Origin of the sequence: Kineococcus sp. NBC_00420, from assembly GCF_036021035.1 — a bacterium.
In the GTDB taxonomy this organism is placed as follows: domain Bacteria; phylum Actinomycetota; class Actinomycetes; order Actinomycetales; family Kineococcaceae; genus Kineococcus.
This window is the reverse complement of record NZ_CP107930.1, coordinates 518,204-575,874: the sequence shown is the minus strand read 5'-3', so window position 1 is coordinate 575,874 and position 57,671 is coordinate 518,204. Positions and strand designations below refer to the sequence as shown.

At 73.5% G+C, this 57,671-nt stretch carries 55 protein-coding genes, 1 tRNA gene and 1 pseudogene (2 of these 57 running past the window's edge); 33 read left to right on the top strand and 24 right to left on the bottom strand.

Annotated features, from left to right (window positions below; all coding sequences use genetic code 11):
• The 4 genes from OG218_RS02840 to OG218_RS02825 all read right to left on the bottom strand — a co-directional run.
• Positions 1-286 carry the beginning of an MFS transporter gene (locus OG218_RS02840; protein ID WP_328291687.1) on the bottom strand. 1,112 nt of this gene lie to the left of the window's left edge, so 286 of the gene's 1,398 nt are visible here — the first part of the coding sequence; it begins with the start codon at positions 284-286; its stop codon lies off the left edge, out of view.
• Between the two features lie 82 nt (positions 287-368).
• Positions 369-1,145 carry an FAD:protein FMN transferase gene (locus tag OG218_RS02835; protein WP_328291686.1) on the bottom strand — a complete coding sequence of 259 codons (777 nt, stop codon included), beginning with the start codon at positions 1,143-1,145 and terminating at the stop codon, positions 369-371.
• Positions 1,142-1,585 carry an FMN-binding protein gene (locus OG218_RS02830; protein ID WP_442906450.1) on the bottom strand — a complete coding sequence of 148 codons (444 nt, stop codon included), beginning with the start codon at positions 1,583-1,585 and terminating at the stop codon, positions 1,142-1,144. The genes OG218_RS02835 and OG218_RS02830 overlap by 4 nt, the downstream gene beginning before the upstream one ends.
• A 74-nt stretch (positions 1,586-1,659) precedes the next feature.
• A complete protein-coding gene (locus OG218_RS02825) occupies positions 1,660-3,072 on the bottom strand; it encodes a ferredoxin reductase family protein (protein WP_442906355.1) in 1,413 nt (470 codons plus the stop codon).
• Positions 3,073-3,403: 331 nt separating this feature from the next.
• Between OG218_RS02825 and OG218_RS02820 the strand changes: the two genes are divergently transcribed.
• The 16 genes from OG218_RS02820 to OG218_RS02745 all read left to right on the top strand — a co-directional run bounded on the left by OG218_RS02820 (position 3,404) and on the right by OG218_RS02745 (position 21,655).
• Positions 3,404-4,348 (top strand): flagellar motor switch protein FliM, encoded by a 945-nt coding sequence (locus OG218_RS02820; RefSeq protein ID WP_328291683.1) that lies wholly within the window; start codon positions 3,404-3,406, stop codon positions 4,346-4,348.
• On the top strand, positions 4,345-5,088 hold the full coding sequence (fliN, locus tag OG218_RS02815) for a flagellar motor switch protein FliN (RefSeq protein ID WP_328291682.1): 744 nt from the start codon (positions 4,345-4,347) through the stop codon (positions 5,086-5,088). The genes OG218_RS02820 and fliN overlap by 4 nt, the downstream gene beginning before the upstream one ends.
• The gene (locus OG218_RS02810) at positions 5,088-5,618 is read left to right on the top strand and encodes a FliO/MopB family protein (protein WP_328291681.1); all 531 of its coding nucleotides are present in this window, start codon (positions 5,088-5,090) and stop codon (positions 5,616-5,618) included. The genes fliN and OG218_RS02810 overlap by 1 nt, the downstream gene beginning before the upstream one ends.
• Positions 5,615-6,502: a flagellar type III secretion system pore protein FliP gene (gene fliP, locus OG218_RS02805; RefSeq protein WP_328291680.1), complete on the top strand. Its 888-nt coding sequence runs from the start codon at positions 5,615-5,617 to the stop codon at positions 6,500-6,502. The genes OG218_RS02810 and fliP overlap by 4 nt, the downstream gene beginning before the upstream one ends.
• Positions 6,503-6,761: 259 nt before the next feature.
• Positions 6,762-7,040, top strand: a complete 279-nt coding sequence (locus OG218_RS02800; RefSeq protein WP_328291679.1) for a flagellar biosynthetic protein FliQ — start codon at positions 6,762-6,764, stop codon at positions 7,038-7,040.
• 5 nt (positions 7,041-7,045) lie between these two features.
• Positions 7,046-7,852 (top strand): flagellar biosynthetic protein FliR, encoded by an 807-nt coding sequence (locus tag OG218_RS02795; RefSeq protein WP_328291678.1) that lies wholly within the window; start codon positions 7,046-7,048, stop codon positions 7,850-7,852.
• Positions 7,849-8,931, top strand: coding sequence for an EscU/YscU/HrcU family type III secretion system export apparatus switch protein (locus OG218_RS02790; RefSeq protein WP_328291677.1), 1,083 nt, complete (start codon positions 7,849-7,851; stop codon positions 8,929-8,931). Before OG218_RS02795 ends, OG218_RS02790 begins: the two co-directional genes overlap by 4 nt.
• Before the next feature lie 104 nt (positions 8,932-9,035).
• Entirely contained in the window at positions 9,036-11,246 is a 2,211-nt protein-coding gene (locus OG218_RS02785) for a GAF domain-containing sensor histidine kinase (protein ID WP_328291676.1), read from the top strand.
• Positions 11,243-13,096, top strand: a complete 1,854-nt coding sequence (locus OG218_RS02780) for a sensor histidine kinase (RefSeq protein ID WP_328291675.1) — start codon at positions 11,243-11,245, stop codon at positions 13,094-13,096. Before OG218_RS02785 ends, OG218_RS02780 begins: the two co-directional genes overlap by 4 nt.
• An 89-nt stretch (positions 13,097-13,185) precedes the next feature.
• Complete coding sequence (locus OG218_RS02775; protein WP_328291674.1) at positions 13,186-13,575, top strand: response regulator; 390 nt, start codon at positions 13,186-13,188, stop codon at positions 13,573-13,575.
• Between the two features lie 236 nt (positions 13,576-13,811).
• Positions 13,812-15,866 (top strand): flagellar biosynthesis protein FlhA, encoded by a 2,055-nt coding sequence (gene flhA, locus OG218_RS02770; protein ID WP_328291673.1) that lies wholly within the window; start codon positions 13,812-13,814, stop codon positions 15,864-15,866.
• 10 nt (positions 15,867-15,876) lie between these two features.
• On the top strand, positions 15,877-18,246 hold the full coding sequence (locus OG218_RS02765) for a hypothetical protein (protein WP_328291672.1): 2,370 nt from the start codon (positions 15,877-15,879) through the stop codon (positions 18,244-18,246).
• A 70-nt stretch (positions 18,247-18,316) separates the two neighbouring features.
• Positions 18,317-19,045 carry a PilZ domain-containing protein gene (locus OG218_RS02760; RefSeq protein WP_328291671.1) on the top strand — a complete coding sequence of 243 codons (729 nt, stop codon included), beginning with the start codon at positions 18,317-18,319 and terminating at the stop codon, positions 19,043-19,045.
• Complete coding sequence (locus tag OG218_RS02755; protein ID WP_328291670.1) at positions 19,042-19,287, top strand: hypothetical protein; 246 nt, start codon at positions 19,042-19,044, stop codon at positions 19,285-19,287. The genes OG218_RS02760 and OG218_RS02755 overlap by 4 nt, the downstream gene beginning before the upstream one ends.
• A 187-nt stretch (positions 19,288-19,474) precedes the next feature.
• Positions 19,475-19,711: a carbon storage regulator CsrA gene (gene csrA, locus OG218_RS02750; RefSeq protein WP_328291669.1), complete on the top strand. Its 237-nt coding sequence runs from the start codon at positions 19,475-19,477 to the stop codon at positions 19,709-19,711.
• A 138-nt stretch (positions 19,712-19,849) separates the two neighbouring features.
• Positions 19,850-21,655 carry a sensor domain-containing protein gene (locus OG218_RS02745; protein WP_328291668.1) on the top strand — a complete coding sequence of 602 codons (1,806 nt, stop codon included), beginning with the start codon at positions 19,850-19,852 and terminating at the stop codon, positions 21,653-21,655.
• A 392-nt stretch (positions 21,656-22,047) separates the two neighbouring features.
• On the opposite strand, the gene OG218_RS02740 is transcribed toward OG218_RS02745, so the two are convergent.
• The 7 genes from OG218_RS02740 to OG218_RS02710 form a co-directional block, all read right to left on the bottom strand.
• The gene (locus tag OG218_RS02740) at positions 22,048-23,187 is read right to left on the bottom strand and encodes an App1 family protein (RefSeq protein ID WP_442906449.1); all 1,140 of its coding nucleotides are present in this window, start codon (positions 23,185-23,187) and stop codon (positions 22,048-22,050) included.
• A 103-nt stretch (positions 23,188-23,290) separates the two neighbouring features.
• Positions 23,291-24,268: an NAD-dependent epimerase/dehydratase family protein gene (locus tag OG218_RS02735; RefSeq protein ID WP_328291666.1), complete on the bottom strand. Its 978-nt coding sequence runs from the start codon at positions 24,266-24,268 to the stop codon at positions 23,291-23,293.
• Positions 24,265-26,976 (bottom strand): alpha/beta fold hydrolase, encoded by a 2,712-nt coding sequence (locus OG218_RS02730; protein WP_328291665.1) that lies wholly within the window; start codon positions 26,974-26,976, stop codon positions 24,265-24,267. The genes OG218_RS02735 and OG218_RS02730 overlap by 4 nt, the downstream gene beginning before the upstream one ends.
• Entirely contained in the window at positions 26,973-28,025 is a 1,053-nt protein-coding gene (locus OG218_RS02725) for a 3-oxoacyl-ACP synthase III (RefSeq protein ID WP_380161836.1), read from the bottom strand. The genes OG218_RS02730 and OG218_RS02725 overlap by 4 nt, the downstream gene beginning before the upstream one ends.
• Before the next feature lie 136 nt (positions 28,026-28,161).
• The gene (locus tag OG218_RS02720; RefSeq protein WP_328291663.1) at positions 28,162-30,240 is read right to left on the bottom strand and encodes a transglutaminase family protein; all 2,079 of its coding nucleotides are present in this window, start codon (positions 30,238-30,240) and stop codon (positions 28,162-28,164) included.
• Complete coding sequence (locus OG218_RS02715) at positions 30,237-31,277, bottom strand: DUF58 domain-containing protein (protein WP_328291662.1); 1,041 nt, start codon at positions 31,275-31,277, stop codon at positions 30,237-30,239. Before OG218_RS02715 ends, OG218_RS02720 begins: the two co-directional genes overlap by 4 nt.
• The gene (locus OG218_RS02710; protein WP_328291661.1) at positions 31,274-32,272 is read right to left on the bottom strand and encodes an AAA family ATPase; all 999 of its coding nucleotides are present in this window, start codon (positions 32,270-32,272) and stop codon (positions 31,274-31,276) included. The genes OG218_RS02715 and OG218_RS02710 overlap by 4 nt, the downstream gene beginning before the upstream one ends.
• 164 nt (positions 32,273-32,436) lie before the next feature.
• Between OG218_RS02710 and OG218_RS02705 the strand changes: the two genes are divergently transcribed.
• A tRNA-Leu gene (locus OG218_RS02705) sits at positions 32,437-32,521 on the top strand.
• Between the two features lie 257 nt (positions 32,522-32,778).
• On the opposite strand, the gene OG218_RS02700 is transcribed toward OG218_RS02705, so the two are convergent.
• The gene (locus tag OG218_RS02700) at positions 32,779-33,180 is read right to left on the bottom strand and encodes a hypothetical protein (protein WP_328291660.1); all 402 of its coding nucleotides are present in this window, start codon (positions 33,178-33,180) and stop codon (positions 32,779-32,781) included.
• A 251-nt stretch (positions 33,181-33,431) separates the two neighbouring features.
• Here OG218_RS02700 and OG218_RS02695 point away from each other — a divergent pair, with 251 nt between their 5' ends.
• The 5 genes from OG218_RS02695 (at position 33,432) to OG218_RS02675 (ending at position 36,620) form a co-directional block, all read left to right on the top strand.
• Positions 33,432-33,731 carry a hypothetical protein gene (locus OG218_RS02695; RefSeq protein WP_328291659.1) on the top strand — a complete coding sequence of 100 codons (300 nt, stop codon included), beginning with the start codon at positions 33,432-33,434 and terminating at the stop codon, positions 33,729-33,731.
• Positions 33,732-33,988: 257 nt separating this feature from the next.
• On the top strand, positions 33,989-34,189 hold the full coding sequence (locus OG218_RS02690; RefSeq protein ID WP_328291658.1) for a hypothetical protein: 201 nt from the start codon (positions 33,989-33,991) through the stop codon (positions 34,187-34,189).
• A gap of 188 nt (positions 34,190-34,377) precedes the next feature.
• A complete protein-coding gene (locus OG218_RS02685; protein WP_328291657.1) occupies positions 34,378-34,911 on the top strand; it encodes a hypothetical protein in 534 nt (177 codons plus the stop codon).
• 510 nt (positions 34,912-35,421) lie between these two features.
• Positions 35,422-35,919 (top strand): alpha/beta fold hydrolase, encoded by a 498-nt coding sequence (locus tag OG218_RS02680; RefSeq protein WP_328291656.1) that lies wholly within the window; start codon positions 35,422-35,424, stop codon positions 35,917-35,919.
• 23 nt (positions 35,920-35,942) lie between these two features.
• A complete protein-coding gene (locus OG218_RS02675; protein WP_328291655.1) occupies positions 35,943-36,620 on the top strand; it encodes an esterase/lipase family protein in 678 nt (225 codons plus the stop codon).
• A gap of 657 nt (positions 36,621-37,277) precedes the next feature.
• Here the strand turns inward: OG218_RS02675 and OG218_RS02670 are convergent.
• On the bottom strand, positions 37,278-38,801 hold the full coding sequence (locus tag OG218_RS02670; RefSeq protein WP_328291654.1) for a GDSL-type esterase/lipase family protein: 1,524 nt from the start codon (positions 38,799-38,801) through the stop codon (positions 37,278-37,280).
• Between the two features lie 168 nt (positions 38,802-38,969).
• Between OG218_RS02670 and OG218_RS02665 the strand changes: the two genes are divergently transcribed.
• A complete protein-coding gene (locus tag OG218_RS02665; protein WP_328291653.1) occupies positions 38,970-39,710 on the top strand; it encodes a VIT1/CCC1 transporter family protein in 741 nt (246 codons plus the stop codon).
• On the opposite strand, the gene OG218_RS02660 is transcribed toward OG218_RS02665, so the two are convergent.
• Both OG218_RS02660 and OG218_RS02655 read right to left on the bottom strand, forming a co-directional pair.
• Positions 39,687-40,736: a M56 family metallopeptidase gene (locus OG218_RS02660; RefSeq protein ID WP_328291652.1), complete on the bottom strand. Its 1,050-nt coding sequence runs from the start codon at positions 40,734-40,736 to the stop codon at positions 39,687-39,689. The two genes, OG218_RS02665 and OG218_RS02660, sit on opposite strands and share 24 nt — an antisense overlap.
• A gap of 5 nt (positions 40,737-40,741) precedes the next feature.
• Positions 40,742-41,128: a BlaI/MecI/CopY family transcriptional regulator gene (locus OG218_RS02655; RefSeq protein WP_328291651.1), complete on the bottom strand. Its 387-nt coding sequence runs from the start codon at positions 41,126-41,128 to the stop codon at positions 40,742-40,744.
• 137 nt (positions 41,129-41,265) lie between these two features.
• Here OG218_RS02655 and OG218_RS02650 point away from each other — a divergent pair, with 137 nt between their 5' ends.
• The gene (locus OG218_RS02650; RefSeq protein WP_328291650.1) at positions 41,266-41,787 is read left to right on the top strand and encodes a DUF2231 domain-containing protein; all 522 of its coding nucleotides are present in this window, start codon (positions 41,266-41,268) and stop codon (positions 41,785-41,787) included.
• A 51-nt stretch (positions 41,788-41,838) separates the two neighbouring features.
• Positions 41,839-42,666: an undecaprenyl-diphosphate phosphatase gene (locus OG218_RS02645; protein WP_328291649.1), complete on the top strand. Its 828-nt coding sequence runs from the start codon at positions 41,839-41,841 to the stop codon at positions 42,664-42,666.
• A gap of 79 nt (positions 42,667-42,745) precedes the next feature.
• Here the strand turns inward: OG218_RS02645 and OG218_RS26540 are convergent, their stop codons facing one another.
• Positions 42,746-43,096, bottom strand: a complete 351-nt coding sequence (locus OG218_RS26540) for an MmyB family transcriptional regulator (protein ID WP_442906354.1) — start codon at positions 43,094-43,096, stop codon at positions 42,746-42,748.
• 283 nt (positions 43,097-43,379) lie between these two features.
• Positions 43,380-43,496: pseudogene (locus tag OG218_RS26535) on the bottom strand (helix-turn-helix domain-containing protein); the annotation flags it as partial.
• A 164-nt stretch (positions 43,497-43,660) separates the two neighbouring features.
• Between OG218_RS26535 and OG218_RS02635 the strand changes: the two are divergent.
• From OG218_RS02635 to OG218_RS02610, 6 genes are all read left to right on the top strand, one after another.
• Positions 43,661-44,359 (top strand): SDR family NAD(P)-dependent oxidoreductase, encoded by a 699-nt coding sequence (locus OG218_RS02635; protein ID WP_328291648.1) that lies wholly within the window; start codon positions 43,661-43,663, stop codon positions 44,357-44,359.
• A gap of 45 nt (positions 44,360-44,404) precedes the next feature.
• Positions 44,405-45,124, top strand: coding sequence for a ZIP family metal transporter (locus OG218_RS02630; protein ID WP_328291647.1), 720 nt, complete (start codon positions 44,405-44,407; stop codon positions 45,122-45,124).
• Positions 45,125-45,203: 79 nt separating this feature from the next.
• Positions 45,204-46,397, top strand: coding sequence for a hypothetical protein (locus OG218_RS02625; RefSeq protein ID WP_328291646.1), 1,194 nt, complete (start codon positions 45,204-45,206; stop codon positions 46,395-46,397).
• On the top strand, positions 46,394-47,530 hold the full coding sequence (locus OG218_RS02620) for a Gfo/Idh/MocA family protein (RefSeq protein WP_328291645.1): 1,137 nt from the start codon (positions 46,394-46,396) through the stop codon (positions 47,528-47,530). The genes OG218_RS02625 and OG218_RS02620 overlap by 4 nt, the downstream gene beginning before the upstream one ends.
• 43 nt (positions 47,531-47,573) lie before the next feature.
• Positions 47,574-48,386, top strand: coding sequence for a hypothetical protein (locus OG218_RS02615; protein ID WP_328291644.1), 813 nt, complete (start codon positions 47,574-47,576; stop codon positions 48,384-48,386).
• A complete protein-coding gene (locus OG218_RS02610; RefSeq protein ID WP_328291643.1) occupies positions 48,383-49,492 on the top strand; it encodes a ThiF family adenylyltransferase in 1,110 nt (369 codons plus the stop codon). Before OG218_RS02615 ends, OG218_RS02610 begins: the two co-directional genes overlap by 4 nt.
• A 24-nt stretch (positions 49,493-49,516) precedes the next feature.
• Here the strand turns inward: OG218_RS02610 and OG218_RS02605 are convergent, their stop codons facing one another.
• Together OG218_RS02605 and OG218_RS02600 are read right to left on the bottom strand one after the other, a co-directional pair.
• Positions 49,517-50,515 carry a tyrosine-type recombinase/integrase gene (locus OG218_RS02605; RefSeq protein ID WP_328291642.1) on the bottom strand — a complete coding sequence of 333 codons (999 nt, stop codon included), beginning with the start codon at positions 50,513-50,515 and terminating at the stop codon, positions 49,517-49,519.
• A 133-nt stretch (positions 50,516-50,648) separates the two neighbouring features.
• The gene (locus tag OG218_RS02600) at positions 50,649-51,146 is read right to left on the bottom strand and encodes a QcrA and Rieske domain-containing protein (protein ID WP_328291641.1); all 498 of its coding nucleotides are present in this window, start codon (positions 51,144-51,146) and stop codon (positions 50,649-50,651) included.
• A gap of 121 nt (positions 51,147-51,267) precedes the next feature.
• On the opposite strand from OG218_RS02600, the gene OG218_RS02595 reads away from it, so the two are divergent.
• Both OG218_RS02595 and OG218_RS02590 read left to right on the top strand, forming a co-directional pair.
• Positions 51,268-51,942 carry a hypothetical protein gene (locus OG218_RS02595; RefSeq protein ID WP_328291640.1) on the top strand — a complete coding sequence of 225 codons (675 nt, stop codon included), beginning with the start codon at positions 51,268-51,270 and terminating at the stop codon, positions 51,940-51,942.
• A 57-nt stretch (positions 51,943-51,999) separates the two neighbouring features.
• Positions 52,000-53,316 carry a hypothetical protein gene (locus OG218_RS02590; protein ID WP_328291639.1) on the top strand — a complete coding sequence of 439 codons (1,317 nt, stop codon included), beginning with the start codon at positions 52,000-52,002 and terminating at the stop codon, positions 53,314-53,316.
• A 20-nt stretch (positions 53,317-53,336) separates the two neighbouring features.
• Here OG218_RS02590 and OG218_RS02585 read toward each other — a convergent pair whose 3' ends face one another.
• The 5 genes in view from OG218_RS02585 to OG218_RS26530 are tightly spaced (each overlapping or abutting the next) and all read right to left on the bottom strand, a layout consistent with a single transcriptional unit that may run on beyond the window.
• Positions 53,337-53,993, bottom strand: coding sequence for an urease accessory protein UreD (locus OG218_RS02585; protein WP_328291638.1), 657 nt, complete (start codon positions 53,991-53,993; stop codon positions 53,337-53,339).
• Complete coding sequence (gene ureG, locus OG218_RS02580; RefSeq protein WP_328291637.1) at positions 53,990-54,709, bottom strand: urease accessory protein UreG; 720 nt, start codon at positions 54,707-54,709, stop codon at positions 53,990-53,992. The genes OG218_RS02585 and ureG overlap by 4 nt, the downstream gene beginning before the upstream one ends.
• Positions 54,702-55,364, bottom strand: coding sequence for an urease accessory protein UreF (locus OG218_RS02575; protein ID WP_328291636.1), 663 nt, complete (start codon positions 55,362-55,364; stop codon positions 54,702-54,704). The genes ureG and OG218_RS02575 overlap by 8 nt, the downstream gene beginning before the upstream one ends.
• A complete protein-coding gene (locus tag OG218_RS02570) occupies positions 55,364-57,061 on the bottom strand; it encodes an urease subunit alpha (protein WP_328291635.1) in 1,698 nt (565 codons plus the stop codon). The genes OG218_RS02575 and OG218_RS02570 overlap by 1 nt, the downstream gene beginning before the upstream one ends.
• Positions 57,054-57,671, bottom strand: partial view of an urease subunit gamma gene (locus tag OG218_RS26530; protein WP_380161860.1) — the 3' portion only. Its footprint extends 12 nt past the window's final position; only the last 618 of its 630 coding nucleotides appear in the window; its start codon lies off the right edge, out of view; its stop codon occupies positions 57,054-57,056. Before OG218_RS26530 ends, OG218_RS02570 begins: the two co-directional genes overlap by 8 nt.

Below are 57,671 nucleotides of genomic sequence, written 5' to 3'. Positions count from 1 at the left end.
CACGTTTGGCGCCGATCCGGTCGGAGAGGTTCCCGGCGAACAGCAGAAGGCACGCGAACAGCAGGGTGTAGCCGTCGATGATCCACTGCTGGCCCGTCACCCCACCGCCGAGTTCCGCGCGGATCGCCGACAGGGCGACGTTGACGATCGAGATGTCGAGGGTGATGAGGAAGAACCCCAGCGACGCGATGGTGATCACGACGCGGGCGTGGGGGGAGTCGGGGGGTTCCGGTGCCGGGGGAACACCCGCCGTGGGCATTTCCTCGACCTCGTCACGGTGGCGCACGAACCCACCGTAGGGGGGCTCGCCGGGCGGTGGGATGCCCTGGCAGTACCCCTCTCACCCCCTCTCACCCCTCTCACCCCCGTCACGGGTCGGCGACGACCTCCGTGGTCCCGTCGGCCCACACGACGAGTCCCGACGTCCCGGGCCGACCGCCGAGCCAGCGGGCGGCGTCGGGACCGAGGGCGTAGGCCGCGGTCGCGTCGACGTCGGCGCGGGTCAGCGACGGCGCGATCACGCTCACCTGGGCCACCGCGGTGGGCGCGACGCCGGTGCGGGCGTCGACGAGGTGCGCACCCCGGTGCGCGGTGCCCGAGGTGGCGATCGCGCCGTTCGCGATCGCCACGGTGGCGATGATCCGCCGGGGATCGGCGGGGTCCTCGATGCCGATGTGCCAGGGCGGGGACCCGGGGGAGGCGTTGTGGCAGAGCACGTCACCTCCCCCGGAGAGACAGGAGTCGGTGTCCGGCAGACCCGTCAGCCAGACCGCGGCGCGTTCCAGGGCCCAGCCCTTCACGACGCCGGCGGTGTCGAGGCGACGCACCCCGTCCGCTCCCGGGCGGTGGACGTCGAAGGCGCCGCGGGAGTCGCGACGGGCCTCCTCCGCGATCGCCAGGACCTCGGCCACCTCGGGCGGGCAGTCGGCGACGGTGACCTCCCCGCGCCCCAGCCGCGAGGCCCACGACTGCGGGCGGTAGTGGCTGAAGACGGCCTCCGCCGCGCGCAACGAGGCGAGCACCGCGTCCCAGGCGTCCCGCCCCGCGGCGTCCTCGCGGTGTCGCCCTCGGATCGCGAGGCTCACGGGGAAGCCCATGACCTGCTCGACCCGGCGGACGGTGGCGGCGTCGTGCTCCCCGCTCACAGTCCGGCCTGGTCCAGCGCGCTCTGCAGGGAGGTGAGGTACCCGGTGCTGGTCACGGTGGCTCCGCTGACCATGTCGATCGAGGCGTTCTGCGCGGACAGGGTCTCCTGCACGAGGGTGGGGAGGGCTCGGGCGTTGATCTCCTGGTCCCTGCCGTTCCCGCTGGGGTGCTCCACGACGTCGACCGCGGTGATCTCGCCGCTGGCCACGGTGATCTCCACCTGCACCGGTCCCCACCTGGTGTCGGCGGCGGAACCGGTGAACGTCGCCGAGGCGGTCGTCGAGGTGCCGCCCGAGGTCGCCGTGCCGCTCGAACCCGTGACGCTCGAACCCGTGGTTCCCGCGATGGCGGGGGACACGACCGCGGTGCTCGTCGAGGAGGCCCCCTCGGTGGAGGTGTGGTAGCCGAAGAGGAGGACGAGCACCGTCACGGTGCTCATGCCGGCGACGACGATGCGGCGGGTGGAGCCACCCTCGCCGGGTTCGCGCGGGGGAGTTTCTCGGGTCACGCGGTTCACCATCCGAAGTCTTCGCAGTGGAACCGCTCGGCCGGGACCCCGGCGGCGGTGGCGGCGCGGCGCACGTCTGCGGTCCATCCCGCCGGACCGCAGACGTAGACGTCGCGCCCGGCGATGTCGGGGACGAGGTGACGCAGTGCAGTCACGTCGTCGATCGGGGGAGTGCCGGCGGGCAGCCAGGACCCCTCGGTGCGGCGCGGACCGGGGAGGTCCACCACCCGCAGGCCGCGGTCGCGGGCGAGGACGTCGAACTCCCGCGCGAACAGGGGTCTCCCCTGGTGGCGGTGCAGCAGGACCGCCTCACCGGGGGCGTAGCCGAGGCCTTCGGCCAGGGCCCGCAAGGGGGTGATGCCCACCCCGGCACCGATGAGGACGACGTCGCGGCGGGTCCGGGCCCGGGCCGAGAGGCGACCGTGGGGACCTTCCACGAGGACCCTCGTCCCGGGTCGCAGGTTCCGCAGCCGGCGACCGCCGTCACCGGTGGTGCGGACGGTGATCCGCAGCCGGCGGCCGTCCGGGGCGGCGGAGAGGGAGTAGGGGTGGTTGCGCATCCAGCCCGGTCCGTCCAGGAAGCGGAACCCGAGGAACTGCCCGGCCTCGACGGGCAACCGGTGCAGGTTCCGTCCGGTCATCACGACGGACACGACGTCGGGGGCCTCCGCCACGACGGAGGTGACGCGCAGGCCCAGACTCCGGTTGCGCAGCAATGGCAGCGAGACCCGGAACACGAGGACGGCTGCCATCGTCGCCCCCCAGGCGGCCCACCAGAACACCGTCCGGGCGGGGTGACCGGTGAACTCCTGACCTGTCCACAACTGGTGCGGGAGGGCCAGGCCGACGCCGAGGTAGGCGTAGAGGTGGATCAGGTGCCACGACTCGTAGCGCAGCCGGCGCCGGGCGGCGCGGACGCTGGTCACGACCACGGCGACCAGGGCGAGGGTTCCCGCCCCGGCGAGCAGCACGCCGGGTTCCTCGACCAGGAGGTTCCACCCGGTCGCGGGGGTCTGGGTCAGTTCCCCGCCGGCGTAGCCCCAGGTGATCGTGACGATGTGGGCGAGCATCAGGTCGAAGGAGCAGAAGCCCACCCACCGGTGCACCCGGGCGAGGCGGTCCTGCCCGAACGCGGCCTCCAGGACCGGGACGCGGGCCATGAGGAACACCTGGGCCAGCAGCAGCACCGAGGCGACCAGGCCGGACAGCCGTCCCAGCGAGGTCAGGGCGTCGGCCCAGCCGGTGAGGTCCTGCAGTCCGCGGTCGGCGGCCCACCAGTAGGTGACGAGCAGCAGGGAACCCCACAGCGAGCAGCCCGCGGCGAGACGCACGCCCCGGTCGCGTCGGGCGCGGTCCGTGGGGGGACCGGGCGGACGACCGGGCTGTGACCGGGTGCCCGGTGACGTCGTGAGGGTCATGCAGTGCTCCGAGGGGTTCGTGGGTGGGGACCTCACCGGTGTCGTTCCGGTTCCGAGTGTGGGTCGAACCGGCTGAAGGCGACCTGAAGGACGTCCACGCACCTCCCAGGTCACGCACAGGTCACCCCACGACCCGACCCAGGTCGCTGGTCCGGGGTCTGAGGGCACCGGGACTCCCGGCCCCGGGCACCCCGTCGAGCCGGTGGACGCCGGCCGTCGTCCTGCCCGTCGGCCCCTTCGCGTCGGGGCGAACCCTTGAGCCGCAACGCCCAGAACCACCCGTTCGGGCTCGCGCTAAAGGGTGACGGCCATTCGTGCCGATAGAGGGCTCGTGGCAGCCGAGACCCCCAGTACCGCCGAGCGGACAGGCACCCGTCGCTCCCGGCGACGCGGTGTTCCCGTCCCGTACGACTTCCGACGGCCGACCAAGCTGTCCCGTCAGCACGCCCGCGTGCTCGAGATCACCTACGAGGGCTTCTGCCGTCAGTGGGCGACGCTGCTGTCCTCCACCCTGCGCACCACCGTGCAGGTCGAACTCGACGGCATCCAGCAGTACAGCTACGACGAGTACGCCGCGTCGCTGCCGCTGCCGACCGTGATGGCCGTCTTCGACCCCGAGCCGCTGACCGGGGCGGGCGTCCTGCACCTCGACATCGCCTTCGTGCTCTCCTGCATCGAGCGGATGCTCGGGGGCAGCGGCCACAACGAGCAGCCCAACCGGCAGCTGACCGACATCGAGGCCGTCCTGGCCCGCGGGATGGTCGAACGCACGCTCGTCGAACTGGCCTCCTCGCTGGTGACGGTCGTGGACCTCAAGCCGAAGCTCACGGCGATCGACCAGAACCCGGCCTTCGCCCAGGCCGCCGCCGCGACCGACGTGATGATCGTGTCCTCCTTCCACCTCGAGGTGGACGGGGTCGCCGGCACCGCGACGCTCGCGATGCCGCTGGACCCGCTGTCCGCGGCGCTGACCGCGGCGGAACTGCGGGTCGCCAGCCCCGAGGAACTGCGGATCCGGCGCCTCATGCGCGACCGCCTCGACGACCACCTCGAGCACATCCCGGTGGACGTCTCGGTCCGGATGAAGGCGGCGCAGATGCGTCCCGACGAGATCCTCTCGCTCATCCCCGGTGACGTGCTGCGGCTGCCGCAACGCGCCGACGAGCCCCTCGAGGTGGTCGCCCAGGGCGCCCACGTCGCCTCCGCCGTGGCCGGTAGCCGCGGACCCCGACTCGCCTGCCTGATCGTCCCGACCCCCGAGGAGAACGCACGATGAGCACCGCAACCCACACCGACCTGACCGCCACGCTGCGTGAGGCCGCCCAGGCTGCGCTCGCCGTCCTCCCGCTCTCGGCGCCCGGCACCATCACCGGTGTCGTGACCGTCGCCCAGGCCCCCGACCTCGGCGAGGAGGGCATCGCGGTCTCCGCGAACTTCGCCGGTGCCGCCAACGGCCGCGTCACCGTCGTCGTCGGCGAGGAGACCCTCAACACCCTCCTCATGAGCCCCGAGGGCGCCCTCGACCCCGTCGACGCCCTGCGCCCGGCCCTGGAGACCGTCGTGCACTCCCTCGGGCAGTGCACCCTGGACGCGGGCGTCGAGGGTGACCCGGCGCAGGCCCTGTCCCAGCTCGACGGCGGTGCCGTCGCGGTGATCGGCGCCGGCGGGGAGACCCTGGCCCTGATCGGGCTGACCCTCACCGCCCAGAACGACACCCCGCAGCCCACCGCCTCGGCGTCGGCGTCGTCGTCGCCCGCGGCGAGCCGCCCCCGCACGATGGACCTGCTGCGCGACGTGCAGATGGACGTCACCGTCGAGCTCGGGCGCACCAGCATGACCGTGCAGGACCTGCTGGCCCTGACCCCCGGCTCCGTCGTCGAGCTGGACCGCGCCGCCGGCAGCCCCGCGGACATCCTGGTCAACGGTCAGCTCATCGCCCGCGGCGAGGTCGTCGTCGTCGACGAGGACTACGCCATCCGCATCACCGAGATCGTCACCCCGGAGGCCGGCGCCTGATGGACGCCGTCGCCGCGATCGCCCGCACGAGCATCTCGCTGGTCGCGGTGCTCGGCCTCCTCTACCTGATCTCGCGCTGGTTGCGTCGCCGTCAGGGCGGCGTGACCGGCGGGGCGGACTTCTCCGTCCTGGCCAAGCAGAGCCTCGGCGCGAAGGCCGCCGTCGCCCTCATCAAGGTCGGCGACCGGGCCCTGGTCGTCGGGGTCTCCGACGCCGGCGTGAACCTGCTCGGCGAGACCGATGTCGCCTCCGTGTTCGCCCGGACGGGTGAACTCAAGGAAATCGCCGAAGGTGTCGAGGTAGGGGACATCACCGTGGAACCCTCCACGGTGGACGTCACGGACGGACCGGAAGTCGTTGCGGCCCAGCCGAACGTCGGGGAGCGGTATCTGCGCAAGGACGGCGAGACCGTCGCCGCGAAGCTCCCCGCGCGCCACGCCCCCCAGCCGGGCGTCACCGGTTCGGCCCTGTCGCCGGCCACCTGGACCAAGGCAGTCGACGTTCTGCGTGAGAGGACGACCCGCAGGTGAAGAACTCCCGTGCCCGCACCCTGGCCGCGGCGCTGGTGCTGTCCGGTGGACTGATCGCCGGAGGTGCCGCGTCCGCTCAGGCCGCCACCTCCGCCCTCGCCCCGCTCAGCGTCTCCGCCGCCGCCCCTGTCGCCTACGTGACGGGTGTGAGCGCGGGCAGTCCCGCCGGTGCCGTGGCGCCGGCCGACCCGGTGGCCCCGACCACCCCGGCCGCCCCCGGTTCGGTGTCCCTGGACATCAACGGCGTCAGCGGCAAACCCAGCCAGTCCGTCACCGTCATCATCGCCCTGACGATCCTCTCGGTCGCCCCCGCGCTGCTGCTGCTCACGACCTGCTTCACCAAGATCCTCATCGTCCTGGGCCTGACGCGCAACGCGCTCGGCCTGCAGGGCACCCCGCCCAACCAGGTGCTGGCCGGCCTCGCGCTCTTCCTCACGATGTTCGTGATGGCCCCCACCTTCAGCGCGATCAACGACGCCGCGATCCAGCCCTACCTCAAGGGCGACAAGACCGCGACGGTCGCCTTCACCGACGGCAGCGAGCCGCTGAAGCAGTTCATGCTCAAGCAGACCCGGCCCGAGGAACTGGCCCTGATGACCAAGGCCGCCAAGCGTGACCTGCCCGCCACCCGCGAGGCCACCCCGCTGACGACCCTCGTCCCCGCCTTCGCGCTCTCCGAGCTGCGCAGCGCCTTCATCATCGGCTTCGTCATCTTCATCCCGTTCCTGGTGATCGACATCGTCGTCTCAGGAGCCCTGATGAGCCTCGGCATGATGATGCTCCCCCCGGTGACCGTCTCCCTCCCCTTCAAGCTCCTCCTCTTCGTGATGGTCGACGGCTGGGGCCTGATCATCAAGGCCCTGGTGAGCTCCTACGCGGGCTGAACCACGCGAGGTGACCTGAAAGGACGCACCACAGGGTGGTGTCGTCGGATGTCCGAAGTGAGCGCTGGTGCAGCCCCGTGAGGGTCTGCGTGAACCCGCGCGAACGGAGTGTCCGAGGACACCACCCTGTGGCGCGTCCGGGCCCGAACCCGACCCAACGTCCTCCTGAGCCCGATTCAAGAACCTCACCCGATCGGCCGAGAACTACGCCAGAAGCGTGAACACCCCCGCACCACCCTCCCGACAGGAAGGCACCGCGATGACCGACGTGACCGTCATCCACATCGGGATGACCGCTCTCGTCCTCGCTGCCAAGCTCTGCGCCCCCATGCTGCTGACCGCGCTGGCCGTCGGCTTCGGCATCTCGCTGTTCCAGTCCGTGACCCAGCTGCAGGAGCAGACGATCGCCTTCGTCCCCAAGGCCATCGCCGTGGGCGTCGCGATCGTGGTGTGCGGCAAGTGGATGCTGCACGAGATGACCTCCTTCACCACCGCGCTCTACGACCAGATCCCGTCGCTGCTCTCGCACGGCGGCTGAGCGGCGTGCAAGGGCTGCCCTCGATCCCGCTGGACCTGATCCTGGCGGTCCTGCTGGCCTCGGTCCGCTCGGCGGCGTTCCTGATGTTCGCCCCGCCGTTCGCGAACAAGGCCGTCAACGGCCAGGTGAAGGCGATGCTCTCGGTCGCGATGGCCCTGCCCGTCGCCGGCCGGCTGCGCGACTCCGTGCCCGCAGCGGAACCGGGTCCGCTCATCACCGCCGTCGTCCAGCAGGCCCTCGTGGGCGTCGTCATGGGCGCCTTCGTCGCGTTGCTGTTCACCGCCGTCCAGGCCGCGGGCGACATGCTGGACCTCTTCGGCGGTTTTCAGCTCGCCAGCGCCTACGACCCGTTGATGCAGGTCCAGACGGCCATCTTCGGCAAGCTCTACAGCTGGACGACCACGGCGCTGCTCGTCGTCACCGGCGGGCACCTGCTGATCCTCCAGGGCTTCCTGCGCTCCTACGACGTGCTGCCCCTGAACGCGGGGATCGACACCGGGACCGTGGGGCGGGTCTTCACCGAGGGCATCAGCCAGCTGATGCTCTCGGCGCTGCAGATCGCGGCGCCCCTCATCGCGGTGCTCTTCATCACCGACATCGGCCTGGGGCTGCTCTCGCGCGTCGCCCCGGCCCTGAACGTCTTCGCCATGAGCTTCCCGGTGAAGATCCTCATCGTCCTGACCCTGGCCGGGTTCACGTTCTCGATGCTGCCCGGGGTCGTCGCCGACATGGCCGGCACCGCGCGCGAGACCGTCGTCCGCCTCGTCACTCCCGACCCTGCGGATCCTGTGAGCGGGGGTGGGAGCGGGTGAGCGGGGAGAAGACCGAGAAGCCGACCGCCAAGCGCCTCAAGGAGGCGCGCGAGGAAGGCAACATCCCGTTCTCCCGCGACGTCGCGGCGTGGTTGTCGACGGGCGCGGGGGCGATCGCGATCCCGCACACCATCGAGGCCGGCAAGCTGCTCATGACGCAGGCGATGACCGACATCGCCACCGTCGCCGCCGATCCCGAACCGGCGCGGGCCCTGTCGGCGATGTCGGACACGTTCTCCGGCATCCCCACCGTGCTGGGGCCGCTGGCGTTCACGACGTTCATGGCCGTCGTCGTCTCCGGCGCGATCCAGGGCACCCTGCGCCCGGCGACGAAGAAGCTCAAACCCAAGTTCAGCAACCTCAACCCCGTCAACGGCTTCAAGCAGCACTGGGGCCCCCAGGCCATCTGGGAGGGCACGAAGTCGCTGCTGAAGACGGCCGTCATCGGTCTCGTCATGTGGATGATCGCCAAGAACCTCGCCCCCGACCTCGTCGGGCAGGGGGCGATGTCGATGTCGGCGGTGCTGTCCCTGACCAAGTCCGCCATCGCGAGGATGCTGATGGTCACCGTCCTCATCGGGCTGATCATCGCCGCCGCCGACTACGCCATGAGCTACCGCCGCACCATGAAGAAGCTGCGGATGTCCAAGCAGGACATCAAGCAGGAGCACAAGAACGCCGAGGGCGACCCGCTGCTCAAGGGCGCGATCCGCTCCAAGCAGATGGCCATGTCGCGCAACCGCATGATGTCCGACGTCGCCAAGGCCGACGTCGTCCTCGTCAACCCCACCCACATCGCCGTCGCCCTGCGCTACGAACCGGGCACCGGCGCACCGAAGGTCGTCGCCAAGGGCGCCGGCGCGATCGCCACCAAGATCCGCGAGAAGGCCAAGGAGAACGACGTCCCGCTGGTCAAGGACGTCCAGCTCGCCCGCACGATGTACAAGAGCTGCAAGGTCGGCCAGGAGATCCCCCCGGAGTTCTTCGCCGCCGTCGCCAAGGTCCTCGCCTTCGTCATGAGTCTGCGCAGCCGCGGGTCCCTGACGGCCTTCGGCGAAGCCCACACCGTGCCCGCCTGACCGTGCCCCCTACCGGTCGCGGCCCGCGCCGGTTCAAGGTCGCCGCGACCGCGACCGATGGTGACGGTGTGGGCCGACAGGGTGATGCGCGCAGTGCGCCGGACGTGAGCAGTCGCCCCGCTCCCGCCCCCCACCTCCACCCCGCACCGGGGGAGCGGCTGCACGAACTGCTCTCGCAGCCCGCTCCGCGTCCCGGCGCCCTGCACGAGGCCGCCCTCGCCCACGGCCGCACCCGTCGCCGCGTCGACGAGCGCGCGGCCGCCGCGGGCGGCACCTCCGTCGGGGCACGCCTCACCCGCGCCCTCGGCGTCGTCGTCGCCCTGCTGCTGCTCGTCGGGGTCTCCGGCGCCGGGGGCCTGCTCGTCACCGGCTCCTCCCGCGCCCGGGAGACCCAGCTGCGTCAGCTCGAGTCGGCCAACGCCTCCCTCCAGCTCACCCTCTCCGACGCCGACTCCGCCCTGCGCGACCGCCGCGACAGCGGCTCCGCAGCGCTGCCGGCGACCTACACCACCGCCCTCGACGCCCTGCCCGCCCTGCGGGGACACGTCAAGACCCTCCTCACCGACCCGTTGCAGCGCAGTCTCTTCGCCGAGCAGTCCCGACTCATCGACGCCTGGGTCGCCGCCAACGCGGACACCTCCGGGACCGAGCAGGCGCAGGCCTTCGCGCGGCTGCGCGACGCCAACGCCCGCCTCGACGTCCTCGTCCGCGACCAGCGCCACGACGCGACCTCCGCGGAGGACTGGGTCCGCTACGCGGCCCTCGCCGGCACCGGACTCACCCTCGCCGCCGCCCTCGCCGTCGTCGCCACCACCGGACGCCGCACCCGCCGGGCCCTCGTGGACCCCCTGCGCTCCCTCGTCGACGTCCTCGACGCCCACGGCCGGGGCGATCGCCGCGCCCACGCCGACCCCACCGACGGCCCCAGCGAAGTCCGCTCCGTGGCGCTCGCGGTCAACGACCTGGCCCGGGAGAACCAGCGGCTGCTGGACGCCGCGGAGCAGTCCGCGCGCCTGCACCGCCTCGCCGGGGACATCGGCCGCGAGGTCCGCGACCAGCTCGTCGCCCAGGACGCCCTGCAGGTGGCGGTGACCCGCCTCGGCGAGGAGCTCGACGTCGCCCGCGTCTGGGTCCGGATGCTCACCGACGCCGGGCTGGGCCCCATCACCCGGGAGTGGGCCCACCCGCCGCTGTCGCCGCTGACCGGTGGCCCCGGAAGCCCCGCGGGCGGCGCCGTCCACGGCGGCGGGTGGGCCGTCTTCGAGGACTCGCGCAGCTGGCTTCAGGAGCTGCACACCAGCGGCGAGGTCTACGCCGTCCCCGACACCCGCACCCTGCAGGGACGCTCCGCCACCCTCGACGTCTTCCTGCGCGACTGCGGCGCACGCGCCCTGCTGCTGGTGCCCATCGGTGTCGGGGACACCCCGCACGGTCTGCTCAGCGTCGTCTGCGGGGCCGGGGCCCGCGACTGGTCGGTGCCGGAGGTCGAACTGGCCCGTTCCGTGGCCGTGGACCTCGCCCGGGCCCTGGTCCTGGCCGGGCTCTACCGCGCCCAGGAACGGCTGCTGGGGGAGCTGCGCGACGTCGAGAACGTCAAGTCCGACCTGCTGGCCACCGTCTCCCACGAACTGCGCACCCCCCTCACCTCCATCTCCGGCTACCTCGAACTGCTGCGCGACGGCGCCGTCGGGGAGGTCTCCGCGGACGTGTCCTCGGTGCTGGGCATCGTGGAACGCAACACCGAACGGCTGCGCTCCCTCATCGAGGACCTGCTGCTGCTCTCGCGCGTGGAGTCCGCCCCCACCGCCGAGGTGCGCGGCTCCACCGCCGTGGCCGACCTCGTCGCCGGGGTGGCCGCCGCCGTCGCCGCCGGCGCCACCAGCGGTGGGACGCTGCGCTGCACGACGCCGCGGGAGGAGCTGAGCGGGATGCGGGTCAACGGCGACGCCGGGCACCTGCACCGGGCCGTCCTCGCCGTCGTCGACAACGCGGTGAAGTTCTCACCCGTCGGCTCGCTGGTGCGCCTGCGGGTGGAGGAGCACAGCGGTCGCGTGCGGATCGTCGTGCAGGACAACGGGATGGGCATCCCCGCGGGAGAGGTCGACGCCGTCTTCGGGCGGTTCGCGCGCGGGTCCAACGCCGCCGTGCTCGCCGTGCCCGGCACCGGTCTCGGCCTCACCATCGCCCGCGACCTCGTCCGCCTGCACGGCGGGTCGCTCGCGCTGGACTCGGTGCAGGACCAGGGCACGACGGCCGTGCTCGAGCTGCCGCTGATCGACCCCCTCGACGACCTGCGGATCGGAGGAGCACGGTGACCCACCTCACCCACCCCGCCCACCCGGTGCAGCGGACCCGCGGCTGCGCCGCGGACCGGCACGCCCCGCCCGAGGTCGACCGCCTGGAGGTCGTGCGCCTCGCCGCGCTGCACGGCTACGACCTCCTCGACACCCCCGCCGACCCCGCGCTGGACGCCGTCGTCCGCCTCGCCGCCGCGATCGCCGGCGTGACGACCGCGACGATCAACCTCATCGACGCCCACCGCCAGTGCCAGCTCTCCGCCGTCGGGTTCGCCGGCGGGCCCAGCGAGCGCAGCGAGTCGCTGTGCGCGCGCAACCTCGGCCACCCCGAGGTCGTCCACGTCCCCGACGCCCGGCGCGACCCGCGCTACCGCGACTCCGCCTGGGTCGACGGCCGCTTCGCCGACGTCGTCTTCTACGCCTCGCTCCCGCTGGTCACCGCCGAGGGGCACCACCTCGGCAGCCTCTGCGTCTTCGACGTCGTCCGCCGCGAGCTGACCCCGGACCAGCTCGCCCGCCTGCGCGACCTCGCCGACGTCGTCATGGCGCTGCTGGAAGGTCACCGCCGCCACCGCGAGCAGCAGCGACTGGTCGCCGAGGTCGAGGAGCAGCGGGAACTGGCCGAGCTGACCCTCACCGAGCTGGAAGCGCGCGAGGAGTTCACCCGGGCGCTGCTCACCAGCGTCGACGTGGGCGTTCTCGCCTGCGACGCGGCCGGTCGCCTCACCGTCGTCAACCCCACCGCCCGGCGCCTGCACGGCCGCGACGCCGACCTGGGCCTGCCCGCGAGCGAGTTCGCCCGTGCCCACGGCCTCCACGCCGCCGACGGCCGCACCCCGCTGGCACCGGAGGAGGCCCCGCTGTGGCGGGCGCTGGTCGAGGGCCACGTCCGCGACGTCGAGGTCGTCATCGCCCCTGCGGGTCGCACCCCCGTCCGGGTCCTGTGCACCGGCCGCGCCCTGCACGACCACACCGGTCGCGTCATCGGCGCCGTCGTGGCCGTGCAGGACATCACCACCGACCGGGCCCGCATCCACGCGCTCGAGGCGGCGGGGGAGCAGCTGCGCCGGCAGGGCCGCGACCTCGCCTGCGCCGTCACCGAACTGCGCCGCTCCAACGACGAGCTCGGCGACCTCGCCGCCGTCGCCAGCCACGACCTCGCCGCGCCCCTGACCTCCGTGCTCGGCTACCTCGAGCTCGTCCTCGACGTCCACGGTGACGCCCTCGGCGGGGAGGGCCGGGAGTGGCTGGCCACCGCGATGCGTGCGGCGCAACGGATGCAGGGCCTCATCGAGGCCGTCCTCGACCACGCCCGCGCCGACTCCACCGGTCTCGACGTGCGTCCCGTGGTCGTCTCCGACGTCCTCACCCACGTCGTGGAGGACCTCGGCGCCACCGCGGTGCAGGCCGAGATCGTCCTCACCGGCACCAGCCGGACCGCCCACGCCGACCCCGTCCTGCTGCGGCAGCTGCTGCAGAACCTCGTCGGCAACTCGGTGCGCTACCGCAGCCCCGAGCGACCCTGCCGGGTCGAGGTCCGCGTGCGTGACCTCGCGGGCGGCGGCTGGGAACTGGCCGTCGCCGACAACGGCCGCGGCATCCCGCCCGGGCAGCGCGAGCAGGTCTTCGCCATGTTCGCCGTCGCGGTCACCGGCGAGAACACCGGCGAGAACATCGGTGCGGCCGCCGGTGCGCGGCGCCCCGGACACGGCATCGGCCTCGCCACCTGCCGGCGCATCGTGGCCCGCCACGGCGGGCGCATCAGCGCGGAGGAGACCCCCGGCGGTGGGGCGACCCTGCGTGCCGTCTTCCCGTCGGTGCAGGCCCCCCGCTGGGGCGAGAGCGGGGTCGCGGTGGCCCTCACGTGAGGCCCCCGGCTGCCGATGGGGCCGGTGGACGTCCGTCCCCCACCTTCCCCGATCCGTCTGGATCACCAGGTCCCGCAGGAGGAACCACCATGGCCCGAGTGCTGGTCGTCGAGGACGACCCGGACATCCGCCAGCTCGTCGAACTGCGCCTGCGCGGCCTCGGCCACCGCGTCGTGTCGGCCGGATCGGGGCCGGAGGCGCTGACCGTCATCGCCGAGCGCGGCGCACCCGAGGTCGTCGTCCTCGACGTCGCGATGCCCGGCATGACCGGCCTGGAGGTACTGCGCACCCTGCGGACCCAGCCCGAGCACGCCCACCTGCCCGCGATCTTCCTCTCCGCGCGGGTGCGTCCCGAGGACATCGCCGCGGGCGAGGAGCTCGGCGCGATCTACCTCACCAAGCCCTTCGTCGTCTCCGCGCTGGCCGGGGCCATCGAGAAGGCGCTGACCGCGAGCGTCGAGGCCGCCGCCGGCTGGTGAGCCACCACCCCGTCCCACGAACCCCCGATCCGTCCCGGACCGGGGGTTCGTCTCGTCTCGGACCGGGGGTTCGTGTCGTTGCAGGGGAGGCGGCACGGGTGCGTCCGGACGGGTGACTCAAGGAAGTCCCGGGCGGTGCCGAAGGAGGCACTAGCCAGGAAGGCTGACAGCAGGGCCATGGACGGGCCGCTGGACGAGGGACCCCGAACGGGGTACCGCGAACAACAGGCGGTGCAGTGCGACTCCCGAACTTCTCGCAGCTGGTGGTCCCCGCGGGGGTCGTCGGCATCGTCCTGCTGCTCGTCGTGCCTCTGCCGGCGGCCATGCTGGACTTCCTCATCGCGTTGAACATCACGATGTCGCTGATGGCGCTGCTGGTGACGATGTTCGTCAAGCGGGTGCTGGACTTCTCGGTCTTCCCCTCGCTGATCCTGGTGCTCACCCTCTTCCGCCTCGGCCTGAACGTGGCCTCGACGCGACTGGTGCTCTCCAACGGCTTCGCCGGCAAGGTCATCGAGGCCTTCGGGCACTTCGTGATCTCCGGCTCGCTGGTCATCGGCCTGGTGATCTTCCTGATCCTGGTCGTCATCCAGTTCGTCGTCATCACCAAGGGCGCCGAGCGCGTCGCCGAGGTCGGTGCCCGCTTCACCCTCGACGCCATGCCCGGCAAGCAGATGGCCATCGACGCCGACCTCAACGCCGGCCTGATCGACGAGGCCGCCGCCCGCCAGCGCCGCGCCGACGTCAGCGCCGAGGCCGACTTCTACGGCGCCATGGACGGTGGCTCGAAGTTCGTCAAGGGTGACGCCGTCGCCGGCATCATCATCATGCTGATCAACCTCATCGGCGGGTTCGCCATCGGGATGGTCCAGCACGGGCTCGGCCCGGCGGAGTCGATCAACAAGTACGCGCTGCTGAGCATCGGTGACGGTCTCGTCAGCCAGGTGCCCGCGCTGCTGCTGAGCGTCGCGACCGGCCTCATCGTCACCCGCTCCACCAGCAACGGCGACATGGGTACCGAGGCCATCAGGCAGTTCTCGCAGCAGAAGATGGCCCTGCAGATCGCCGGCGGCGCGATGATCGTCCTGGCGCTCATCCCGAGCATGCCCAAGCTGCCGTTCCTCGTCGTCGGCGGACTGGCCTTCGTCGCCTCCACCCGCATCTCCCGCCGCGACGCCAACACCGCCCGCGACGTGGCGCTCGCCGCCTCCGCCCCCGGCCCGGTCAACCCCAACGAGGCCGCGGAGAACCTGCTCGAGGAGATGCGCGTCGACCCCCTCGAGGTGGTCCTGGCCCCCGACCTCGTCGACCTCGTCGACACCTCCGGCGGTGGCGACCTGCTCGAACGCGTCCGGGCCCTGCGCCGCAAGATCGCTCTCGAACTGGGCCTCGTCGTCCCGCCCGTGCGCACCCGCGACTCCCTCGACCTGCCGATGTCCACCTACGCGGTGCGCATCTCCGGCGTCGAGGTGGCCCGCGGCACCGCCCCGCCCGGACAGGTCCTCGCCCTGGGCGACAACCTCGACGGTCTGCCCGGACGGGCCACCGTGGAACCGGTCTTCGGCCTCGCCGGCAAGTGGATCCCCGCCGAACTGCGCCACCAGGCCCAGCTCATGGGCGCCACCGTCGTCGACCGCGCCAGCGTCCTCATCACCCACCTCGGGGAACTGGTCCGCACCCACGCCTCGCGCCTGCTCTCCCGCGAGGACGTCCGCTCCCTGGTGGAGGCCCTCAAGCGCACCCACCCGGCCGTCGTCGACGAGCTCACCCCCGCCGCGCTCTCCCTCGGCGAGGTCCAGCGCGTCCTGCAGGCGATGCTCGACGAGGCCGTCCCCATCCGCGACCTCGCCCGCATCTTCGAGGCGCTCTCGCTCAAGGCCAAGGCCGGCTCCGACCTCGACGGCCTCGTCGAGTCCGCTCGCCGTGCCCTGGGACCGGCCGTCGCGGCCGTCCACGAGCAGGACGGCACCCTGCACGTCATCACCCTGGACCCGATGCTGGAGCAGACCCTGGCGGAGTCCCTGCGCCCCGGTGAGCACGGCGCGAGCCTCGCCCTGGACGCCGTCACGGCCGAGCACCTGGTGACCGCCTCAAGTTCCTGCCTCGAACGTGCCGAAGGGCACGGCATCAGCGCAGTCCTCGTGTGCGCACCCCCTCTGCGCGCCCCGCTGCGCCGCCTGCTGAAGGTGGCGGTGGGCCGCCTGCACGTCCTGTCCTACGACGACGTGAGCAACCACCCCCGGATCGAGACGGTTGGATCGGTGAGCGGTGTCCATGCACTTGCTTCTTGAAGGTTCTGACTTGCAGGAGCTGCTGACGCAGGTCCGTGAGACCCACGGCGAGACCGCCCGCGTCGTCCGCGCCGAACGCATCCGCTCCGGCGGTGTCGCCGGCTTCTTCTCCAAGGAGCGCTACGAGGTGACGGTCGAGATGGACGGCGACACCGCCGGCGACATGACCGGCGGAGCCGGCGCGCAGGACGACGCCTCCACCACCGCCCACCCGGCGGGGGAGGAGGAACGCGAGTCCCTCGACTTCGAGGCCCTGCTCGCCGCCGCCGACGCCGCTGAAGCCACCCCCGCCCCCGCCGCGCCCCAGGTCCTCGCCGCACAGCCCGCCGTACAGCCCGAGGAGGACTTCGAGTCCGCCCGCCAGGGCCTGCTCGACATGCTCCGCGCCTCCAGCGGCAGCGACGTCCAGGAACCGCCGTTCAAGGTTTCCGGGACGGATGCCGAGGAGGTCGGTGTGATCGCGCAAACGGGTGACAGCACCGAGGTCGAGGCCCCCACCGAGGACCAGTCCGAGGACCGCGACGAGGACCTGGTCGCCGAGCGGTTCGAGGCCCAGCTCCTCGAGGAGGCCCGCCTCGAGATCGAGCGCGCCGAGCGCCTCGAGCAGGAACGTCTCGAGCAGGAACGCCTCGAGCAGGAACGCCTCGAGCAGGAACGCCTCGCGAACGAGCGCCACGAGCAGGAGCTCGCCGCCCAGCAGATCGCAGCCCAGCAGGAAGCCGACCGTCGAGCCCTGGAAGAGGAGCGGATGCGCCAACTGGAGATCGAACGCCAGCACGCCCACGAGACCGAGCGCCGGCACGCGCAGGAGACGGCCCGCCGCGAAGCCGCCCGCGAGCAGGAACTGCGCCGGGAGGAGGCCCGCGCCGACGTCCGTCGCCGCCAGGCCGACCGCATGGGCGCCACCACCGCACCGGCCCGCTCCCTCGGTGAGGTCCTCGCCGCCGCCGACGCCGCCGAGGGCACCCACCGCCTCGAGGCCATGTTCACCGCCGGGCGCTCGCAGGACCCGCGTCAGGTCGCACGTCAGGACCCGCGTCAGGACATCGCGTCCCAGCAGCGCCCGCACCGGCCGATCTCCACGGAGAGCGATTCCTTCGCGGCGACGGTGGCCTCGATGCGCTCGTCGGCCAGCACCGGGGGAGAGGGTCACCGCTACGGACGATCCCCTGTGGCTGGAGTAACTGCTGATGTACGCTCGGTGACGATGCAGCCTGCGCGGCCCGCTCGTCCCCGTCCGGGTCGCCCCGCGGTCGAAGCCTCGACCCGGACCGTTCGCAGCTCGGAGGATCGCGTGTCTGACCAGTTCGGTGCGGCCAACGGAGCCGCCAACACCCCGGTCGGCCGCCGCGGCGAGCCGGAGGGCCGTGGCCCCGCCCGTCGTCCGGAACTGCGCCGCCCCGCGGCCGTGGCCGACCAGTTCGCCGACCAGTTCGCCGACCAGTTCGGTGATCAGTTCGGCGACCGGTTCGCCGAGGACCGCCGTGGCGAGTGGGCCGGCGACTACGACCAGCTCAACGGCCAGGTCAACGGAACCGCCAACGGCCACGTCAACGGCCAGCTGAACGGAACGGCCAACGGCCACGGCGAGTCGCGTGACTTCGACCAGGCCTACCAGCAGGAGTTCGCGGGCCAGTACGCCCCCGAGCAGGACGACCGGTCTCCGCGCACCGCGGAGCGGACCTACCAGCCCACCAGTGCACGCGACGGGGACGAGAACGAGGCGATGAGCATGGATCTGACTTACCGTGAGCCGATGACCACCTACAGTGACCGTCCCTCGCAGCCGCGGATGCCGTACCGCGAGCCGCAGGACACCGGCGACGTGCTGCGCCTGGCCCGCGACATCGAGGTCCCCGCGCCGCTGCGCGTGGGCGCCGGTGAGCTGGTCGTCGTCATCGGCGAGGCCGACGCCGTGGTTTCCGCCGCGCTGCTCGTCGCCGACGAGGTCGGTTCCGAGGCGCCGCTGGTGCTGGGTCGTGCCGACGTGCAGAACACCATCACCGCCGAGGAGCTGCCGGCCCGTCAGGACCAGGCCCGGCGCTGGAGCGCCCCGCTCACCGTCGCCATCCCGGCCCGTCCCACCGGGGCCGACGCCGAGCGCGCCGCCCGCATGGCCGCCGAGATCGGTGCCGCCTCCGTCGTCGTCTGCGTCGACGCCACCCGCCGCAGCCACGCCGTCGCGAGCCTGCTGCGCGCGCTCGAGGCCGTCGGGCTGCCCGCCCGTCGCCTGGCCGTGCACCGCGCCGCCGAGAGCCCGGACCCCCTGGACGTCCTCTCCCTCGACGTCCCCGTCGGCTTCCTCGACGGACGCCCCGCCACCTCCGGCGCCTGGGCCGGTCTGCTCCTCGATGCCGCGGGCGACCACGGGATGCGTTGAGCCGCAACGGTTCACGAACTCACCCCATCGCCCGACCCCTCGAGACCAGAACCGGAGAACGACAGAGCCCATGGCCAGACGTGCTGCTCCGGGGGCGGAGCTGAGCCGCGCCGCCACGCAGTGGCCCGGCCTCAACCACCGGGTCTGGGTGGAGCTGCAGATGCCGGACACCTTCGGTGGGGACCTCATCCGGCTCCCCACGCGGGTCGAGGACGCCCACGAGGGCAGTCTCGTGGTCGCGGCACCCAGCTTCCGCGGTGACCTGCACGTGGTGGCCCCCGGGCTGCCCGTGACGGTCGCCTGGGCGGGGGCGCGCGGCCAGAGCCGGCAGGAGTTCCTGATCGCCGAGGTCGTCCGTCGCCGGGTCTCGGCCTGGGACCTCGCGCCCTCCAGCGAGGTCGTGGTCGAACAGCGTCGCCGCTACGCCCGGGTCCCGGCCTCCGGGTCGGTCCGGCTCTCCCCGGTGGAGGGCGACCCCCTGCAGCGCGAGGCCGACCTCGCCGACGGCGTGGTGGAGCCCCTGCTCGAGGGCCACCTGGTGGACCTCAGCGAGGGCGGGTCGGCGCTGTCCGTGGGGGGCGGTTCCTGGCTGCGGCTGGGGCGGCTGGTGCGGATGTCCTTCGAGCTCGACGGCGCCCCGCTCGACCAGGTCGGTCAGGTGGTCCGCTCACTGGACTCCCTCGACCCCGACCTCGTCGAGGTCGTCGTCGCCTTCAGCGAGCCGGTGCCCGCCGCGGACCGCTTGCGCCGCTTCGTCATGCAGACCCAGATCAGGCAACGCCGTGGAGGAGACCGATGACCGCGATCGTGCTGGCCGTCAGCCTGCTGCTGGCCGGACCGTCCGTGCTGGCCGCCCTGCAGGGCACCGGCGACGTCGACACCGCCCTGCTGCACCTGGTCCTGGCCCTGCTGGTCAGCACCGTCGCGGGCCGCGTCCTGCGCGGACTGGTCCGGGGGTACCAGGAACAGGCCGAGAAGGCCCCCCACCCCGAGGCGGAGGACGTCGACGGCCTGCCGGGCCGTCGCCGCAACGACTTCTGAGGTCCGCTCCGGCCACCGCTGGAGACCACCCGACGCCCGTTCCGCACCGCGGAGCGGGCGTCGGGTGTTTCCGGGACGTTTCCGCACCGGCTGAGACGGGTGTGACGGGTGGGGTCCACGCCGGGCCGCGGAAATCTGTCACTAGAACGACATGGACGAACACGTTTCGTCACCTATGCTGGGCCCCATGCTGGTCCTGACGCGCAAGGCCGGGGAATCCGTGGTCATCGGCGACGAGGTCGTCGTGCGCGTCCTCGAGGTGAGAGGTGACGTCGTCCGCGTCGGCATCGACGCGCCCCGCGACGTGCAGGTGCACCGCCAGGAGGTCTACGAAGCGGTCCGCGAGGCCAACATCGCCGCCGCCGCCGCCTCCGAGGAGGCGATCTCCGCCCTGCGGGGCATCGTCCGCCGCGCGGGCGCCTGAACCCCCTCCGAGTCCTGCTTCGAGAACGCTTCACCCGTCCGGCCCACGCCGCCCTCAAGGGGGAGCGTCGAGGGACCGAAAGCACCGTGAGAGCTGCTGACCTCCCGTGGTCCGGTGGCCAACGGTGGGGGTGGAGCGATGACGGCGGCGCCGTCCACGAACACGTCGGACGTCACGGCACCCCCGGTGCTGCCCGGCCCGGTCCTGGCCACGGCCATGGAGCGCTCCGGGCTGGCCCTCGCGGTGCTGGACGCCGACGGCCGGCTCATCCACGTCACCCACGGCCTGACCCGCATGCTGGGCGTCAGCGCGGAGGACCTCCTCGGCCGGTACCGGCTGCAGTGGTGGCTGGGACTCTCCGTCGTCGTCCTCCCCGAGGCCGAGGGGCACGGGCACGACGACCGCGACGCCCACGACGACCTGACGCCCACCCAGCGGGCCGTGCTGTCCGGGGCGATGCCCACCGGCCTGGACGTGCTGAGCGCGATCCGCAGCGGCGACCTCGACGTGGACGTCGACGTCGCCCGCTCCGACGGCCAGCTGCTGGTCGCCCACGTGCACGCCTCCACCACCGGTGAGGCGGGCGGCGGGGCCGTCCTCGTCGTGCGCGACGTGACCGTCGAACGCGCGACCCACCAGCAGCTGCGCACGCTGCTGGCCCGCCAGGACGCGGTGATCTCCGCCAGCCCCGACACGATCTACCGCATCAACCTGCCGCAGCGGGTCGTGGAGTGGACCAACGCCGGACCGGTCTCGCTGCTGGGGCTGCCCAGCGCCGACGGCGGGGCCTCGCTGGACGCGATCCACCCCGACGACGCCCCGGGCGTCGTGCGGGCCCTGGAGTGCCTGGGCGGTGCGGGTGCGGGCGAGATCGTGGAGTGCACCTACCGCGTCGTCGACGGCTACGGCGGTGACCGGTGGGTGCACACCCGCTCCACCGTCTCCGACCGTTCCGCCGTCGGGATCCCGGTGCGCGTCGTGGGCATCGCCCAGGACCTCACCGAGACGATCACGACGATGGACGCGCTCGCCGGCTCGGAACGACGCTTCCACGAGATCTTCGCCCGCGGCCCGGTGGGGATGCTGCTCTTCGGTCTGGAGGGCTGGGTCAGCGAGGTCAACGACGCGCTCTGCACCTTCTGGGAACGCGACGCCGCGGAGCTGATCGGCGCCCCGGCGGGGCAGTTCCTCGACCCCGCTAGCCCCGCCGAGGGTGCCCGCCCCAGTGCGGAGGAACGCGACGAGCACGCCCGCGCCGCCGCCGAGCTGGAGGCGCTGGTCTCCGGCGCGGTCGAGGTCGTGCACCGCGAGCGGCGCTACGAGCTGCCCAGCGGCAAGGTGGTGTGGGGTCAGATCTCGCTGTCGCTGACCTCCAGCAGCTCCGGTGAGCCGGCCTTCCTCGCCTTCGTCGAGGACGTCACCGCCCGCAAGCGCGAGGCCGAGCAGCTCGAGCACGCCGCCCTGCACGACCCGCTGACGGGGCTGCCCAACCGCGCCAAGGCCGAGGACCGGCTGCGGACGGCGATCTCGCGGACCCGGCGCCGCGGCGGGGGCTGCGCGGTGCTCTTCGTCGACCTCGACCACTTCAAGGACGTCAACGACAACCTCGGTCACGCCGCCGGGGACGCGTTGCTCGCCGACGTCGCCGACCGGCTGCGGGGGTTGCTGCGGGCCGGCGACATGGCCGCCCGCATCGGTGGTGACGAGTTCGTCCTGGTCTGCGAGGACGTCGCCGACGCCAAGGCGTTGTCCTCGATCGCGGACCGGGTCTGCGACCGCCTCAGCATCCCCGTCGACCTGGGGGTCCGGACGGTGACGGTCAGCGCCAGCATCGGCGCCGCCCGCACCGACGGGGAACTCGGTCCCGAGGAGCTGCTGCGCGCGGCGGACCGCGCGATGTACCGGGCGAAGGCGGCCGGGCGGGCGTGCTGGCGCGCGGCATGACGCGGTGTCACGCGGTGTGACCTCCAGGTGACTCAGACGGCGTTCGGAGGCGGCATCCGGGTGTGCTCGGTCACCGCGTGATGAACCTCACCCCCGATCGGCGCAGCGTGGGATTCCCCTGCCCGGGCTGATCGGCCATCCTGGAGTCAGACCCGCCACCGCTCGGTGAAGACAGTGTCGTCTGTGGTCGACCAGAGGCACCGTCCTGAACGAGGAGGTCGTGAGATGAACGACAGCAGCACGCGCAACGGCACCAACGACGTCGTGATCGACGTCCGCGAGATCGAGCTGACCACCGTCGCGAACCCGCGCCGCATCCAGCTCTGAGCTCCACCACGAGGCCGGTCCCCGCTACGGGGGCCGGCCTTCGTCGTTCCCGTTCGTCGTTCCCGTCAGGGGGCGGTGAGGATCCCCGCCCGGTACCAGTGGTGCAGCAGCTCGTAGCCGTTGTCCCCGGTCACCCAGGGGACGGGGGAGTCCGCAGGCATCGCGGTCGGGGCCAGCGGGTGCCCACCGGCGAGCAGCTGCTCGGCGGGGGTGAGGCGGCGGATCGCGACCCCGGCCACGCGTTCGGGGGCCGCGGCGAGGAACTCCGCGTACAGCGTCGGGTCGTGCTGGCCGTCGTCCCCCACCAGCAGCCACGTCACCTGCGGCAGCTCCCGGGCGAGGCGGGCCAGCGACTCCCGCTTGTGCCCGGGCCCGTCGCGGAACCAGCCGGTGTTGGTGGGACCCCAGTCGGTCAGCAGCAGCGGTCCCTCGGGGTAGCCGAAGCGGCGCAGGAACCGGGTGAGGGTGGGCGCGACGTTCCACGCCCCGGTCGAGAGGTACAGCACCGGCGCGCCGGGGTTCTCGGCCACGACCTGGCGGTACAGCTCGGCCATCCCGTTGACCGGGACCCGGGCCCGTTCGTCCAGGACGAAGGAGTTCCAGGCCGCCACCAGGGGCCGCGGTAGGCGGGTCACGACGACGGTGTCGTCGATGTCGGAGAGCAGCCCGAGCGTCGGTTCGGGACCCACGACGATCACCCGTGAGGTGCCGGAGTGGCGCAACACGTTCTGCGGCGGCAGTTCCGCACCGCCCTCGGTGTCGTCCTCGACGAGTTCGACGTCCTCCGCGGTCTCGTCCCCGGCGTCCCCGGCGTCGGGGCCGACGGTGAGGACGACCTCGTGCTCACCCGGGGGCAGGTCGATGCGCACGACCTCGTCGACGTAGCCCTCGCGGTTGGTGCGCAGGAGGCGCTCGTGCTGCCCGATGCGCACCGTCACCTCGGCGTCGGCGATGGGGACGGTGAGGAAGTTGCGCCAGCCGCGCACCACGCGCAGCCCGTCACGGGCGTTCTCGGCGTGGGTCTCCTCCCGGCCCAGCAGGACCCGCCCGAGGACGCGGACCCAGCCGGGGCCGCCGTAGCCGGGGTAGGCGATGGCCCGGGCGTGGTAGCCCCGCCGGCGCAGCCGCGACCCGGCGAGACCCTTCACGGCGTCCTCGATGCGGGCGGCGCGGTGCAGTCGGTGCTCGCCGGGCCGGGGCGTCAGGTCGAGGGAGCGGAGGTTCTCGAGGTCACGGCGTGCCTCCGCGACCCGCCGGGCCCGTCGCTGTGCGCCGGTGAGAGCGGGTCCGTTGATCACCTGGTGGACCCTAACGGTCGGGGAAACCCCCGGCGAGGCGGTCGAAGCCCTCGTCGAGGCCGACCCGCGGTTCCCAGTGCAGCAGCTCCTTCGTGCGGGCGATGTCGAACCAGTGCGCGGTGGAGAGCTGCTCGGCCAGGAAACGGGTCATGGGCGGCTCGTCGGGCAGCCCGAACCGCGTCCAGACCCGCTCCACGAGCGAGCCCGCGACCTTCGCGACGGCGGCGGGGACCCGCCGGGTCGGGGCGGGGACCCCGGCGGCGCGGCAGATGCGGGCGAAGACCTCGCTGACGGTGCGCGGCTCGCCGTTGGTGACGACGAACGCCTGGCCGTGCACGCCCGCGTCGGTGACGTGGTCCAGCGCCGCGAGGAGCGCGTCCACGGCGTTGTCGACGTAGGTGGTGTCGATGAGGGCGGTCCCGTCGTCCAGCAGCGGCAACCGACCCGCGCGGGCGCGGTCGGCGATGCGCTGCACGAGCTGGGTGTCCCCGGGACCCAGCACGATGTGCGGGCGGACCGCGCACACCGCGAAGGTGGGGGAGTCCGCGGCCAGGGCGAGCAGTTCCGCCTGCGCCTTGGTCACGGCGTAGGAGCCGTGCGCGGCGGCCGGGTCCGCGGGGGTCGTCCCGACCCCCACGAGCGCGGACCCGGCGTGGGCGACGGAGGGCGAGGACACCATGACGAAGCGGGAGACCCCCGCGGTGCGGGCCGCGGCGAGCAGGTTCGCGGTGCCCTCGACGTTGGTGGCGACGTACTCGGGGTGGGGTCCGGTGACCGACACCTTCGCCGCGAGGTGCACGACGGCGTCGACCCCGGCCGCGGCGCGGGCGCACGCGTCGGCGTCGGTGACGGATCCGAGGACCTCCTCGAAGCCGGCCAGCCCGGACGGGCGGCGCTGCAGGACGCGGACGTCCTCACCGCGGGCGGCCAGGGCCCGCGCGGTCTCCCGGCCCAGCATGCCGCTGGCCCCGGTCACGAGGACCTTCACGTGAGCTTCCCCGCCTTCTCGCCCGCGAGGACGCTCTCGGCCCAGGTACCCACCCGGGCCCGGTCGATCTTGGAGTTGTGACGCACGTCGGTCGGCAACGCCGGGACCAGCAGCAGCGCGACCAGGTTGCGCCCGGTCGCGGCGCGCACCGATTCCGACAGCTCGGGGTCGGCGACCGTCGTGCGGGTCACCGCGACGTCGCCCTCACCCTCGGCGACGACGACGAACTGGCGCGCGGCGCGCGGCCCGATCCCCACGAACGCGGCCCGCGCGACGCCCGGCACGGACTCCGCCCGCTGCTCCACCCCGACGGGGGTGACGACCTCGTCGGCGCTCACGACGACGTGGGCCAGGCGCCCCTCGATCCAGACCCGCCCGGCGGCGTCGAGGTGGCCGACGTCACCGGTGCGGTGCCAGCGCCCCGGCCGGACCTGCCCGAGCAGCGTCGGGGAGGGACGCACGTCGACGCTGGCGGCCTGGGTGAACCACAGCTGGTCGTAGTGGTCCTTGACGTGCTCACCACCGACGACGACCTCTCCCACCACCCCGGCGGTGGTGACGAGGTCGACCCCCGCGTGCCCGTCCCCGTCCAGGGGCGCGATCGCGAGGACGACCCCCTCGACGGGAGTGCCCACGCAGATGCCCTCACCGGGACCGGCGGCCAGGACGTCGGAGAGACCCACGTCGGTGGCGGGCAGCACCTCGGTGGCGCCGTAGGGGGTGCGCGGGTCGGCCAGCGGCATGAGGTCCTTCACCCGCTGCAGCAGCGGCGTCGGGACGGGTGCCCCGGCGGAGAGGAGGGTGTCCACCCCACCCAGCGCCTCGCGCTGGTCGGCGCTCAGCTGCGCGGCGGTGGCCAGGACGTTGACGATGGCTGCGGGGGCGAGGAACACCGACGTCGCCCGGGCCGCGGCGACGGCGTCGGCCAACGCGGCCGCCGTCAGCGTCGCCGGCCGGGTGACGTCCATCGCGGGGACCACGCACGTCGCACCCAGCGCGGGCCCGAACAGCGCGAACGGCGCGAACGCCGACACCAGCGGCTGGCCGGGACCGGTGCGGATGGTGCGGCCCATCGCCTGCGCGAGCTGCGCGAGCTGGCCGTGGGTGTAGACGACGCCCTTCGCGGGGCCGGTGGAGCCGGAGGTGAAGAGCACCGCGGCCTCCGCCTGCGGGGACGGCTCGGCGGGCAGTTCGAAACCCGCGGCGAGGCGGTGCGCCCCGGCCCGGGCGACCTCCAGCAACGTCGCCTCGACCCCGAGCACCTTCAGGGCGGCGTCGGAGATCTCCCCGGCCGCGATCCGGCGACCGGGCCAGCGCAGCACCCGCGCCGCGGCGAGGGCCTTCGACACCCCCACGACCCAGTCGACCCCGGCGCCGGTGACGGCGCGCGACAACCCGCGCACCCCCAGTCCCGCATCCGCCACGACAGCGACCGCCCCGATGCGCAGCAGCGCGTACAGCGTCGCCGTCAGGTCCGCGCCCGGCGGGACGAGCAACGAGACCCGCTGCCCCGCAACGACGCCCATCGCGGTGAAGCCCGCGGCGAGTTCGTCGGTGCGGCGCTTCAGCAGGCCCCAGGGAACGCTGCGCGAGGTGCCGTCCTCCGACATCTCGATGACGGCGGGGGAGTCGGCGAGCGCGGGGTCCCCGCCCCGTTCCTCCAGCGCGGCCCACATCCGCGGCACCCGCACCTCGACCGGCCCGTCCTCGGGCTGCGGGGCGGGGTGCAGGACCCGTTCGTCCAGCCACCGCAGCACCGCGGCCGCGAACTGCGGGTCCTCCGGGGTGAGGTGGCTCGCGGTGGCGAAGCGGTGCACGTCGGCGTGCGGCACCCGGGCCCGCCAGTCGCGCAGGAACCACTCGGTGAACACCGGATCGCGCGGACCCCACGCCACGAACGTCGGGACCCCCGCCGCGGCGATCGCCGCGACACCGTCGCTGACGGCGTCCAGCGCAGCACGACTGGGGTGGTCGGGACCCACCGGGACGTCCGCGACGAACGCCTCGATCCCGGCCCGCTCACCGGCGTGGGCGTAGGGGGAGCGGTAGGCCGCCTTCACCGGCGCCGGGAGCGCGGGGCGCGGCAGGACCAGCGTCGTGCGCAGGAACGCGTCCGTGCGCGACGTCACGCCCGCCAGCAGCCCCGGGCGCAGCACGAGCTTCAGGACCCCCGGCGCACCCGCGCCGGCCGGCCAGCTCGCCGCCGTGTTCGCCACGACCAGCCCCGCCAGCCGCACCCGCGAGCCCGACCCGTGCCGGCCCCCGCGGCGGGCGAGTTCGCCCGCGGCCCAGCCGGAGACGACGAGACCGCCCCAGTCGTGCCCCACGGCCACGACCTGACCCGACAACCCCAGCGCGTCCACGAGCCCGGCGAGGTCCTCGACCCGGTCCGCGAGACGACGGGTCGTCCCCGTGCGCTCCGAGAAGCCCATCTCCAGCTGGTCCACCGCGACGACGCGCCACCCCAGGTGCACCGCGGAGGCGGCCCGCGCCAGCCCCCGCCACAGGTAGGACCACGTCGGGTTGCCGTGCACGCACAGCAACGTCCCCACGACGTCGTCCGGTCCCGCGTCGGGGGCGGTGTCGAGCACGTGCCAGGTCCGCGTCACCCCCGCGTGGTCGACCGCCTCCACGAGACGGGACCAGCGCGGGTCGAGACCCTCCAGACCGGCCGGCGGGGTCACCGCCGGCAGCACGGCGTTCTTCACCACTCCAGCTCGATCATCGCCGTGTTCAACCCCGAACCCACACCCATCGCGATCACCCGGTCGCCCGGGGACAGCTCCGGCGCCGTCGCCGCCAACGTCATCGGCAGCGAGATCGGACCGACGTTGCCCCACTGCGGGAACGTCATCGGCACCTTCGCCGCGTCCACGCCGATCCGCTCCACCAGGGTCTCGGTGTGCACGCGGGAGATCTGGTGGATGACGAACTTCTCCGCGTCGCGCCAGCCCCACAGCTCGTCACCGGCGTTGAAGGCGTCCACGACGATCTCGATGCCCTCGGTCAGCATCAGCTTCGCGTCGGTCTTCATGTGGTTCATGTCCCCGATGCACAGCTCGTGGTGGGCCGTGCCCGCCCGCGACACCCCACCGACGATCCGGTGCGCCTGCGGGTGCTCGTCCGCGCGGCCGATGACCGCCGCCGCCGCACCGCAGCCCAGCGTCATCGTCGCGAACTCGTTGAGGAAGTCCTTGCGGGTGATCCCGTCGCGCTGCAACCGCGAGATCGTCCCCTCGTGCATGGAGCGCACGTCCTCCGCGCCCAGCACCACCGCGTAGCGGATCATCCCCGCGTCGATCATCGCGGAGGCCACCTGCACCCCGTTGACCCACGCCAGGCACGCGTTGGCGATGTCGAAGTTCATCGCCGACGTCGGCAGGTCCATCCCGTGGTGCACCGACGTCGCCACCGCCGGTTCCAGGTGCGGGCGCGTCACCGTCGTGGAGATGACCACCCCGACGTCCTTCGCGTCGACCCCGGCCTCCGAGAGCGCCTTCGCGCCGCACTCCGCGGCCACGTCGGAGGCCTTCTGGCCGTCCGCCCACCAGCGGCGCTCACTCACCCCCGCGACCTTCTCCAGCAGTCCGGGACGCAGGCGCAACCGCTCCAGCGTCCCCGACAGCACGTCGTCGAAGTACGACGAGGGCACCACCCGCGGCGCCTCGACGTGCGAGATCGACAGCAGGGCGGCGTTGGCCGGTGCGAACGTCGCGTTCCCGTGGAACGCGCGGTCCGAGGCAGAAGGGTCGTACAAGGGCTTCCCCGATCCAGAGTCGTCGGCCGCGCGGCGGTGGGTCGCCGTGCCCGGTGCACCGTCCACCGGCTGGCAGCAGGCCACCCGCGCGGCGGGCACTCAGGTTAACCGCCGACGAACGCCGCGCTCGCCGAGGTCACCCCCGAGCACCCGCCGAGCCCGCGACCCGAGCCGCCGCCAGCACCGTGGACGACGCCCGCTCCAACGTCGCGACCGCCCCCTCCAGTTCCGCCCGCGACGGCACCCGGCGGGCGAAGCAGGCCCGCTCCACCACCGCCAGCGCCGCCCCCAGCTCCTCCCGCCGAGCCGCCAGCGGCCCCGCCCCCGCCGGCGTCAGCAACCGCGCGCGCCACGCCGAGAGCCCCTCCGCGCCACCCCGGCGACGCTCCGGCGGCAACGCCGCGTCGAAGCGCTCCCACGCCACCAGCAGCGCCAGCACCGACGGCGACACCCCGTCGCCGCGCCGGCGGACCACCACCGCGTCCGCGACCCCCGTCCGGGACCGGCGACGACGCGCCCCCGCCCGCAGCAGCACCCACGCACCGACGGCCACCCCCACCAGCACCACGGCCAGCACGGTGCGCGCCACGGCGCTCGCCAGCACCTCGGTCACCGTGCGCTGCACCCACGACCACGCCCGTGCCGCCCACGACGGGCGATCCCCCGCCACGAGCTGCGCACCCGCCGTCGGGTCCGACGTCGTCCATCCCTGCCCGGGGACCCACACCTCCACCCACGCGTGCGCGTCCGCACCGCGGAACACCCGCCGCCCACCGGCGTCGGTGCCACCGGCGAAACCCGTCACCAACCGCGCCGGGATCCCCGCCGAGCGCAGCAGCACCACCTCCGCGCTCGCGAAGTGCTCGCAGAAGCCGATGCGGTCCTCGAAGAGGAACGCGTCCACCGCGTCCTCACCGGCCGCCGGCACCGGCGCGTCCAGGGAGTAGCGCGCGCTCGCGTGCAGGTGCTCGTTCACCGCCCGGGCCGTCGCCACCGGCCCGCGCCCCACCGCCAGGCGCACCCCGAGGTCGCGCACCCGCTGCGGCAGCGACGACGGCAGCTGCAGCCACCGCTCCTCCTCCACCGGCGCCGCCCCGGCGCCCGATCCCGAGTCCACGCTCGACCCGAGCGTGGGGGTCTCCGAAGACGTCACCGTGTAGGGGACCCCCACCGGCCCCAGCCACGCCGCGGCGCCCGACGGCACCACCCGCAGGTCGACCCCCGGGGATGACACCGCCCCCGGCGCCCCGGCGCTGAGCAGCGCCGGGTAGTCACCCGACACGGGTTCCACCACGTCCACCCGCTGCGGCCCCGTCGCGCCGTCCTCCCCGGCCGCCGACCACTGCGACGACCCCGACGACCACGACGCCACCGGACCACCCGTCCACGTCCGCCCGTCGTAGGTGTCCAGCACCGCCGAACGCCACCACCCGGGGGAGTCCGCCGGCACGCTCACCAGTTCCGTCTGCGGCAGCTCACCGCGCGAGGACAGGTCCAGGTCACCCCCCGCGTAGGCCGCACCCGAGCGCGGAGCCGCCGACGCCCGTTCCTCCGCACCGGAGGCCGTCGCCCGCCCCAGCGCGCCACCGGCCAACGACGCCCCGCCACCCGCCGGCACCAGCAGGAACAGCAGCACCCCCGCCGTCCCGGCCGCCGCCACCGCCCGCAGCGTCCGCACCCGCTGCGCCGCACCCCCGACCCGGTGCGGCACCGCTCCCGCGAAACCCACCAGCACCGCCGACCACACCACCACCAACGGGCCGACCAACGCCGCCACCGGCGACACCCCCGCTGCCGCCAGCACCACCAGCACCGACAACCCCAGCACCAACCGCACCTCGCGCAACGAACGGGCGCTCGCGAACTGGCGCACCGCCAGGCACAACGCCAGCACCGGCCACAGCGCGAAGACCCCCGAGCCCGACACCACCCCCGGCAGCCACACCGCACCCGCCCCCGCCGCGAGGACCCCCGTCCACGCCCGCGCCGAGCGCGACGACGTCGCGCCCCGCACCAGCGCCGCCAGGCCCAGACCCGCCGCCGTCGTCGCCACCCCGCCCGCCGGCAGTCCACCGGTCACGACCAGACCCCACGCCGCGCCCAGCACCGCCAGCGCCGCGGGCACCAGCACCGCGCGACCCGCCCCGTGCGTCACGTAGGGATCCGCCGCCTCGATCGACGCCGCCTCGATCGACGTCCCCGACCGCCTGCTCACGCGAACCGCCACCCCGTCCCCAGCTCGCCCACCAGCACCCGACCGTCACGACCCGCGGCCGCGCGCGCGGCCACCCCGTCCACCGGCGTCGGCCCGCCTGCCGCCGCCAGCACGTCCAGAGCCCCCAGACCCTCACCCGACGCCCCCGCGAGCACCACCCGCACCGTCTGCCCCGACCCCAGCTCCCGACGCACCAGCGCCGCAGCAGAGGCCAGCAGCTCCTCCCACGCCCCGTCATCCACCCTGTCACCCGAGGAGGCACCACCGATCGCCACCACCAGCAGACCCACCGGCTCCGCCTCCCGCTCCACCACCACCAACCCCGCGCCCGCACCACGCGAGGGACCCGAGAGCGCACCCCGACGCGCACTCGCCCGCCAGTGCACCGACGACACCCGGTCCCCCCGCCGGAACGGACGCACCCCCGCCACGTCCTCCACCCCGGCGCTCGCGGGCGGGGTCGCCGGCGGCGGCGGCGTCGCCGGTGCGGGGTGGACGTGCACGGGCGCGCCGACGCGCCCGACCCGCTCCACGGTCAGCAACCCGAGGCTGTCCGCCGCCTCGACGAGGACCTCCGGGCCCGGGCTGAAGCAGCGGAAGGCGGCCTCGCGAGGAACGCGCAGCGCCACGCTCGCTCCGGCCGGGATCGCCGGCAGCGCGGTGTGACCCGCCGCGAAGGCGTCGCCGCGGAAGTGCAGGACGGCCGGGGGGAGGTCCCGCGGCCCGTGGTTGTGCAGGTGGAAGACGTGCTCCACCACCTCGCCCACCCGCGTCCGGGCCGCCACGTCGACCCGCACCGACAGCGTCCAGACCCGCGGCAGCGTCGCGACGGCGACCCCGACCGCGGCCAGCAGCAGGCACGCCACCAGCGCGATCCAGCGGTTGCCGACCCCGAAGGAGAGCAGCAGCAACGCCGGCCCCGCCGTCGCCACGAGGATCGGGCGCATCCGCAGGATCTTGTCCGTGCTCGGCTGCGTCAGCAGGACCTCGCGCTCCAGGACGGGCGGGGGACCAGCAGCGGATCGCGCGTCGCTCACCGGTGGATCGGCACGGCCGTGCCGGCGACGAGACCCGCCGCGAGACGTTCCTGCGCCAGCGTGCGCGACGCCGTCCCCGGGGAGTCCGCGAACCGGTGCTCCTCCGCCGGCACCAGCCGGTGCGCGAGCACGGGCACCACGAGGGCCTGCACGTCCTCCGGCAGCACGTGGTCCCGCCCGCCCAGCAACGCCCGCGCCTGCGCGCACCGCACCAGCGTCAACGCCGCCCGCGTCCCCGCCCCCGACACGATCCGCGGGTCCGTGCGCGTCGCCCGGGTCAGCCTCAGCGCGAGGTCGAGGGTCGCCTCCGCCACGTGCACCTGCGTCGTCGCCCGCTGCAACCCGATCAGGTCGCTCAACGCCAGCACCGGCGACAACGCCTCCGGACGGTTGCCCGCCAACTGCTCCCGCAGCACCTGCCGCTCCACGTCCTCACCGATGGGACCCAGCACCAACCGCACCGCGAACCGGTCCAGCTGCCCCTCCGGCAACGGGTACGTGCCGTGCTGCTCCACCGGGTTCTGGGTCGCCACCAGCACGAACGGATCGGGCAACCGGTGCCGGACACCGTCCACGGTCACCGCCCGTTCCTCCATCGCCTCCAGGAACGCCGACTGCGTCCGCGGCGAGGTCCGGTTCAGCTCGTCCACCAGGACGACCGGCGCGAACAACGGACCCGGCACGAACCGGAACCCCTCGGCCGCCGGGTCCCACATCCCCGACCCCGTCACGTCCGCCGGCAACAGGTCCGCCGTCGCCTGCACCCGCGCGCAGTCCGCCCCCAGCGACGCCGCGAAAGCCGTCGCCATCGTCGTCTTCCCGCTCCCCGGGACGTCCTCGATCAGCACGTGCCCCCGCGCCAGGACCGCCGTCACGAGCAGCTCCACCGCCTGCCGCCGCCCCCGGACGACACGCTCGATCCCCTCCACCAGGGCGCGCGCGGCGCTCGCGGGATCCGTGGTCGAGCGGGCGGTCTCGGGCAGGGCGTGGCTCACCTCTGGTGGATCGGCACCCGGCGTGGGCCACAGGAGGTGTGGCGCAGCAGCTTCCCCCGTCCGGAGCACCCCGTCGGCCCCGGACGCGTGGCGTGATCGAGGCTCTCAGCGTGCTACGGTTTTCCTCGTTCGCACCGACCGGAAGGCACGGGTGAGCACCACTCGTCCGGGTGGCGGAATAGGCAGACGCGCTAGCTTGAGGTGCTAGTCCACGTATAGTGGGTGGGGGTTCAAGTCCCCCCTCGGACACTCGTTGAGACAGCGACGGGACAGGCTCTGACCAGCGGAAACGCAGGTCGGGGCCTTTTTCGTCTCCGGCGCCGGTCCTTCCGGCGTCCGTGGGACGACGGTGGGTACCAGTGCAGTCCGGCCCACGTCCGGTGGAGCTGCCGCGGCGGCGAGTGCACGCCGCAGAAGGGTTTCGCCACCGGGGGCGAGGCCGGCCGGTTCCGTCGCCGCGTTACCCCCGCGTCACCCCCGCGGCTCCATCGCCGGTGGGACGGTGGTCAGCGCCGCGCGAGGAGCGGGGCGAGTCCGCGCGCCATGTCACGAGCGCGGGGCAGGTCGCTCACCGCGGCAGGGCGACGCACCGCCAGCACCCCCTCCCGCGGATCGGGGTCGGTGATGTCCAGGACCACGGCGCGGCCGTCGTTGAGCATGGCGTCCAGGAGGCGCTCGGCGTCGGACGCTGCGGCGGCCACGCGGGAACGCAGCAGGTGCCCGACGGCGGTGGTGCGGGCCAGGCGCAGGAGCAGTCTGTCGTCGTCGAGGTGAGCCAGCTCGGGGCGGTTCAGCAGCATCCGGGCCAGCGCGCTGATCTCAGCGGCAGAGGCGGGCTGGGGCGGGGCGGGGCGCCCGGCAGACGACCCGTTGCGGTGGGTCGTGCTCGGACGCGGGTGGTACTGCACTGGGTCCTCCTCGAACGCCGCCTGGTCACCCCGCTGCTCGTGGGCTTCCTGCTCTCCTCACTCTTCGGCGGGTCGAGCGGGCGGCACGATCGCCTGTTCGGGGGGTGCTGCGACCGGGTGCGCCCGCCGATGAGCTGTGTCGTGGCCTGATGTGGCGACGTGGCTGAGGTCACGCCACCTGGCCGGCAGCTCGAGAGGGCTGATCTCTCGTTCTGCCCCCCATCAGGGGGGTGTGTGGTTACCGTGTGGCAGTGCCGGAACTGTGCGTGTCCGACCTGGCGTTCACCCACGTCGGTTCCCACCTCGTCGTGGCCTGTTCCACCGAGCGGGGGCCTCAGCCCTACGCGGGCGTCCTCTTCGACGTCGTGCACCGCGCGGGTGGTCCGTCCTGGTTGTCCTTCCGCGTGCACGGGACGCCGGTCGTCCTGGTGGTCGAGGACCCCTCGACCACGATCGTGTCCGTGGAAGAGGTCGAGCCTCCCGTCGGTCCGGCGGGTGTTCCCCGCCAGATCGAGCATGACAGCGAGCCACTCAGGCAACACACACGGTGATATGACATGGTCAGGTCGTGTCCCGTTCTCCCTCGTCCCACTCTCCGTTCTGCGGCCAGACACTCCAGCCCGGAGGGCGGACGCGCGAGAAGCACAACCACCCGACCGCTCGGAGCGGCATCGAGCTGGGACTGGACACCCCGGGTCCTGACCGATCCACGCACGACCCCCGCCTCGACTCCCAGCGCACCGGTGGCTCGGGCGTCTTCGAGCAGGCGGGAGGACAACGGGCGCTGCTCAGAGCGTGGTGGGAGCAGGTGGACCAGGCCACCCGCGCCCGGCTGCTGGCTCTGGGCGAGGGGGACTTCCTCCCCGGTGACCTCGCGTTGGACGCGCAGATGGCGGGGGTCTCGGTCATCGCCGTCGGCACCGTCCTCGTGGACAGTGGCTACGAAGCCCGCTACGAGCAGCCCGACCTCCTGGCGGACCTGCTGGTGCAAGAACGTGAGCAGGCGTAGAGCGGCGTTCCGTGAGGCCGAGGGACCCTGACCCCACTCGTCCGCGTCCGCGGGGGTACGCAGCGACCAGGACACCGGCGAACCCGTGGTGACCTCCTCGTCGGTCAGCGCGGATCTGCTGCATGATCAGGTGACGGCCACGTCACGCAGGTCGTCCACGGTCGCTCGGGTCGTCGAGGAGGTGCCGCATGGATCGCTTCGAGCTCGACGTCCACGCCCCGCAGCTCCCGGCTGACTTCACCGCCGCTGGTGCTTCGTCGACGCTACCGCCTCGTCCACCGGGCCTGCTGGGTGAGCTGCAGGAGATCGTCCTCGGCGTCTTCGCGGACTCCGACGACCTGCTTCCCCTCGACGCGGTCCGGCAGGAGGTGTGGCGGCGACTGCCGGACGACGTGCGCGCCTCCTGGTTGGTGCTGGTGATCGGGGGCAACATCAGTGCCACCCTGGCGCACCTCAGCGATGCGGGTCACCTGATCAGACACCGCAGGGGCTGGAGCAGCAGGCGGTACCAGCTGCGGGCGGAGGAGGCACCACCTGCGCCGGCGTCGCCAGGTCCCCACGACGGTCTCGCCGCCAGCGGCACGGTGCAGCCGGGCAAGACCCCCAGGACCCGCGCGCCCGGCAAGACCCGAAGATCCAGCGAGCCGAACCCCTCGAGCCCGACCCCGCAGAACGGTCACCCTCCGCTGGCCGACGGATGGGAACAGGACCCACTCCTCTGACCTGACCAGCCACACCCCGCGCACCGCTGACGACCGGGGCAAGCCCAGGTTGCAGCAGACCCGGGAGCCGACACCGGTCGGCGCTTGCTCCACTCCGAGCTCACCGGCCGTCCCGTGGTGGATCCCGGCCGAGGGCACCACGTCCCTGGTCACGAAGTGGGGGTCGCGTGGCTCGTACGCCAGCGTGGGCCGATGGGTGGACGCGATGGCCCACGACACGTGGTCAGACGTGGTGACGAGGGCGAAGACACGTCCGGGCTGCTGCTGACGCCGTGCTGGCCTCACCGCTTCGTGGCACAACCCGGCGTGCCCTCCACCGTCGGAGCACCTGCGGTTGCCCGCAGGTCCAACAGCGGCCTTCGACCGCTTCCAGGAGAACCCGTGACGCCCGACGTCCGCCGAAGCCGGTGACGCGTCCCGAGAGCCGTGGCCACTGGGCCTCCTTCTCGGGGTGGACCTCGCAGGCGCTCGCGCGTTTCCTGCGCGAGCAGGACCTGACGGGGGGGGGGCGTGCTGCTGGGGCACTCCCTCGGTGTCCAGGTCGTCGCCGAACTCCTCAGCACCGAACCCGCCGACGTCCGCTGTGCGGTCCTCCTCACCCCCACGACCGATGACGCCGCCCGGAACCGGTTCTCCCAGGCGCGGCGGCTGGCCTGGGACACCTCGGGGGAGCCGTTGAACCTGAAGTTCGTCCAGTTGTTCGCGGCAGCGGCCTGCAGGGCCCGGGTCTGGTGGTGGACGTCGCGGTTCATGCTGGACGAACACATCGAAGACGCCCTCGAGCAGGTGCGGGTTCCCCTGCTGATCGTGCGGGGGGACCGGGATCGGCTGGCCTCGGCCGCGTGGCCGCAACGACTGTCCGCAGCGTGCCTCGAGAGTGCTGTCGCTGAGGTTCCCGGTGCCGGTCACGTCGTCCACTGGTCGCACCCCGCCGAGGTGGCCCGGTTGCGCTGGTGGTGGGGGACACGCGAGTTGGCGACGATGGCGGTGGGGGAGTCCTCGCCGTGAGGCGTCTCGAGATCGTCCGCCGGGTGGGTGCGGATCTGTGGTACGCGCTGAGGTGGGAGGCGAAGAGCCTGCGGCGCAGTGTGTTGGCGCCCAAGTACGGCGCGGGCGGTGGTGGGTCGATCCCGGTCGTCCTGGTTCCCGGTGTCTTCGAGTCCTGGCGCTTCCTGCAGCCGATCATCGATGCCCTGCACGGGGGTGGCCATCCCGTGCACGTCGTGAGCAGTCTCGGGTTCAACAGCGGCGAGATCCCCGAGATGGCTTCCCGGGTGCGCCGCCACGTCGAGGAGAACGGCCTGAGCGGGGGTGGCCGGATCGCCCTGGTGGGGCACAGCAAGGGCGGCCTCATCGGCAAGCAGTTGCTCGCCCACCACAACGGTGACGGCTCGTTCAAGCACCTGGTGGCCGTGAACTCCCCCTTCTCGGGTTCGAGCCTCGCCCGGTTCGTCCCGCTGCGGGCGGTGCGCGTCTTCGCGCCCGTCGGGGAACTGCTGCGGACCCTGACCGCCGTGGAGGACGTCAACCGCTGCATCACCTCGATCTACGCGAAGATCGATCCGAACATCCCCGGCTCCAGTCACCTCCCGGGTGCGGAGAACATCGTCGTCGACACCGTCGGGCCCTTCCGGTTGCTGGCCGATCCCCGGCTGGGTTCGGCCCTGCTCGACGTCCTCGCGTCGGTGGGCCGGACACACCCATCGTGATCGCCGGTGGACGAGCGGATCGCACCGGGAACCCCGGACCGTGGAGCAGCGAGCGGACCAGGACGACGTTCGCCGACGAGCAGGGCGTGGTCGACTCGGACGTCACGTCGCTGGTGCAGCCGGCGAAAAGGGCGCCCGTGGACGTGGCCGCGCGTGGTGGGGGAAACCTCGTGCCCACGTCGGCGGCGGCCCGCGTCCCTGGACGCGGCAGGCTGCTCGCGGTGCTGTCCCTCGACGCGGCGTCGGTCGTCGGTCTGGTCCTCGTGGCCCTGGGAACGCGTTCGCGCCCTTCGGGTGCGGGGTACGGCGATCTCGCGCGCACCGCGGTCGTGAGTCTGGCGCCCGCCGTCGTCGCCGTCGTGCACGAGCAACTTGCTCACCGGCCAAGGGCCATCGGACGCCACGCTGCGCGCGGACCAGTTCTGCTGCTGGTCGCGGGATCGAGCGTGAGCACGGCCGGAGCGGCCCGCGTCCTGAGCGGGTGCAGCTCCCGTCCAGGTCATCGTCGGCGTCTGCGCGCGGTCGGCGTTTCTCTGCTCCTCGGTGGCAACGTCGTCCTCGTGCCGTACCTCGCGGCGCTGCGAGCTCTGCACGGCCGGGAACGGGGCGAGGACGATGTTCGCGGCACCGCGGTCCTCGGCGCGGAGCGCAGCGACGTCAGTGCCCCCACACGCTCGACGTCAGCAGAGCCCACCGCGCGGCGCGACCGGCCTCGTTGGGGTGCACCTCGTCCACGAGGAACTCCGGGTGCGCCGCGACCACACCGGACCAGGCCATGACGTGCAGGTTCGGCCATCGTCGCGTCGCCGCGGCCAGGCGCTCGTTGCGGGCGCGGAAGTAGTCGCCGGTGGCCCGGTCGGTGCCGTTGAACCCGAGGTCGTACCAGTAGACGGGTTTCCCCGCGGCCAGGCCCATGAACCAGTCGATCTTCTGGTCGAAGTAGCCGTTGCCGACGGGCACGTGCCCGCTGGGAACCGGAGCGGTGTCCCCGAGCGGCCACGTCCGGGTCGGGAAGGCCGCCCGGTCGCGCAGGGCGTCGTTGGTGCCCAGACCGAGCACGAGGACGTCGCTGTCGTCGACGGCCCGGCGCAGGTCCACCGTCGCCGTGGGGAGGGGCATCCCCGGCCAGGCGGAGCGGAAGCCCTGGTCCTCGACGAAGGCCTGCATCTCGTCGCTGGTGGAGCCGGGCCAGCCGAAGCAGGCCGCGGTGGCGGCCGGAACGGTGGAGGGAACGGTCTGCGCGGTTCCGCCGCAGGCGCCGTAGGTGATCGAGTCCCCGATGACGGCGACGCGCGGGACGGTGCTCACCCCGACGCGCCCCGTCGCCGCGTCCCAGGTGATGGACCCGAACTGGAAGTCGCTGCGCCGCCCGCCGGGAACGTCGTACTCGTCGCTGGTCGGGTAACCCAGCCGGCCGCCCTCGTAGCCGGTGTCGGCCCACGCGCTCAGGATCGCGCCGCGCACCGTCCGCGCGCCGGTGCGCGCCGTCCAGTAGACGACGCCACCGCTGAACCGCTGCAGCCGCCCGCCGTCGCGGGGCAGGGGGACCTCGCTGGTGAGGGGGAAGCCGAGGGGGGAGTTCTCCCACCCCAGCACCGCCCACTCCTCCCGGATCGCCCCGGCGACGTCGTGCGCGCCGGTGGCGGGGCTCCAGTAGATCGACCCGCCCTGGAAGTGCTGACCGCGGCCACCGCGCACCTCGAACTCGTCGGTGGTGGGGAACCCCAGGGGGGAGTTCTCCCACCCGGCGCTCGCGTACCGGCCCCGGATCGCGCCGTAGAGGGTGTGGGCGCCGGTCGCGGGGCTCCGGTAGAGCGAGCCGTTCTGGAAGGGCTGCGCCGCTCCGCCCCCGTTCACCGGAGCCTCGTTGCCCGTGCACGTGCCCAACGCCGACGAGCGACCGCCCGCGGCCGCGTAGGCCTGGCCGAAGTCCCCGGTGACCAGGCACCCGCTCGGCGGTGCGGCGACCCGGGAGGTGCGCGTGGTGACTCCCAAGGGGGAGGAGGGTTGCGGGGTGGGGTCGCTCGGTCCTGTTCCGGTGGGCACCGGGGTCGCCGTCGCCGCAGGCACCTGCTCGGGCACCTGCGTCGGTGCCGACCCTGCCGCCGACGCCGACACGACCGGGGCCAGCAGGGTCAGGCCCGCGAGGACGAGCACGGACAGGGAGCGACGGGCGAGCATGCCGACCGATCGACACCGTTCACCCGTACGCCACCGGCGGTTGCGCCGAACGGGGGAAGAACCTCACCGCGTCACCCGTCCGGCCCACCCGTCGCTCAAGGACCGCGGGTCGGGCGTCGACGTGGCCCGTGGGTGGCGGTGTCGCGTCTCCGGCGCTTGGCTGGGCCCGTGACCGACGACCTCGCCCGCGCTGCCACCGAGCCGCCCCACACCGGGGAACCGGCCCTGCACCGGGGCAGCCTGGCGTCGCGGTTGAACTGGCTGCGGGCCGGTGTCCTCGGCGCCAACGACGGCATCGTCTCGGTGGCGGGTCTCGTCGTCGGCGTCGCGGGGGCCACCACGGACCGGACGGCGTTGCTCACCGCCGGCGTCGCGGGTCTCGTCGCCGGGGCGCTGTCGATGGCGGCGGGGGAGTACGTGTCGGTCTCGACCCAGCGCGACACCCAGCAGGCCCTGCTCGCCGCGGAACGCCGCGAACTGGCCGAGATGCCTGAGGAGGAACTCGCCGAGCTCACGGCGATCTACGTCGACAAGGGCCTCTCCCGCGCCCTGGCCGAGCAGGTGGCCCTCGAACTGACCGCCCACGACCCCCTGCGCGCCCACGCCGACGCCGAACTCGGCATCGACCCCGACGAGGTCGCGGGCCCCTGGACGGCCGCCGGGACGTCCGCGGCGGCCTTCACCCTCGGGGCCCTCGTCCCCCTGCTGGCCATCCTGCTCACCCCGGTCGCGGTGCGGGTGGCGGCGTGCTTCGTCGCCGTCCTGGTCGCCCTGGCCGTCACGGGCGGAGTCAGCGCCCAGCTCGGCGGGGCCGGGCGGCGCCGGGCGGGTCTGCGCACGGTCCTGGGCGGCGCGCTCGCGATGGCCGTCACCTACGGGATCGGCTCACTGGTGGGTCGCAGCGTCTGAGGGGCGGGTCGCCGCGCCCGAGACCGCGGCCGCGCCGGCCTGGGCGCGGGTGTCGTCCAGGCGGGCGATCGCGCAGTAGCCGGTGACCAGCGAGGTCGTCGAGGCGAGCAGCACGATGGCCACCAGGAGCAGGGTGCCGGACCGCGTGGACCGGCGGCGCTGCGGACGCAGCAGGTACTCCACCCGGTGGACGACGTCACCGCCGGTGGCCGCAGGAGCGGCGGGAGCAGGGGGGCGGCGCTCGCGCGGCACCACCCGGGCCCGCGCCAGGGCGGCGGTCGCGATGGTCCGCGCGGTGAGTTCCTGGTCCGCGACGCAGGCCGCCGCGTCGAGGTCCGCCTGCCGTTCCGCGGCAGCGCGCACGACCTCGGGCACCCCCCGCAGCAACGGGTTCAGCACCGCGCACGACTCCGCGAGCTGGATCCACACCGGGTGCCGGTGGCGCAGGTGGGAGCGCTCGTGCTCGACGAGGACGCGTTGCTGGTCGGGGTCGAGGGCGGCGAGCATCGCGGAGGAGACCACGACCCGTCCGCGCTGACGTGCCCCCGCCACCGGACGCCGCCACCCCGGGAGGGCGAACGCGTCGGGGGAGGCGCTCTCCAGGACGGTCCAGGTCCCCCCGTCGGGGGTGCTGCGGGTGTCCACGTCACGGCAGGCGAGTTCGGCCCGCCACAGGCTGGCGACCACCAGGACGACGTGACGCGCGGTGGCGGCGAGGAGGACGAGCAGCACGAGGGCGACGGGAACGGCCCACCACGAGGACACCCCGGGTTCCGGCAACGCCGTCGGGTGCCACCCACCCCAGTGCGCCAGCCACGACGTGCGGGCCAGGAGGACACCGATCACAACGGTGGCCGCCGTGAGCACGCAGGTCGTCGTCGCGGCGGCCGCGAGCGCGAACAGGACCACCGCCCGTCGCCAGGAGGCCTCCTCGGCCCGCCGGCGGGCCACGACCCGCAGCACCAGCGACCAGGCGAGGCAGAGCGGGAGGAGCACGTCCAACGCGTCGGGCACCGTCGCGAGCACGCGAGTCACATGTCCGTCCGGGGGTTCTCGGCGGCGGTGCGCGTGAGGACCTCCAGCAGGAACTGCTCGTCGTCGGGGTCCAGTTCGGAGACGAACCTCGCGAGGATGTCGGTGCGGCGGCCCTCCCCGTCCAGGAGGCGTCGCATGCTGCGCGCGGCCCGGGCGGAGACGAGCTCGTCCGGCGCCGCCGCCGGTGCGTAGGTGTAGCCGCGCCCCGCCGGTTCGCGCAGCAACGCCCCCTTGGACCACAACCGGGCCATCGTGGTCATGACCGTCGTGTAGGCGGGGTCGTCGTCGAGACGGTCCACCACCTCGGCGACGGACAACGGACGGTCCGCGGTCTGCACCACGGTCAGGACGGCCTCCTCGAGCGCGCCGCGCGATCGCCTCACCACCGGTTGACGCCCCCCTGGTCTCCGTGTCTACTACTGGAGGAATAGTAGTCGACGTCGTCGCGTGCAGCTCCCCACCGGCCCCTCGCCAGTGTGCGGCACACCGCCCCCCGAAGCCGCAGCCCTGGAGGACCCCCGTGCTGGACACCATCAACGGACTCCCCGTCCACCCCCTCGTCGTCCACGCCGTCGTCGTGCTCCTGCCCCTGGCGGTGCTCGGCACGATCCTCGTCGCCGTCCTGCCCCGCTGGCGCGCCCGCTACGGCGGACTCAACGCCCTCGTCGCGGTCATCGCCACCGCCCTCTGCCCGATCGCGACGAGCAGCGGAGAAGCCCTCGAACACCGCGTCGGCGACCCCGGCGCCCACGCCGAACTCGGAGACCAGCTCGTCTGGTTCGCCCTCCCCATGACGCTCCTCGCGATCGTCCTGTGGTGGGTCCAGCGCCGCCACCGCGCCGACGCTGACGACGCAAGGGACCCCGGCGCTCGCGGTCGAGGTCCGCGCGCCGTGCGCGGCCTCGGTTTCGTTGCCGTGCTGTCCGTGGTCGCCGCGATCGCCGCCGGCGTCCAGGTCTACCGGGTCGGCGACTCCGGCGCCGAGGCCGTGTGGGCGGACCAGATGACCAGCGCCCCGGCCCAGGGCGGCAGCGGAGACTGACGCGGACCGTCGAACCGCCACCCGTCGAGAACGATCTGAGGACCGCACCACATGGACATCGCCCAGGCCCTCGTGCTCGGAGTCGTCGAGGGGATCACGGAGTTCCTCCCCGTCTCCAGCACCGGACACCTGACCATCGCCGAACGACTCCTCGGCCTGCGGGTCGACGACCCCGGAGTGACCGCGTTCACCGCGATCATCCAGGTCGGAGCCATCGCCGCCGTCCTGATCTACTTCCGCACCGACATCGTCAGGCTGGTGCGGGCCTGGGTGTCCGGACTCCTGCACCCCACCGCCCGGCGCGACCCGGACTACCGCCTCGCCTGGTTCGTCATCGCGGGTTCCGTCCCCATCGGCATCGTGGGTTTCGCCGCCCGTGACCTCGTCTCGGGTCGCCTCCGCAGCCTCGTCGTCGTCGCCGTCGCCCTCATCGCGTGGAGCGCGGTCATGTACCTCGCGGAACGGCGGGGCAGTCAGCAACGGTCCGAGCGCGACGTCCGGCTCTCCGACGTCCTGGTCATCGGACTCGTCCAGTGCGTCGCCCTGGTCCCCGGGGTCTCGCGGTCGGGGGCCACCATCAGCGCCGCGCTGTTCCGCGGCCTGGACCGCGTCACGGCGACCCGGCTGTCGTTCTTCCTCTCCATCCCGGCGCTGACCGCCGCCGGGGCCTACGAGGCCGCCGGCAGCGCCTCGGACATCAGCGCCAGCGTCGGCTGGACCCCCACGCTCGTCGCGACGCTGGTGAGCCTCGTCGTGGCCTACGCCTCCATCGCCGGGTTGCTCCGCCTCGTCGCCCGCCACCCCATCACGATCTTCATCGGCTACCGGGTCCTCCTCGGCGTCGTGCTGCTCGTGCTCCTGGCGACCGGAGTCCTCTGAGCGGGGAGTGACACGTCGCGCCCGACGCAGGACCCGACGACCCGCTCGACGACCACCGCCCACCCGGCGGCCAGCCCCGCTACTCGCCTGGCGCGTCGACGGCCCCCGTCAACCGCGACAGGCGTTCCGCGTCCCGGCCACCCGCGACGGGGGAGTACACCACCAACCGCACGTCCGACCCCGGGAACTGCACCACGTCACCGTCGAGCACGACCGTCCCCACCTCCGGGTGCTCCACCCGCTTGCGCATCCCGCGGTACCGCGCCGGCCGCGCCGCACCCCACCGCTCCACGAACTCCGGACTCGCCTCCCGCAACGCACCGACCAGGTCCACCAGCTCCGGATCGTCGGGATGCTCCACCAGCGCCACCCGCAGGTCGCCCACGATCGCGTCCCGGAACACCTCCTCCTCCACCGGATCCACCCGCACGTTCGGATTCGGCTGCGTCATCTCGAACCACACCACGTTGCGCGACCGACCCTCCCCCACCCAGCAGCGCCGTCCACGCCGAGTTCCACCGCAACAACCACCAGTCCGCCGAGTAGACGGCCGCCGGCCACTCCCGCAACCGCGACACCACCCGCTCCGCCCCCTCGGGGACCTCGCGGGACAACGCCCCCCGCACCGGAGCCAACCCCGCCGCCCGGTGCAGCAGGTCCGAATCCTCCGCCTCCAGGCGCAACGCCCGCGACAACGCCGCCACCACCGGAGCCGACGGCCGCCTCGCACGCCCCTGCTCCAACTGCACCAGGTAGTCCACCGACACCCCCGCCAACAGCGCGAGCTCCTCACGACGCAACCCCGGCGTCCGGCGCGCGGTGACCACCATCCCGCTCGGCCCCACGTCGCAGCGGTTGCGCAACCCCCGCAACACCGTCCCCAACTCCGCACTCCCGCTCACCCGGGCATCATGCCCGTGAGCCGGGTGGTGCCGGCAGTCCTACCGAGGCACAGCGCCTTCCGCCCCGCAGGACCGACCCGCAAGGTGGCGCCATGGACACCATCACCCTCGTCACCGGCGCCAACAAGGGCATCGGCCGCGAAACCGCCCGACGCCTCGCCGCCACCGGACACACCGTCCTCCTCGGCGCTCGCGACCTCGACCGCGGTCGCTCCGCCGCCGCCGACCTCGGGGTCGACTTCCTGCACCTCGACGTCACCGACCAGGGCAGCGTCGACGCCGCGGCCGCCCGGGTCCGCAGCGAGCACGGTCGCCTGGACGTCCTCGTCAACAACGCCGCCGTCAACACCGGCGTCGCCCCCCTGGAACGGACGACGGCGGAACAGGCCGTGGCGGTCCTGGACACCAACCTGCTCGGGGTCCTGCGCGTCACCAACGCCTTCGTACCCCTCCTCCGGAACTCCGAGCACCCGCGGATCGTCAACGTCTCCTCCACGGTCGGCTCCTTCGCTGCGACGCTGGAGCACGACATGTTCGACTGGGAGGTCGTCCCCCCGATCTACGCCGTCTCCAAGACGGCCCTGACCATGCTGACCCTGAAGTACTCCCGGGCGCTGCCCGGGATCCTCGTCAACGCCGCCGACCCCGGCTACACCGACACCGACCTCAACGACGGCCAGGGGACCCAGACCGTCACCGAGGGCAGCGACGCGATCGTCCGCCTCGCGACCTTGCCCGACGACGGCCCCACCGGGACCTTCGCGAACCGGGAGGGCGCGCTCGCCTGGTGAACCGCACGGACGGCGCCCGGTCCCGTCCCGGGGGACGATCACGAGGTGCTCTCGACCATCGCCCTCTACACCCTGGTCCCGCTCGCGGCGGCCCTGCTCTCCGGCGGCATCGCCGCGGTGCGTGCCCCCGGTCCCCGCCTCACCAGCGGCCTGCAGCACTTCGCCGCGGGTGTCGTCTTCGCGGCCACCGCCATCGAGCTCATCCCCGCCGTGCTCGAACGGTCCCCGTGGGTCGCGGTGGCGGGGTTCGCCGCCGGCATCGCCGTGATGTTCACCTTCCGCCACGTCGGTGCCCGCATCGAACGCGGACGCGCGGCCCGCGGGGCGCTGGGGGTCCCGGTCGGGCTCATCGTCGCGACCGGCATCGACTTCCTCGTCGACGGCGTCATCCTCGGGGCCGGGTTCTCCACCGAGGCCCAGGTCGGCGTCCTGCTCACCGTGGCCCTCGCCGTGGAGTACCTCTTCGTGGGGCTGTCCCTCTCCGCCTCGATCGCGGGAACCCTCCCGACCTTCGTGGTGGCGCTGCTCCCGGCGGTCCTCGCCGTGCTCACCATCGGCGGTGCCCTCGGCGGGGCCGTGCTCCTGGGCGGTGCGTCGCCCGCCCTGCTCGCCGGTGTCCTCGCCTTCGGCGCCGTCGCCTTCATGTACCTGGCCACCGAGGAACTCCTCGTGGAGGCGCACGAGAGCGGCGAGACGAGCGTCGGGAGCGTCGGGTTCTTCGTCGGGTTCCTGGTCTACCTGGTCCTCTCGGAACTCATCTCCTGAGGGTGGCTTGCTGGCCCGGAAGGCCGCCCACTACGGTGCGAGCAAGCGCTTTCCCGACCTGCGACGGAGCCGGATCGACATGACCACCACTGATCGTCTCGGAGTCTTCGACGGGTTGGTGGAGGTCCTCGAGGACTCCTGGCCGCTCTTCGGCGACGACGCACCGACGCCGGCAGAGGTCAGCCGGCGGCTGCGTGCGGTGCTCGGCGTGCCGCGCGTCCCCGGCGTCGCCGAGGCCGACGTCCGCGTCGAGGCCGAGTGGGTCCGCGGCGACCTGTCCGGGCGGGAACTGTCCTGGGACGCCGGGTTCGGGCCCCGCGTGCGCGGCCGGTTGCTGCGACCCCTCGACGGTCCGCAACGGTTGCCGGCCGCGGTGTTCCTGCACTGCCACGGCGGGATGAAGCGGTTCGGGCTGGACAAGCTCGCCGACGGAGCGGACGGCCGGCCCGTCCACCCCTCCCTCGTCGGGGTCCGGGACGCGCTCTACGGCGGCCGGGCCCCCGCCGAGGAACTGGCCCGCCGCGGCCACCTCGTGCTGGTCCACGACGCCTACGGCTGGGGAAGCCGGCGGTTGCCCGTGGCGGCGATGCCCGCCCGCAGCGAAGCCGTCGCCGAACTCGAACTCGCCGCGCGGGAACTGGCCGCCGGGGCACCGCTCGACGAGGCCGCCACCTACGACGTCCACGCCGGCCCGGCCGAGGACGCGATCGCCAAGGCGCTGGGTCTGCTGGGCACGTCGTGGGCGGGGTTGATCGCGCGGGAGGACCTGCTCGCCCTGGACGTCCTCCGCGCCACCGGTGAGGCGCTCGACGGCGTCGCCCTGGTGGGTCTGTCAGGAGGCGGTGCCCGGGCCGCCATCGCCTCCGCGCTGCGACCCACCCCGGAGGACGGCATCGGCCGGGTGGTGGTGGCGGCCATGGTCTCGACGTTGCGGGACGTGCTGGCCGAGCACGTGCACTCCCACACCTGGGCGTTCACGACCCCCGGCCTGGCGCGGGTGGGCGACTGGCCCGACGTCGTCGCGGCCGCCGCGCCCCGTCCGCTGCACGTCCACTACGCCACCCGCGACCGGTTGTTCCCGCGCGAGGGCATGACCCGCGCGGACGAGGTCATCCGTCGTCGCTACAGCGGAGCCGGTGCGGCGCAGGCCTACAGCGCGTCGTTCGCCGACGTGGGGCACTCCTTCGACGCGGCCGCGCAGCAGACGGCGTTCGACTGGCTCGAAACCCCCGGACCCGTCCCGGGTCCCTCGTCCCCGGAGGTAGCACGGTGAACCCCGTCCCCACGATCGCCCTGGCCGGGGTCCACGGCTACGGACACTCCTACCTCGCGCGCCTGCGCCCCCGGATCGCCGCCGGCACGTTCCGCTGGGCCGGCGTCGCGGACCCGCGGCTCGGGGTCGGGGCGCTCCCCGAGGGCCTGCCCGCCGACGTCCCCCGCTACGGCGACCTCGCCGACCTCCTCGCCGAGCAGCGGCCCGACGTCGTCGCCATCGCCACCCCCTTGCACACCCACGCGGACCTCGCGGAACGGGCGCTGCGCAGCGGGGCCGACGTGGTCCTCGAGAAACCCGCGGTGACGGGACTGGGGGAGTTCGCCCACCTCCTCGACCTCGCCCAGGCGGAGGGTCGCAGCGTCCAGGTGGGTTTCCAGTCCCTCGGGTCCGCCGCGCTGGACCACGTCCGTACCCGCGTGGCCGAGGGCCGGATCGGGGAGGTCACCGGTTTCTCCGCGGCGGGGTGCTGGGTGCGTGCCCGCTCCTACTTCACCCGCGCCCCCTGGGCGGGTCGCCGCCGGCTGGGGGAGCGGGTCGTCGCCGACGGCGTCCTCACCAACCCCCTCGCCCACGCGGTGGCGACCGCACTGGCCGTCGCCGGCCGCCAGTCGCTCGAGGACGTGCTCGCCGTCGAAGTGGATCCGTTCCGGGTCAACGACATCGAGACCGACGACACGACGTCCGTCGTCGTCTCGCTGCGCGACTCCCCGGACCTCGTCCTCGCCGCGACGCTGGCGGCGGCCGAACCCGGCGAACCGTTCGTCGTCGTGGAGGGGACCCGCGGCCGGATGACGCTCTACTACACCCTCGACGTGGTCGTGGAGGAACTCCCGGGGCGTCCACCGGCGACGACGCAGCACCCCCGGGTCGACCTGCTCGACGACCTCCTGCGCCACCGCCTGGACGGCCGGCCGCTGCGGTCCCCGCTGGCGTCGGCCGGAGCGTTCACGAGGGTCCTCGACGCGATCGTCAACGGCCCGCGACCCCGGGTCGTGCGACCCGACGCGTTCCGCGTCGTGGAACTGCCCGACGGTGACGAACGGCGCGAACTGCCCGGTGTCGAGGAGGCCGTCCACGAGGCCCTGCGGCGGCGGAGCACGTTCAGCGGGTGCGGGGTCGACTGGACGTGAGCCGTCCGGAGGTCCTGTCGGAGCGGCCCCCTACGGTGACGGCGTGCGCACCTGGGTCGACCTCGCTCTCGCCGTCCTCGCCGCCGCCGCCGGCGCGGCCCTGGCGCTGGACCGCGGCGACATCTGGAACCCCTCGGCCGGCGTGGTCGTCACCCTCGTCGTCCTGACCGCGGTGCTGGCGATCGGTTCCACGGCCGAGCACGTCCTCGCGCGGGCGCTGGACCGGCGTGACGACGCCGACCGCGAACTGCACGACGACCTGCTCTCCGGGGCCCTGTGGGCCGTCGTCGACACGACCGGCGGCCGCCTCGACCCGCGCGACCTCGCCCTCGCCGCCTACCGCGTGCGCCGGCCGTTCCTGCGCCCGCCCCGGCTGGCGCGGGTGCACCGGGTCCGGGCCCGGCGCCGACCGGTGGCGTCCGGGGTGCGGTGGGCGCCCGGCAAGGGCGTCATCGGTGAGTGCGTCGCGACGGGCGCCGTGATCGCGCGCGACGTCAGCGTCCTCGACGCCGCCGGGGAACGGCAGGGACTGACGGTGGAGGAGTTCCGCCGGGTCGTCGGGAAGTACGCCGTGGTGGTCGCCGTCCCGCTCGTCGACGATACGGGAGAGACCTCCCGCGTCACGGGGTGCGTGGCGCTCGACGGGCCGGTCGGTTCCCTCGAGCTCCTGCGCTCACCCGCCGTCCTCGGGGTGCTCGAGGCGACCTCCCGTGCCCTGCAACGGCTCACGGGGTCGGCGCCACCCGCGGTGGGTCAGGGGTTGGACACCGGCGGCGACACGCTGCGCGCCGCCCTGCAACGCCAGGACAGCCCGCCCGAGCGGATCGCCGCGGCGGGAGGGAGGGTTTCCCCGTGACCCCGAACGCGCCTCTCGTGGAACCCGGCCCGCAGCTGACCGACGAGCAACGCGCCCGCTACTCGCGGCACCTGCTGCTCCCCGAGATCGGTGAGGTCGGACAACGGCGGTTGCTGGCCGCCCGGGTCCTCGTCGTCGGCGCCGGCGGTCTCGGGTCCCCGGCGCTGCTCTACCTGGCGGCGGCCGGCTTCGGGACGATCGGCGTCGTCGACGACGACGTCGTCGACGCGTCGAACCTGCAACGCCAGATCGCCCACGGCACACCGGACGTCGGGCGGGCGAAGGTCGACAGCGCGGCCGAGGCCGTGCGACGGCTGAACCCCGGGGTCGTGGTCCGGACCCACCGTGAACGTCTCACCGCGACGAACGCCCTCGACCTGGTGCGCGGCTACGACCTCGTCCTGGACGGCTCCGACACCTTCGCGACGCGGTACCTGGTCAACGACGCGTGCAGCCTGGTGGGTGTGCCCTGGGTGTGGGGTGCGGTCCTGCGCTTCGACGGTCACGTCAGCGTCTTCCACGCCGGGCACGGACCGACCTACCGCGACCTCTTCCCCACGGCCCCGCCACCGGGAACCGTCCCCGGCTGCGGCGAGGCGGGTGTGCTGGGCGGGGTGTGCGGCGCCGTCGCCTCGACCATGGTGACCGAGGCCGTGAAGGTCGTCACCGGCGCCGGCCGGTCGCTGCTGGGGCGGATCCTCGTCCACGACGCGCTCGCGATGACCTGGCGCGAACTGCCGCTGCGCCCCGACCCCCGACGCGAACCCGTCACCGGCCTGGACACGCTGCCCGCGGTGCAGGCGCGGGCGTTGATCGCGACCGTGGGGGGTGCGGCACCGCTGGTCGTCGACGTGCGGGAACCGGTCGAGCACGCCGACTCCGCGATCCCGGGATCGCTCAACGTGCCCCTCGCGGGCGTCCTCGCCGACCCGGGGATCCTGCCCCCGGGACCGCTCGTCCTGCACTGCGAACGCGGGACCCGTTCCGCCCAGGCGCTGAGCGCGGTCCTGGCGACGGGCCGCACCGACGTCGTGCACCTCGAGGGTGGGGTCGTCGCGTGGCGGGCGGCGGGAGGACCGGTGGTGGGCACGGCGAACGCGCTCTGACCCGTGCGGCGGTGGTCCCCGTCGTCACAACCCCACGTGGGCGGCGGGGTTCCGCGGGAACGGGCGGTCTTCCCGGACGCACGCGGCGAGAGCCGCCGCCGACCGGTGACCGGTCTGGCGGGCGATCGACACCGACGGGACACCGGCGCGCGACGCGGCCGTGACGAACCCGGCCCGTAGGCTGTGACCCGAGAAGAGCGTCGGGTCCAGCCCGACGTCGAGGGTCCGGCGCTTCACCACTTCCGCGACGCCGCGGTCGCCGAGGCGTTCGGGCCGCAGGGAGCGACCGCCCTTGGTCATCCGGCGGAACGCGGCCCCCTCGGTGAGCCGCGCGACGGTGATCCAGGCCTTCCAGGAGCGGACGGGGCAGGTCTCGAGCCGGTGACCGCGGGGGAGCTCCACGGTCCGTTCGGCCCGGGACCCCGCCTCGCGGATCGTGACGAGCAGGCGTCCGGGTTCGACGACGACGTCGGACACGTCGAGCGCGCTGAGTTCGGAACGTCGTAGCGCCCCGGCGAACCCCATGACCAGCAGAGCCCGGTCGCGGTGGTCCATCACCGTGTCCTGCAGCGGGGCGACGAGGACCGCGAGCTCACGGATCTCGACGGCGTCGACCTTCCGGGGCTTGCGCTGCGGTTCGTGCACCCGGCGCAACCCGCGCCAGACCAGTGAGACGTGCTCGCCGTCGGTGGGGGAGGGGACCCCGATGATCCCGTGCGCGACGGCGATCGCGGCGAGGCGACGGCGCAGCGTCGAGATGGACAGCGTCTCGACGTGGTCGGCGAGGTAGGCGGCGACCGTCTCCGGCTCGGCCGGCAACGGCTGCCGTTCGGTGCGGGTGCACCACTCGGCGAAGTGCGCGAGGTCCACGGCGTAGGCGTTCCAGGTCCCGGGCGCGCGCACCGCCCGACGGACCGGGTCCAGCAGGGCGAACCAGAGGCCCAGGGTCTCGGCGTCGAACGCGCCGGGGACAGGCAACGGCGGCAGGCCCGCGGCAGCGAGTTCTGGCATCTCGTCGGTCATACCTCCACAATAGCGTTGAAAGTTCAGTTATTGGAGCCAATGCGTGATATTGCTCAAGATGTCGGCTGCGCCGCCCAACAGCAGCCCCGACAGCGGGGGGCTGCTGCTGAGCAGGACGGACAGCCCTGGGAGGTCAGGTCGCCGCGACGACCGAATCGCCGTCGACGGTGACCTTGAACGGGGTCAGGGGATCTGTCGCGGGCCCGTTCAGGACGGCGCCGGTGAGAGCGTCGAACTTCGACCCGTGGCAGGGGCAGTCGAGCTCCTTCTTCATCACGGCCACCGCACAGCCCTGGTGGGTGCAGAGCCCGCTGAAGGCGACGATCTCGCCCGCGGTCGGCTGGGCGACGACGACCGGTGCGCCGCCGGCCGCCGTGACCAGGAGGGCCGAGCCCACGGGTACCGCGGACACCGTGGTCAGCGCCCCGTCCCCGCTGGAGGTGGCACTGGCGGAGGAGCTGGTGGACGAGCTGCTGCTGTCGGTGGTCGCAGGGGTGGTGCCGGCGTCGTCGTCGCTGCCGCAGGCCGCCAGCAGGGACCCGACACCGAGCGCGCCACCGCCCACGGCGAGCGCCTTGCGCCGGGACAGGACCCCGGGAGTCACGGGCTGGGGCAGTCGGGCGTCGTCCACGAGGATCCTCCGTCGGTCCGGCGGGCCCGATCGGTCCGCTCGGAAGGGACACGGTGTCACGCCCCGTTCGGTTCACCCCGGGGCAGGGGCAGGTGGGAACGTCGGCGGTAGCGTCGTGCGGGTGGTCGACCACCTGCGCGAACGGCTGCGGCACGTCCGGTGGATCGGCGGCGGGTCCGGCGGGGCGAAGTCCACCGTGGCCCGCGCGCTGGCGGCGCGCTTCGGCGTCGAGGTGTTCTCCACCGACGACGCGATGACCCGGCACGCCCGCCGACTGACCCCGGCGTCCGCTCCGTTGCTGCACGCCTTCACCGCGATGTCGATGGACGAGCGGTGGGTGGCGCGGACCCCGGCCGAGATGCTGCAGACCTTCCACTGGTTCGCCGGTGAGGGTTTCGACCTCGTCGTCGAGGACCTCCTGGGCCTCCCGCCGGCCCCGGCCGTGGTCGTCGAAGGGTTCCGGCTGCTGCCCCGGCTCGTGGCCCCGCTGCTGTCCCGCCCGGACCACGCGGTGTGGCTGCTGCCGACCCGAGACTTCCGGGTGCGGGCCTTCGCCGCGCGGGGTTCCACGACGGACATCGCCGCCCGGACCAGTGACCCGGGGCGGGCCCTGGCCAACCTCCTCGAGCGGGACGCCCGGTTCACCGACCGGTTGGCGGGCGAGACCGGGGAGGCGGGGTGGGTCGTCGACGGATCGACGTCCCTCGACGACCTCGTGACCCGTGTCGTGAGCCGATTCGGGTTCGGCGCGGCGCCTGCACCGAGAACGACGCCCGGACCCGGGTGGTCGTCGTAGCCTGGGGCCGGAGCCCGACGACGGGCTGTGGCGTCGCGGAGTGGAGGCACCTTGCCGGTGGGCGGCCATGGACTCGAACCCGACGAACTCGCCCGAACCCTCGAGCACGCGTTCGGTGAGCTGAGCGGTCCACCCGCGGCCGTCACCTTGTTGCACCGCACCGGGAACTGGTTGTCCGCCCTGGACGCGGCCGGGTTCATCGAGATCGGCCCACCGCACCCCGACGACCCCGACGCCCGCCCGCGCGCCACGATCGCGTGGACGGAGGCACTGGCCGCCGCGGAGCACGGCGGTGCCCTCGCCTCGCGCAGCCTCGACCTGCACCTCGACGACGACCCCTACGCAGTCGAGCCCGATCCCGACCAGCCCCGTCGCGACGTCCCCGTGCTCCGGCTGGCCGCCGGACTCGCGGGGGCCGTCGCGGTCGACCTGCGCAGCGACCTGTCCGGGCTGGACCGGCCGACGACGGCCGTGCTGCTGGCCGCGATCAGCGCGGCCACGCAGGCGCACGTCCAGCAGTTCCGAGCGGTGCGCGAGGACGGCCGCCCGTCCTCGCGGGGGTCGATGCGCTGGGTGGGCCCGCTCTACGACTGGAGCGACGCCGAGGCCGAGGTGCAGCGCTGGACCGGTTCGAACGACCCGTCCGGTCCGTGGCGACAGGGACGGCTGTCCCTGTACCCGGCGGCCGACGCGGAAGCGGATCTCCTGCGCGCCGCCCTCACGAACCCCTACCCGGTCGCGGAACTCCCGCTCGGCGACCACCTGCGCCGGGTGCTCGAAGCCCTGCGGCCGCAGAGCGTCGGTCGGCGCTCCCGACGACGAGCGCGCCTCGCAGACGACGTCGACGACTCCGTGCTGCGCTACACCCGTGGCGAGGTCGAGGACTGGCTCGGGTTCCCCCTGCCGTCGCTGACGCCCCTGGAGGCGTCGGGGTTCGAGCTGATCTGCAGGACCGCCAAGCACTTCTGGAACGGCGACGCCGACCCGTTGCCCGCGAGGGGGAGCCTGCTGCCCAACGGCGAACCGCTGGAGGTGAGCATCCAGTTGCTCTGGGTGCCTCGGGGCCCCGACGCCGCGCGCGTTGCACCTGACGAGGAACGGGTGACGGGACTAGTGCGCTGGTCGCCGTTCGTCCGCCTGGCGGAGGACCCCAGCCAGCGAACGACGTCCTTCACCGAGCCGGCCGGCGGCTACACGCGCGTCACCGTCAACAGCACCCGCATCGGGGTCCAGCACGGGTACCCGGGCCACACCCGGATCGGCTGGAGCCGGGACGTCCTCGGCGAGCAGTACAACCTGGCGCTGCACCTGCCGTGGGAGCCCGTCCGGGCTCTGGAACTCGTCCTGGCCTCGCGGAACGCTCCGACCTCCTGACCTCGGGGTCGGTCAGACGCTCAGGGGGAAGGGACCGGGGAGCGGTGCTGGTCCGTGCCGAGCCAGCGCAGCAGGGTTCCGGGTCCCTGCAGTTGCAGGGCGTCGGGGTGCTCGAACCGCTCGCCGAACCGGCTGAGGGTGTCGAGGCACCGCGCGGTGCCGAGGACGGCGGGCGAGCGTCGGACGGCGTCGACGGTGAGGTCGAGGTCCTCCACGAGCAGGGGTTTCCCGGCGAGGTCGACGCGGGTGGTGGAGCGCAGTGACCCGCCGCGTTCGCCGGTGCGGCCCAGCACGAACGTCTCCCGCAGTTCGGCGACGGCCCCGGGACCCAGTGACACGTCGAGGGAGCGGGTGACCTCGGCCCCGTCGGCGACGACGAACGGTTCTCCGGCCCAGGAGATCCTCGCGCCGGGTGCGACGTCCACGGTGGTGGTCCACGTCGAGGCCGGTCCACCCCGGCCGTCGTGGGCGACGGTGCCCGCCACCTCGACGAGTTCCAGCGTGCAGCCCTCGGCGACGCTCACGTCGATGCGCACGTCGTCGCCGGCGAGCAGCAGCGCTCGGGCCCCGACGAGGGCCACGCGCGCGGACGCGACGCCGCGGGTGAGGAGCTTCGGTGCGAACGCCCCGGTGACGAGGTCGAGGGAACCGTTGCGGTGCAGATGGATTCTGGTCACGCGTGGGTGTGGGCGGTGATCGCGCCGTCGTCCCCCCGGTGGAAGTGCGGGGCCATCGGGCCCGGGTCGACGGGGGAGTGCGTTCCGGAGCGGAACCGCGCGACGACGGCGTGCAGCCAGTCCGTGAGTTCGGTGACGGACGCCGCGTCGGTGCGGGACAGGGCGATGACGGGGCGGCCGTCGCGGGCGTGGGTGGCGTCCGCCTGCATCCGTGCGACGTCGACCCCGACGTGGGGTGCGAGGTCGGTCTTGTTCACCACCAGCAGGTCCGCGCGGGCGATCCCCGGGCCACCCTTGCGGGCGACGTCACCGCCGCCGGCGACGTCGAGGACGAAGATCTGCGCGTCGACGAGGGCGGGGGAGAAGGTGGCGGTGAGGTTGTCGCCACCGGACTCGACGAGGACGACGTCGAGGGGGTCGAAGTCGTGCTCGAGGTCCTCCACGGCCAGCAGGTTGGCCGTGACGTCGTCGCGGATGGCGGTGTGCGGGCAGGCCCCGGTCTCGACCGCGCGGATGCGTTCGGGTTCCAGCACGCCGGCGGACCGCAGGAACCGGGCGTCCTCGTCGGTGTAGATGTCGTTGGTGATGACGCCGAGGCGGTAGGTGTCGCGCAGTTCCCGGCAGAGCAGGGCGATGAGGGAACTCTTGCCGGTCCCGACGGGGCCGGCGACGCCGAGGCGGAAGGAGCGGGTCGCGTGGTGGTGGTGCTCAGGCATGGAACAACCTCTGTTTCGTCCGGTCGTGCAGGAGGGAGAACCGTTCGAGCGTCGGGGCCGATCCGGCGGGTATCGCGGAGGCTTCGGTGAGCCCCGCACACCGCTCGACGAGCTCCTCGACGAGGGGGTGCGCGGCGAGCGCCCACCCGGTGGTCTCGAGGGGGTCGCACGGGTCGAGCTTCAGGGCGGCGGCGGTGACGGTGGCGATGTCCTCGTGCCCGCAGAGGCGGACGAGTCGTGCTGCATCCAGTCCGGCGACGGCGGCCAGGGCGCCGAGGACGAGGGGGCGGGGTGGGGTCCGACCGAGGTGCGCCCAGACCGGATCGGGCCAGGTGCGTCCGGCGAGGCGCAGGTAGCCGCGCCCGAGGGTGCGTGACACCGTCCGCAGCGGGCCGCTGGGCGTCCTGGCTGCCCAGGCGTCCTCCACGGGCTCCAGGTCGAGCCCGGCGAGGACGTGGTGGCGGGCGACGACGGCGGTCCCGGCCTCGACGGCGACGACGGTCGTGAGCCGTCCGCGGAGGAACTCCGGGACGTCCGCCGCCGTGACCCCGCCGTGGGTCACGGCGGGTTCCAGGCCGGCGGACTGGGTGTGCCCGCCGACGGGCAGGCGTGCGTCGGCGAGCAGGGTGAGCAGGAGGTCCGGGGAAACCGTCATCAGAACAGCTGGTACCGCTGGGCGAGCGGGAGTTCGGTGGCCGGGGAGGGTTCCACGAGGTCGCCGTCGATGGTGATGGCGAAGGTCTCCGGGTCGACCTCGATGCGGGGCAGGGCGTCGTTGTGGATCATCTGCGCCTTCCCGACGCCACGGGTGTCGTGGACGGGTTCGAGCCTGCGCCGCAGCCCGAGTCGGCCTTCGAGGCCGTCGGCCAGGGCGGCCGGGGACACGAAGCTGACCGAGACGTCCGCGCCGTTGGCGTGCATCAGCGCGGGGCGCAGCAGGACGGGTTGGGGGGTGGGGATGGAGGCGTTCGGATCCCCCAGGGCCCCGAGCACCAGTGCTCCGCCCTTGAGCACCACCGAGGGCCGGACGCCGAAGAACGCGGGGTCCCACAGGACGAGGTCGGCCAGCTTCCCGACCTCGACGGATCCCACGAGGTGGTCGATGCCGTGGGCGATGGCGGGGTTGATCGTGTACTTGGCGACGTAGCGGCGCGCCCGTTCGTTGTCGGCCCGCGAGTCCAGGCCTCCGAACCGGAGCTTCATGACGTGCGCGACCTGCCAGGTGCGGGTGATGACCTCGCCGATGCGGCCCATCGCCTGCGCGTCGGAACTGGTGATGGAGAGGGCGCCGAGGTCGTGCAGGACATCCTCGGCCGCGATCGTCGTGGCCCGGATCCGGGACTCGGCGAAGGCGAGGTCCTCGGGGACGGCCGGGTTGAGGTGGTGGCAGACCAACAGCATGTCGAGGTGCTCGGGAACCGTGTTGACGGTGTGCGGCAGCGTCGGGTTGGTGGAACCCGGGATGACGTGGGGGAGCCCGGCGATGGTGATGATGTCCGGGGCGTGGCCGCCGCCGGCCCCCTCGGTGTGGAAGGCGTGGATGGAGCGGCCGGCGATGGCGCCGACGGTGGAGTCGACGTAGCCGGCCTCGTTGAGGGAGTCGGAGTGCAGTGCGACCTGGAGGCCGAACTCGTCGGCGGCGCGCAGGGCGGCGTCGATGGCGGCCGGGGTGGATCCCCAGTCCTCGTGGACCTTGTAGCCGGCCGCGCCACCGAGGGCCTGTTCGGCGAGACCCTCGGCACTCACGGTGTTGCCCTTGCCCAGCAGGAGCACGTTGACGGGGAGGGCGTCCAGCGCCCGGTGGGTGTGCGCGAGGTGCCAGGACCCGGGGGTGGCGGTCGTCGCCTTCGTCCCCTCGCTGGGGCCGGTGCCGCCCCCGGCGATGGTGGTCATCCCCGCGGCCAGGGCCTCGTGGACCTGGGAGGGGGAGATGAGGTGCACGTGGGTGTCGATGCCACCGGCGGTGAGGATGCGTCCCTCGCCGGAGATGACGTCGGTGGAGGGACCGATGCGGAGGTCGGGGTGGACCCCGTCGGCGATGTCGGGGTTCCCGGCGCGGCCGATCGCGGAGATCCGGCCGTCGCGGACGCCGACGTCGGCGCGGTAGATCCCGCTGTGGTCGAGGACGACGGCGTTGGTGATGACGGTGTCGGGGGAGCCGGCGGCCCGGGTCGTGGTGCCCTGGGCCATGGACTCGCGGATCGACTTGCCGCCGCCGAAGACGGCTTCCTCGCCGCCGGCGGTGAGGTCCTGCTCGATCTCGATCCAGAGGTCGGTGTCACCGAGGCGGACCTGGTCGCCGGTGGTGGGGCCGTACAGCGCGGCGTAGGCGCTGCGGTCGATCTCAACCACGCGAGGACTCCTTGATCTGCAGGCCGGGGACGAGGCGGTTCCCGCGCAGGGCGACGGCCTGGACCAGTCGGGAGACGCCGGGTTCGAAGCGGAGCGAGGTGCCGGAGGGGACGTCGAGCCGGAAACCCGCGGCGGCGGCGCGGTCGAAGCGGAGCGCCGGGTTGGCGTCGGGGAGGTGCAGGTGCGAACCGATCTGGACGGGGCGGTCTCCGGTGTTCTCGACGAGGAGTTCGAGGCGTTCCCCGGGTGTCCGGTCCCCGTTGAGGACGATCGTGCCCGGTCGGACCCGGACCGCGCCGGGGCCTTCGGTGGGGGCACCGCCCTGGACGGGGTGGTGCAGGGTGACGAGTTTGCGTCCGTCCGGGAACGTCGCCTCGACCTGCACGTCGTGGAGCATCTCGGGGACCCCGGTCATGACCTGGTCGGCACGCAGGACGTGACGACCGGACTCCATGAGGTCGGCGACGAGGGCGCCTTCGCGGGCCCGTTCCAGCACCCACGTGGAGAGCAGGGCGACGGCCTCGGGGTGGTTGAGGAGGACTCCCCGCTCGAGGCGGTCGCGGGCGACCATGCCCGCGACCGCCAGGAGGAGCTTCTCGGTGTCGGCCGG

Excerpts from the sequence above, each read along its gene's own strand:
- OG218_RS02830 (WP_442906450.1), bottom strand. The coding sequence starts at position 1,585 with ATGAGCACCGTGACGGTGCTCGTCCTCCTCTTCGGCTACCACACCTCC.
- OG218_RS02825 (WP_442906355.1), bottom strand. The coding sequence starts at position 3,072 with ATGACCCTCACGACGTCACCGGGCACCCGGTCACAGCCCGGTCGTCCG.
- fliN (WP_328291682.1), top strand. The coding sequence starts at position 4,345 with ATGAGCACCGCAACCCACACCGACCTGACCGCCACGCTGCGTGAGGCC.
- OG218_RS02810 (WP_328291681.1), top strand. The coding sequence starts at position 5,088 with ATGGACGCCGTCGCCGCGATCGCCCGCACGAGCATCTCGCTGGTCGCG.
- OG218_RS02800 (WP_328291679.1), top strand. The coding sequence starts at position 6,762 with ATGACCGACGTGACCGTCATCCACATCGGGATGACCGCTCTCGTCCTC.
- OG218_RS02775 (WP_328291674.1), top strand. The coding sequence starts at position 13,186 with ATGGCCCGAGTGCTGGTCGTCGAGGACGACCCGGACATCCGCCAGCTC.
- OG218_RS02760 (WP_328291671.1), top strand. The coding sequence starts at position 18,317 with ATGGCCAGACGTGCTGCTCCGGGGGCGGAGCTGAGCCGCGCCGCCACG.
- OG218_RS02755 (WP_328291670.1), top strand. The coding sequence starts at position 19,042 with ATGACCGCGATCGTGCTGGCCGTCAGCCTGCTGCTGGCCGGACCGTCC.
- csrA (WP_328291669.1), top strand. The coding sequence starts at position 19,475 with ATGCTGGTCCTGACGCGCAAGGCCGGGGAATCCGTGGTCATCGGCGAC.
- OG218_RS02745 (WP_328291668.1), top strand. The coding sequence starts at position 19,850 with ATGACGGCGGCGCCGTCCACGAACACGTCGGACGTCACGGCACCCCCG.
- OG218_RS02685 (WP_328291657.1), top strand. The coding sequence starts at position 34,378 with ATGGATCGCTTCGAGCTCGACGTCCACGCCCCGCAGCTCCCGGCTGAC.
- OG218_RS02670 (WP_328291654.1), bottom strand. The coding sequence starts at position 38,801 with ATGCTCGCCCGTCGCTCCCTGTCCGTGCTCGTCCTCGCGGGCCTGACC.
- OG218_RS02645 (WP_328291649.1), top strand. The coding sequence starts at position 41,839 with ATGGACATCGCCCAGGCCCTCGTGCTCGGAGTCGTCGAGGGGATCACG.
- OG218_RS02635 (WP_328291648.1), top strand. The coding sequence starts at position 43,661 with ATGGACACCATCACCCTCGTCACCGGCGCCAACAAGGGCATCGGCCGC.
- OG218_RS02625 (WP_328291646.1), top strand. The coding sequence starts at position 45,204 with ATGACCACCACTGATCGTCTCGGAGTCTTCGACGGGTTGGTGGAGGTC.
- OG218_RS02605 (WP_328291642.1), bottom strand. The coding sequence starts at position 50,515 with ATGACCGACGAGATGCCAGAACTCGCTGCCGCGGGCCTGCCGCCGTTG.
- ureG (WP_328291637.1), bottom strand. The coding sequence starts at position 54,709 with ATGCCTGAGCACCACCACCACGCGACCCGCTCCTTCCGCCTCGGCGTC.
- OG218_RS02575 (WP_328291636.1), bottom strand. The coding sequence starts at position 55,364 with ATGACGGTTTCCCCGGACCTCCTGCTCACCCTGCTCGCCGACGCACGC.